Genomic DNA, 51289 nt, shown 5'->3' with positions numbered 1-51289 from the left:
CACGATTCATCTGTGTATTTTTAGTTAGCATTTCATCCACCCCATTAAAATCTCTGTACCTTAATTATACAAAAAAGACCGCCGGCAAACCCGAATATTTTCGGATTTGTCGACAGTCTGAAGCCGACCATAAGGCCGGCTCTTCCCCTATTTTGTAATCTTAATAATTCCTTCTTGTTTTAAGTCAACTAGACCTTGTTTTTCAATTACCACCTTTTCGCCTGCAGCTAAATTAGTGAAGACAATTGGGGTAATCGTTGATGTCGCATGTTCTTTGATATAATCTAGATCAATTTTTAATAATGGTTGACCCATTTCAACTTGGTCATTTTCTGATACTAATGTTTCAAAGCCTTGACCTTTTAAATTAACCGTATCTATACCAACATGAATTAAGATTTCTCGTCCACCGTCAGATAGGATACCGATCGCATGTTTCGTTGGAAATAGGTTAACGATTTTACCATTAACAGGTGAAACTACCATTCCTTCTGCTGGAACAATCGCAAATCCATCACCCATCATTTTACCAGCAAATACTTGATCCGGAACTTCTGTAATTGCTTTGATTTCACCTTTTAAAGGAGCAGCAAATACTTCATCGATTTTATGAACAGTTTGCAAGGCTTCAGGATTTATCTCTTCAATCTGCTGCTCAACACCTTTTTCTGGTGCTTTTACAGTTGTTCGAGGTCTCTTTCCTTCTATTATATCTTTCATTTGACCTTTAATGGTTTCAGAACGCGGTCCAAAGATAGCTTGAATATTGTTACCTACTTCAAGAACACCAGCTGCACCAAGCTTTTTCAATTGGCCTTTATCAACATTTTTAATATCGTTGACTGATACTCGAAGACGAGTAATACAGGCATCTAGGTGAGCAATGTTTTCCTTACCGCCCATTGCCTCTAAAATGTTACCTGCTAAATCACTTGAGTTTGCTTTTCCTGTTGGTGCTTGATTTTCTTCTTCCTCTAATTCACGACCAGGAGTTTTTAAATTAAATTTGCGAATCGCAAATCGGAAGCCGAAGTAATAAATCAACGCAAACACTATACCTACAGGAATGACAAGCCATGCATGTGTCTGTGGGTTAATCAGACCAAAGAGGATGTAGTCAATTAAACCTCCAGAGAAGGTCATCCCAATTTTCACATTTAATAAGTGCATCGTCATAAACGATAATCCCGCGAAAATAGCGTGGATACCAAACAATAATGGAGCAACAAACAAGAATGAGAATTCGATTGGTTCTGTAATACCGGTTAAGAATGATGTTAAAGCAGCTGAGGCCATTAAACCACCGACAAAAACTTTCTTTTCCGGCTTTGCTTCATGATAAATGGCTAAGGCGGCAGCTGGTAAGCCAAACATCATGAATGGGAATTTACCTGTCATGAAGGTACCAGCAGTTAGGTTTTTCACGTGGTCTGAAATCTGTGCCATAAAGATGTGTTGGTCACCGTGAATAACTTGACCCGCCTTATCTGTATAACTGCCAAATTCAAACCAGAATGGTGCATAGAAAATATGATGCAATCCAAACGGAATTAACGAACGTTCAACGACCCCGAAAACAAATGCTGATAAAGTTAGATTTGCATTTACCATGTTGTTTGAGAAGGCGTTCAGTCCTGTCTGGATTGGCGGCCAAATGACTAACATGACTAACCCCAAGAGTATTGCTACCGCGGCAGTAATAATCGGTACAAAACGTTTTCCGGCAAAGAATCCTAAATACGATGGTAATTCAATTTCAAAGAACTTATTGTATAAGGACGCGGCAGTAATACCAACGATAATTCCGCCAAACACTCCTGTTTGCAGCGTTGGAATTCCCAGTACACTTACGTAATTCGTACCATTAATTTCCTTCGGATCAATTCCTAAAACAGTACCCATTGTGACATTCATAATTAAGTAACCAATAATAGCTGCAAGTCCTGCCGTACCTTCTCCACCGGCTAATCCTACCGCAACACCGACTGCAAACAAGAGCGGAAGGTTTCCAAAGACGATGTCACCGGCATTTTTCATAACAGAAGCTACCATATCTACAGCACTGTTATCTAAAAATGGCGCTAAGTCTAATAGAGCGGGGTTTTTAAGTGCTGCACCTAAAGCAAGCAAAATCCCTGCTGCCGGTAAAAGTGCAACCGGCAACATGAGTGCTTTACCGACTTTTTGCAACACGCCGAAAGCTTTTTTAAACATAGATGTTACCTCCTAAATATTTTAAATTAGCTCATAAAGCGTTTACATTGTAAGTGAAAATGCCAACAAAAAAAGGCATGAATAAAAGTTCAATTGACTGAAGTTATGGGTATAGATTACCCCTAAATCTTCATTTCAATTAATCCTTTTACTCATGCCTGATCGAATCAGTAACACGTAAAAATAAATGCTATTTAAATTTGTGTTGAAGTCTTTGCAAATGCATCGTTAAATAAACGGCTTCTGCATCAAAGACTTTCATTTTTAACGTTTGTTGCATCACTTTAATGAGCTTCCATGAAAGATTATAGCACACGGGGTATTCTTCTTTCAATAGGGAAGCAATTTTTTCTGGTTCCTCAACCTTTTCGCCTTTCATCACTCGATCAATAGCAAAGCGAAGGTGACGAACAAGCCTCACATAATCAATGCCTTCTTTATCAATCTCTATTTCAAACTGCCCCTCTACCATCTCGACCAGTCTAGTGACAAGTTGTGAGTGTTGATTAACATCAGATAGATTTTTATTTGTTATCGCACTATGGATGTGCAAGGCAATAAATCCAATCTCGCCAACAGGAAGATCGATTCCAGTCTTGTCCTTAATGAGTCGAACAACTTCAGCGGCTACTTCATACTCATGTCGATAAAGCGCCTTTGTTTCAACTAAAAACGGGTTCCTCATTTCCATTCCTTGTGAGGCCCGGGTTAACGCAAACATAAGATGGTCTGTTAACGCCACATGAATATGTTCATTTAACACTGAATGTGTTCGTTGCTTGATTAAGTCAATAGCAGAAATAATGATTTCTAGAAAATCACTATCAATAAACGGAAGTAGCTTAATATAGTTTTCTTGTTCTTTCTCATTTTTTAAAACAAAAAGCTTTTCTACTGCATCTGTTTCGATATAGTCCCCTCGTTTTCGATTGAAGCCAATCCCTTTACCAATTAACACAACTTCTTCATAGGAAGGGTGTTCAGCGATTAACACATTATTATTTAGGACTTTGTCAATTCGTAAGTTTGCCAAACCCTTTCCCCCAATCCCACCTGCAAAACATTAGTAATTTCATGGTATAAGAGGTGGAACGGGAAGTCAATGATAAGGTGAAACTTCCATCAGTGGGGTTTTCCTTCATCCGCCACTGATGGATAGTTGAACCAATCGGGCTTTTACGGGCAGTTTATCCCCCACTTATCCCAATCGGGTTTCCATTAAGTCTTGAAGCGGAGACCTTAATGCGAGACAAAGTTCGACAACTCTTCGAATTACGAATATTATTCAAATTTCATCCCTTTTAACCCAATGAAAAAGAACAGGGAAGAAAAGCCAAGCAGTGCCGCAGAATCCTTTATTAACGTTCCTGCGTGCAGGCTTCCACTTATGATTTCTTTAAATCCTGACATCGCCCAGCTTTGCGGCACGAATAAGGCAATTTTTTGCATGATGTCCGGAACGATATCAATTGGCCAATACACACCACCGAGCATACACGTGCTTACGACTAATATAGCACTTACGGCTCCCGCCTGTTGTTTTGTTTTGACAAGTCCGGCAATCATAAGTCCAAAACCAACAACTGATAAAATGACAAGTGAAGCGAAGGGGATTAAATAGGTTAACTTTCCCCAGCTTGTAGCAAACAGTAGGTTCATCGTAACCATTAGTACAGCGAATTGAATCCACCCCATGAAAAAGTAAGACAAAAGATAGCCTAGACTGATTTGAAGTTTGCTCGCAGGCGCAATCATTAATCGTCCCCATGTACCGCCGATTCGTTCATCAAGAATAGTCGAAGCAGCACCTGAAAGACCAAACATCATAAACATGATGGCAAAACCAACAAACATTAAATTGACTTCCACATTGGTTTTCGTATCTTTCTGGATGGTCTGCTTTTCGACGATCACACCCTTATTGCTTGTTATTGTTTCGAGCACTTTAGGAAAGGCAGCCGCATCTAGTTCTGAAGTTGCCTGATAGGACCGCAGAACCAGCACTGCCGTTCCCTCTAAATGGGAAGACAAGGCAAGGTAATTCTCATTTTTCCGTTGCACGATAATGTCTAACAGTGGCTGTTTATCTGTGATTCTTTGCCCAATATCGTCAGGAATCACTACAGCAGCCGCCACATCCTGACTAGAAACATTCTTTTCAGCCTGTTGTCTTGTTGCCTTTTTCCATTCATAATGATGATCCTGCTTCAATAGGTTGAAAATCTCACTGCTAACGTTGCTATCCCTGAGAACAACATTAACAATCGGTTTATTCTGTTCTGAATTCACGGCTATACCGCCGAAGATCCAACTAAATAACGCGGGCATGACGAACATAAGGACCAATACTCCAGGGGATTTAAAAAACTCCTTTAAACGAAGCGTTACGATCGTCCAGATTTTACGCATATTTACCTCTCCTTTCCAATGAAAGGCGAATTAAGCCAATCGCAAAAAAGAATAAACCTAAGGCAATCGACCCGGCGATTGCTGGCAAAATCTTGGAAAATGTAGCCCCAGACATTAAATCTAAATACGTTTGTAGTGCAAGCCCATTGGGCAAAATCTTGGTGACTAAAACAACCCAATGCGGAAAAATATAGATTGGTGCCATACTTCCACCTAAGGCAGCCATAATCTGCGTACCAAGCATTCCAGCAACATTAAACGATTTTTCCGTCTTAATTAATGATCCAGCTAACACCCCTAGTCCACTGGCATTTATAACAAATGCCAACGTCATCATGACAATACCAGAAACAGAGGAGCCCCAATCAACCCCAAAAAGAAGATTGGTTCCGACAATAATGATCAAGGCTTGTGTCAAACAAATAATAATTAATCCAAACATTTTTCCGAGCAGATAATTCGGATAGGTTAAATTCGTAAGCAATAAACGATTAAACACTTCTTGTTCTTTCTCGAGAACCATAGCGGAAACACTCTGAACAACGGTCATTAATAAAAACATCACACCCATGGCAGCCGCATAATATTGGAAGGAGCTAACTGGCTTCGTGTTAGCATCAATAGTTGTTTCTTTTAGAAGCGGCTTTTTCCCATACCCTTCTTGAACGGGTCCGTTTTGTATTCCAGCCTGTACCGGCTGGACCATTTGTGACACTACGGCCTCAATAGGAACCGAGCGAGAAAACTGCTCAATCACACTTTGAACAATGACGGCTTTAATCCCAGGGTCTGGCACCGATAATAGTTTTACCTTAGTTCCTTTTCCAGATATTAACGAAGTGGTAAAGTCATCCTGAATAACAATTCCAACTGCCAGTTTGCGGTCTTTAATTTTTTTATATAAATCATCTTCCTGATAATACTTCACTTCTATCTGCTTTGATAAATCTTTCGAAAGAACTTCTTCAGTTAATACTTTACTGAGCTGACCCTTATCTAAATTAGCGACCCCAAGTGTAAACTTTTTAATGGAAACGACTTCGTCTTCCTTCATCATATTCCCAAACGCGGAACCTAAAATAGCAATTAACAGAAGCGGCATCATAATGAGGGTTAACAAAGCCTTTTTATCACGAGCGACGAGAAGCAGATCCTTCAACGCTAGCCATAAAAATTTCATCATCCTCACCCCCTAATCCCGTAAATTCCGGCCAGTTAAATGCAAAAAGACACTTTCAAGGTTGGGCTCGACGATATCTACCGAAGTAATCCCCGTGCCTGTTTTTGCCACTGACTGGATAAAATCAGTTAATATCAGTTGAGGCTCTTTATGAAAGACCATTAATTGATGATCTTGGATCTGAATATCTTTTTCTGGAAAAAGACTTGTTAACGACTGAGCAAGTCCGGCCACAGTCGATCCATCTTTATCGATTGTTAGGATGATTTTCGAATGATCCCCGATTGTTTCCCTTAATTCACTTAAGGTTCCAGTGGCAATTAACTGACCATGGTCCACAATCCCAATCCGTTTACAAAGGTATTCGACTTCCTCCATATAATGACTGGTATAAATAATTGTCATGCCGTCATCATTCAAACGTTTTACCGTTTCTAAAATGTGATTTCTTGATTGCGGGTCAATCCCCACAGTCGGCTCATCCATGATTAACAATTCCGGCCTATGTAAAATGGCTGCACCGATATTAACACGTCGCTTCATTCCACCGGAAAAGGTCTCCACCTTGTCTTTAGCCCGTTCGGTCAGTCCAATAATTTCAAGTACTTGATCAACACTTTTTTCAAGAGCACTGCCGGAGAGATCGTACATCCTCCCCCAAAACTTTAAATTCTCCCGCGCAGACATGGTTTGATAAAGTGCAATCTCCTGGGGGACAACCCCAATCCATTTTTGGGCTTGCTTAGGGTTTTTGATGACATCGAAGTCTTTTATCTGAATTTCACCCGAGGTTGGCGGGAACAACCCGGTAATCATATTAATCGTTGTTGACTTGCCGGCTCCATTTGGCCCGAGCAGCCCGTAAGATTCCCCTTTTTCCACTTCAAAGGATACACCTTTCACTGCCGCAAAATTCCCAAAGCTTTTGTGTAAATCTCGAACGGTTAGCATCTTCATTGGTAACCACTCCCTATTTCAATCATTTTCTTCCATCTATAATGATACAGAAGAAATTAGGCAAAAGTAAGAAAATTATGTATTTTTTCAAAAAAAAAAAGGAACTGCAGCCACTGCAGTCCCCATTATATTTATTTTAAGAAGATAAAATATAAGACAAAGATGACAAAGAAAAAGTACATAATTGGATGAATTTCTTTTGTCCGGCCTTTGACGATCATCGTGATTGGGTAGAAGATAAAGCCCATCGCAATTCCTGTTGCAATACTATAGGTTAATGGCATGGCAATCATCGTCAAGAACGCTGGAACGGCAATTTCAAAACGTTTCCAGTCGATTTTTCCTAAAGAAGAAACCATCAACACCCCAACAATGATTAAAGCTGGTGCGGTCACAGGCGCGGTGATTACAGATAATAACGGAAAGAAAAATAGCGATAAGATAAATAGTCCTGCTGTAACTAATGAAGCAAATCCTGTTCTTGCACCAGAAGCAACCCCTGCTGATGACTCAATGAAAGAAGTGGTAGTCGATGTCCCAAGAATAGCACCAACACTTGATGCAATTGAGTCAGAGATTAACGCTCTTCCCGCACGCGGAAGCTTACCGTCTTTCATTAATCCTGCTTGTCCGGCCACCGCAACAAGCGTCCCAGCATTGTCAAAGAAATCAACAAACAAGAACGTCAAGATAATACCAAGCATGGCTGTCGTGTAAAACGAGCTATCTCCAAAAGCTGAAAACGCAGCTCCGAAGGTTGGCTCTATACTTGGAACATGGCCAACTACTTGATGTGGTACTTTAATTTCTCCAAAAATCATTCCGACAATGACCGTCAAGATCATACCGTAAAATACAGCACCTTTGATTCCTCGCGTCATCATAATGACAGTTACGACAATACCAAAAATAGCTAATAAAGGAGGGCCTGCTGTTAAATCACCTAATCCAACAAGAGTTGCATCATTATTAACAATAATTTGCGCACTTTGTAAACCGACAAAAGTAATAAATAAGCCAATTCCAGCTCCAACCGCATATTTTAAATCGATTGGAATCGCATTAATGATTTTTTCACGAAGTCCTGTTAACGTTAGCAAAAAGAAAAACACTCCGGATATCAACACGGCTCCCAGTGCATGCTGCCATGGAATACCGCTACCTAAGACAACAGTAAAGGCAAAAAAGGCGTTTAATCCCATCCCTGGTGCTAATGCCAGTGGATACTTCCCAATCAGTCCCATGATAATGGAACCAATCGCTGACGCTAAGGCAGTGGCCACAAAGACAGCACCTTGATCCATTCTTAGGGCATCCGGAAAATCCGTTACGGCTGCAAGTGATAATGTTAACGGGTTTACCACTAATATATAGGCCATTGCAAGAAAAGTGGTAAATCCACCGATGATTTCCCTGCGATAATTCGTTCCTAGTTTCTCAAACTCAAAATATTTCTGCATGTGTCTTCCCCCTATAAATCTATCTTTTTTTACGCAAAAAAACGCTCCGGCATTTTCTACCGGAGCGCGACTTTAGGCATGTGCAATAAACAGAGGAAAAGAATAGACCCCTTTTATTAAAAACACTGCCTCGTAGTCAAGCCATTTACGGTGGCTCGGTAGAAACTTTTGGGCCATATTCCCAAATTTATACGATGCAATTATATAATTTCCCTATTTCGTTTTTTATTTTAGCAGGAAACAATCTTCATGTAAATAAAAATACGAACAATATTATAAAAAAATATAATATTGTTCGTATTTTATTATTATTCCCACTCAATCGTTGCTGGTGGCTTGCTGGTAATATCATAGACAACCCGATTAACATGGGCTACTTCGTTGACGATACGGGTGGAGATCACCTCAAGAACATCCCATGGAATTCTCGCCCAATCGGATGTCATACCGTCAATCGATGTGACCGCGCGAATCCCAATCGTGTAATCATAGGTTCGTGTATCCCCCATGACACCGACACTGCGAATATCCGGAAGTACGGTGAAATATTGCCAGATTTCACGATCAAGCCCGGCTTTTTTTATTTCCTCACGTAAGATCCAATCGGATTCACGGACAATTTCCAACTTATCCTCAGAAATAGCTCCAAGCACACGAATACCTAGACCAGGTCCTGGGAACGGCTGTCTCCAAACGATATCATCAGGGATTCCAAGCTCCGTACCAAGTGCGCGGACTTCATCTTTGAACAAGGTATTTAATGGTTCAATTAATTTGAACTGCATGTCTTCCGGCAGCCCGCCGACATTGTGGTGCGACTTAATGGTTTGCGCCGTTGCTGTGCCGCTTTCAATAATGTCGGTGTAAAGCGTTCCTTGAGCCAAGAACTCTATGCCCTCTAGCTTAGTTGCTTCATCATCAAATACATAAATAAATTCGTTACCGATGATTTTTCGCTTCTTCTCTGGGTCACTTACACCCTCGAGCTTCGATAAGAACCGTTCTTTCGCATCAACCTTGATGACATTCATCTGGAAGCCTTCAGAGAAAGTTTTCATTACACTGTCGGCTTCATTTTTCCGTAGCAGACCATGGTCGACAAAAATACAGGTTAGCTGATCACCGATTGCTTTATGAATCAAAACGGCAACAACAGATGAATCTACACCGCCGCTTAGGGCACAAAGAACCTTTTTATCGCCCACAGTCTCGCGAATTTTCGCCATTTCCACTTCAATGAAGTTTTCCATTGACCAATTGCCACTAAGTCCACAAACGTTAAACACAAAATTCTTAAGGAGTTCATTTCCGTATACAGAATGACGTACTTCCGGGTGAAACTGTACTGCGTAAAGCTTCCGCTCCACATTACTCATCGCCGAAATCGGACAGGACGGATTTGTGCCGTCAACAGTAAACCCTTTAGGGGCTTCGACAACAAGGTCACCATGGCTCATCCACACAGTCTGTTCATTTGGTAGCCCGCCAAATAGCGCCGATTCATTTTGAATCGTCAATGTTGCTTTTCCATATTCACGCTGCTTAGCTTTTTCAACCTTCCCATTAAAATGGACGGTCATTAACTGCATCCCGTAGCAAATTCCAAGGATTGGAAGACCCATCTCAAAAATCGCTTCATCACAGCGGAAGGAATTTTCATCATAAACACTGTTTGGTCCCCCGGAAAAAATGATGCCTTTAGGGTTCATTTTGCGGATTTCCTCAGCAGTAATCGTATGCGGATGTAGTTCACTATATACACCGAACTCACGAATCCTACGTGTAATCAGCTGATTATATTGACTCCCGAAATCTAAAACAACAATCATATCGTGCTTTTCCGTCAAAGCAGCCACCTCATTTTTCTAAAGTTATTACTAGCTTTTACTTAAATGAATAAAAAAAACTAGAATTCTCCCCCTAATAAAAATCAGGAAGGCAGAATTCTAGTTTTATCGAAAAAACCATATACAGAAATTCTGCCTTCATAGTCAGGTCATTTTATGGCAACCCGGTAGAGACTCTCGAACCCTATTATCGAGGATATATGAAGGAAACGTACCTATTTAGAAAAGCGCAAGTGCCCTGGTCAGCGACGTAAGGGCTGGACTGAACCGACTGAGATAAATGTAAACTTGCCGACTGGCAAGCCGTTAGGCGAAGACAGAGGCGTAGTTGAATTTATGCGTTCAGAATTTAGGGAATAAATTCTGATTAGCTAAAGGAAGCACTCTCACCGCTGGGCACTTGAGCTAGACATTCAATTAATAAAATATATTGTAACAATAGGTTGTTTTTCTGGTCAAGCGATTGTCTTTTTAATTAAATTTTCCCACAATTTACGGCTCTCTTTCCATGTTCCCTTTGGCAGATTTTGATGATAGATATATTGTTCATAGGCGACTGTCAGCCGGGTCATCTCCCGCGTTGAAAAGAACGAATCGATATAGTGGGCATAGTTCCGTAGTGTCTGGTTTTGCTTACGTTTTATGCCGTAGCGATCCAGTTGAGCTAGTAAGACCAGGTATGCAGTACCAACGGTTTCGTCCTTTTTCTTAAAGCGGTACCATACCATTACTACAAATGGAAGCCACTTGCCACGAATTCGATAAAGAATTCCTGTCATTCCAGCTAAAAGTACAATCACTAAAGTCAGTAACTTCCAATTATTTTCAAAAAACAATTTGGTGTTACTCCATAACTCTTTGAAATCAAAAGATTTTTCTTTACTCTTAGTCTTACTGGTTTCCTCTAAGTCCTTCTGCTGTGGCTTTTTCACCGGTGCAGGAGGGGGTGTCTGATTGTTAGTTGAAGTCTGTCCCGATGAATAGTTAATATTTATATCATTTGTGAAGCCTTTCGTCGGTTCGAATGGAACCCATCCTTGGTTTGGGAAAAATACTTCAACCCAGGAGTGGGCATTATTATTAGTAATTTGGTAAATCTGCCTTGATTCCCCACCTTGGCTGTACTCCATAAAATCTCCGCCCGTAAACCCTTTTACCCAGCGGGTCGGAATCCCAATTGTTCTAAGCATGACAGCCATTGAAGTAGAAAAATTATCGCAATAGCCTCGCTTGGTATCAAACAGAAATTGATCGACGTAATCGTCCTGTTCCCCTGGCAAAGCCACTTTCTTTTGATCATAGGAGTAACCCGAATTACTGAAATAACGTTCAACCGCTTGCGCTTTGTCAAACCAATTACTTTTCCCTGCGGTGATTTCTTCCGTCAACTGCTTAATTCTAAGCGGCAGCCCTTCAGGAAGATAGGTATATTTTTGATAAAATTCTGTGCCCATGACAGTAGGGTCAAACTCAGTTGTTAACATTAAATCAACTGCTTTATATTTTGGAATCCCAAAATCTACTTTATAGCTGGAGATATCTCTACTAAAGGAATTTATCTTTTCCTTTGTCGTATCGATCTGAAACTTATTTAAATCTGGAGCTTTTGGTTCAACTTCGAGTATTTTTTGAATTCCTGCTGGATAAATGATAAAGGACAAGGAAGAGTAATTTGTATTAAAAAATACTTCTGCTGTTTCCTTAATCGTTTCTACCTTTTCAGGTATAGAATAAACAGGAACAAGATCACCTTCCATGAATGGAATAGGAGTTGACCCCGAAGGAATCCACCCTTTCCCTGTATACATATCCTTTGTTTCTACCTTCCAATAATTTTTTCCATTTGCTTTATACATGAAAACAGGTTTGTTATCTCCAACAAATGGTCCGCCTAATCGTTCATCATTAGTCCCATAACCAATCCGGCTTATGCCTCCACTGCCTTCATTGCCACCTTTGTCTTTCGCTGCCGTAAAATACGGAACCGGATCCGGCCAAATCGGAGCTGCCTTAGGTGCGGCAATTCCAAGAAGAACACTTAGAGCAATCATCCCCACAAGAGGAACCATCCATTTTCTTAAAATGGAGCGGTCATCATTTACCTTTTCCTTCTGGGTAATTCGGTAATAGGTCAACAACCCCATTACGGCAAACCCGGTGATAACCGTCCGGACAATGGCTGCTTTTGCACTATAGAGTGTAAATGTATCAAGAACAGTTATATAAACCAGCGTCATAAAGAAGAAGATAAAGATTTTTTGGCGATTCAAAAGCCAATAATGAATTAAGTACACCATTAACCAAAGCAGGATAAAAAACAAAAGCGTTCGAAATTCATTGGATAAATCGTTCCATTGCCTTGCCAGCAGAAAGCCGATATTATCCATCAAATCCTTGCTGAATGACTTCAGCCAACTTGATTGAAAGAACCCTTCTTCATAATAAAATCGATTAATAGAAAACAAGATAAATAACAATTTGATGATACTTTGCCATATCCACTTCATACGAAAAAAGGATAAAGCAAAGGAGATAAGCAGAAAAAAAACAAACGTTTCCATATTATCCGTGTCTGTTAATTGTTCTACGGGTCTAAGCCATTCCCACAAAAGCAGAAAACCAAACGAATATAAAAGCAGCGCCGGAAAATTCCTTTTCATCATCGTAAAATCACCTCCGAAAAGGCTGCAGCAAATTCGCCGTCATGAACCATAACCACTCGGACTCCGCGAGCATTCGCGATGGCAATGAGGGAGCGTTCACTTTCTGTCGGCGATTCTTTTTGATCTTTTATGAGAAAAAGCGTAATCGAACCTTTTCTTTGGCCAAGAAAGCTTGCCTTTTCAATCAGTGGTTTCGTTAATTGAGCCGTAATGAGCATAAACGAAACCGATTGTTGAATAAAAAATCCGTCTGTCTCCAGTACTTTTTCAAAGGGTTTTAAACACTTAGCCTCAATTTTTGCCAAATGATAAAAAAGTTGCTGGAGATGCTGCTCCCCGCCTCTAATCGGGAATGACGCCCGCTCTTTACTAATCGTTAACAACCCTGTCTGCGCGCCTTTTTTCAAGACAGCACGTAATAGGGAGGCAGTAAAGGAAACAACCGCTTCGAACCGCTTATCCGGAACACAGTCCATGACAACAAATACATCATGCGATTGCCGTTGCTCAAATTCCTTCGTCATAATTTCGTTCCGCTTCGCAGTCGCTTTCCAGTTTATCCAGGAAAAACGATCACCCGGCTGATAATCCCGGACACCAACCGCCATTGTCGTATCGCGCTGGACCCGCTCTCTGGAGGCCGTCAACCCTTGATCATACTGGTTTTCAAACGGCCGATAAATAAACTCTGTGTAGGCGGGATAGACAATGATTTTACCATCAGCAGAAACTGTCTTTTCTTTTTCAAATAATCCAAGCAGATCCCCGATACGTAAAGTAAAGGATTGGAAAAAGTGTTCTCCACGCGGCAGTTCATCGATGGTATATTCATAGGAAAATTCCTTTTTCACCCCTGGCAGCAGAAGTGTCTTTGACCTCTTCTGTTGAAGTGCATATTTCAAGGTTTCCTCTAAATTGTCCTCGATAATTAAATAAAATAATGGAAAGGCTTTTGACCTTTGTACATTGATGCTTACCCTTAAAGGCTCCCCTGCATTATAATCCGTTTTCGGCAAAACCCTTGTTACGACAAGCTCATTCAAGGAATAAAAGGAAAGCGCAACACAGTAAATGGCAAAGGGCAGAAAACTATAAAATAAAAACCAGCTGACAAATCCCCCCTGGAACATCGCATATGAAAACGTTAGGAATATCAAAACAATAAGCAAGGTAAACTTCCATACTTTTATGAATGGAGTCCATAGTTTTTTCATATTACTTCACTAACCTTCGGACTGGTACAGGAACTCTAGCAACCACCCGGTTCACTACCTCTTCTGCAAAAAGACCTTCAAATTTTGCTTCTGATCTTAAAATAATCCGATGTGATAACACAAATGGTGCTAAATATTGAATATCGTCTGGGAGGACATATGCACGGCCAAACATATAGGCATAGGCTTGAGCAGCTTTCATTAAGGCAATGGACCCCCTTGGGCTTGCACCAAGATAGACACTGCCATGATTTCTTGTCCGATTCACAATGTCGACAATATAACGTTTAATGGTATCGTCGACAAATACCTCTTTAATTTCTTGTTGCAGGGATAGTAAGCCTTCAAGGTCAATAACTGGGGATAGGTCCTCGATTGGAGGCACCTTTTGGGCCCTGTTCAAAACTTCGATTTCTTCCTGCAAATCAGGATACCCCATTTTCATTTTTAATAAAAAGCGGTCGAGCTGTGCTTCTGGAAGCGGATATGTACCTTCATATTCAATCGGGTTTTGTGTCGCCATAACGAAGAATGGTTTGTTTAACTTATGGGTCACACCGTCAATCGTGATACTTGCTTCCTCCATCCCTTCCAAAAGCGCCGATTGGGTCTTAGGCGATGTACGGTTAATTTCATCAGCAAGAATGATATTACCCATTAGTGGGCCTGGACGAAATTGAAATTCCATTTCTTTCGGGTTATAAATCGATACTCCCGTTACATCGGAAGGCAGCAGGTCTGGGGTGAATTGAATTCTGCGGAAATTGGCATTAACAGACTTGGCAAGGGCACGGACCATCATTGTTTTCCCGACACCTGGCACGTCCTCTAGGAGAACATGTCCTCCGGCCAGTAGGGACACAAGACTTAGTTCCGCGACATTTCTTTTTCCAATCATGACCTTTTCAATGTTTACAAGTATTTTTTCTATCGTGGGATTCATTTGTTCATAGGACATGGTAATTCCTCCTCAACGGCTCAAGCCAAATTATGACATTCTATCTATGTATTCGATTTATTATCTGAAAATTCCTGTTTAAAGGGACACATAATATTCAAAATGTGCATAAATAGTAGACGAGGGAGAATTGGAAAATGTTTCATCTGATTTGAACCTTAACGAGTTTGATGAATAAAAAGACAATCATTCCTGCAAAAAAATGATATGAATAATCGCAATAGCATGATCAATAAAAAAGTAATTCTTGCCGTGCTCCTATACCATTGATTTTGCTAAGCTCATTCTCTGTTATGTTTATGAGGTTCTGTACTGAAGGGCTAAATTCTCGAAATTTCGATAAAAAAAGTGAAGTGCCCGTTTTGATGATTCAACCAGATTCTTCCTCCATGCAGCTCGACGATGTTTTTGGCAATTGATAGCCCCATACCGGCGCCGGGCGACCCGTGATGGTCGTTTCTCGACGGATCCGCCTTATAAAACCGTTCGAATAGCAGCTTTTCCTGCTCTTCCGATATCGGTTTACCCCTATTTTCGACGGCAAAATAAATATGCTGCTCTTCCGCGGACAGCCGTACCGTGATTTCACCGGGTTTCATCGAAAACTTGAGCGCATTCATCAATAGGTTATCGATGGCACGTACCATTTTTTCAGCATCGACATACCCGTAAATCGGCGTCTGGTCGCGAATCGTACGAACTGTAAGTAAATTTTCCTGCGCAATCGGTTCGAATTCGTTCATGATCTGCTCCAACAAACCGCTCACATCTATCTTCGTAAAAGAAAGGTTCACCGCCCCACTTGTTAATCGCGTGTATTCAAACAAGTCGTCAATCAGCTTCTTTAGTTGCTGTGATTTGTTGTAGGCGTTATTGATATAGCGCTTATGTTCTTCGAGATTCTCGTAATTGTCATTCTTCAACAAATTCAAATAACCGATTATACTTGTCAAAGGCGTACGCAGATCATGGGAAACACTTGTAATCAGTTCCATTTTCGAATTTTCGATTTGGCGTTCTCGATTCATTTTTTCCTGTAGCTGCTCAGCCATAAAGTTAATGCTCTTGGCGACTTCTCCCATCTCGTCTTCATTAGACATCGGCAGCCGATAATCCAGATTCCCGCCCGCTATGGTCAAGAGACCTTCGGCAAGCGTCCGTAAATAACGAACTAGGGGTCGCGTTAAAAGGAAGAAGAAGAACAAAAACGAGGCGATCATAAATATGAAATCTCCAAAATACCCAATATCGAACGACAAATAAATGAGAAGCCATGATAAAGCCACCATACAGATGAAGCTTATTAATGCTGCCCAGAAAATTCGGATTCGAATATTCTTTTTCCCGCTTAAAGTGGAAAGGAATTTTCTATTTGGCTTTCTATTCAACTTTATATCCCACTCCCCACACGGTTTTGATATACCTAGGCTCTCGCGGGTTCTCCTCGATTTTTTCGCGAATATTACGGATATGAACCATTATGGTGTTGTCGGATAAAAATTTGTCCTCTTTCCACACGCTCTGGTATATTTTATCAACATTAAACACATGTCCACGGTGGCTGGCCATCAGCTCCAGAATAGAAAATTCGAGCGGCGTGAGCGATACTTCTTTACTACGTACCATCACAATATGGCGACTTTTATCAATGATCAAATCGTTAATTTCGATAATCCCACTGTCGGACACTGACTTGCCATTGCTTCCTCCGTCCAGCTTCTGTCTGCGAAGCTGAGCCTTCACCCGAGCGATCAACTCCAATGGATTAAACGGCTTGGCGAGATAATCGTCGGCTCCCGTCGTGAGCCCAGTTATTTTGTCGATATCCTCGCCTTTGGCGGAAAGCATAATAATCGGAATGTTCGACGTTTCGCGGATCTTGAAACACGCTTTAATCCCATCTAGATTGGGCATCATCACATCCAATATGATCAGATCGACCGCTTCGCTGTTCAATGTATGCAAGGCCTGCAAGCCGTCCTCGGCCTCGAATACATGAAACCCTTCATTTCGCAAAAAAATATGAACCACATCGCGAATTTCCGGATCGTCATCAACTACAAGCACTTTGTAGGTCAAGCTTTATCTCTCCCTTGCAATTTTTTTTGATTCGAAGTATACCGGATGATGAGGAATATGGCAGCACTGACGAACAGTATCCATAGCAGCTTTAATCCTGAACGATAGACGAGATCGCCGACTTCCTGCGCATGATCACCGACCAAATAGCCAACGGTGAAGAAAATGGACGTCCAGACAAATCCCGTTGTAAAGGAGAACAGTGCGTAACGCTTGAATGTTACTTTGTTAATGCCAATTACGTAGGGCATGACATGACGTATTATCGGGAAGAAATAACTTATACATAATGCAAAGCTACCATATTTATCCACCAATGTCTTTGATAAATTGATCCATTTGTTCATTTTTTTCCTTCGGTGCAGCCGGTCAAACACCGATGTTCCAAAAATAAGGCCTAGTACATAACCTAGCGACAAACCTGAAATAACACCCAAATATGTCAGGACAAAGGCGGGGAACGAGTGAAGAAGCCCGTTCGCCGTTACAGCGCCTCCTGTCATCACAACAACCTCATCCGGAATCGGCATGCCGACGATGCCGAGCCACAACGCGAAATACAGCGCAGCATAACCGAAATGATGGATCAACGATAGCAACGTATCGTAATTCATGGGTAACACCCTCCTTTCTGCAAAACCTGAAATTTTCCGCTCGATAAAACAGAGCGTTTCCGACAAAAAAATTCCTCCCGCAACGTCCACCAAAACATGCTGTTTGAGGAATGGCAAGGAGCCAGGCCAATGGTGAATACGCAATAAGCTTTTTTTCATGTGGCTTCAAAGCCCTTTGCGGCAAACGTATACGAATGCCGGCGGTATATTCCAAGGGACATAATGAACGTGCTCAATATCAAACAGAGTGCTCAGCTGTTTCTTCATTTGCTGCGAATATTGGAAGGCGATAAACAATCCGCCTGGCTTCAGCGAGGTTACGATTTGATCCATTAATTGATCGCGCAGCTGCTGCGGGAAGTTGAAAAACGGTAGTCCGCTCAAAATGCAGTCCAGATACTCAATCCGTTCATTCTGCAGCGCTTCCCGGAGCTTGCACGCATCCGCGTAACAGGAATAAGCGGGGAACCGCCTCATTAATTGATCGCGCAACGAATCGTCCTTCTCAAACAAAATCACATTCGCGTCTTTCAGGTTTACCGCATCGATATATTTTGTTATGGCGCCCGTACCCGCTCCAAGCTCGGCGATATGATCGACCCGATTCCAGTTCACCTGTTCGAGCATTTTTTTAGCCAAAAACATCGAGCTTGGCGTAATGCTGCCGATTTGTTTCGGTGCTCGCAAAAATTTGTGCAAAAATTGTAGCTTCTCTTGGATATTTTCCATCATAAGTCTCCCTCCCTCGTTTTTAGTATCCTTATCTTAAGAAATATTTCTTCGGAACGAACAAAGAAATTTCTGAAGAAATTCTGAAGTTGAGCGGAACGAAGAAAAGCGGAAGCGCCCGTTTAGCAGCGTATGGACTGGAGCGCTTCGACTGAGATAAAGGAAACACGAAGAGCGTTAGCGATTCGATGTTGACTTATCGTAGGGAGAAGCGCGAAGTACACTAGCTGCTGGGCGCTGGAGCTGGACAATTCCCAAAGTCGAAATTTCTTAAATAGAAACACCTACGGTATCTTTCAAACTGTAGAAGATACCTGCCCCTAGATGTGCCAAACGTAAAAAAACACGCCTAATTTGACGTGTTATCATTGCGTTTCTATATTGGATTGGTATTATTTTGATGAACCCGAGTGAATACTTTAGACCGATCACCTAGACAATTTCCAAAAGTCCTGCCATTCTGATCTATATCCATGCCGTTTTAGCGCTCTCTCCTTCGGCAATGACACTTATTTTTGAACCACGAAGTTCTCCATATATCGATAAATCGCATAAGCTACCCCATTCTCATCATTTTTAAGGGTTGTCGTGGTACAAACAGCTTTTATGACATCTTTCGCATTTCCCATCGCTACGCTGTATCCAACTTTCTGGAACATGGATAAATCATTGTTGCTGTCCCCGATTGCCATCGACTGCTCTAAGGAGCCATTCATCATCAAAGCCAATTTTTCTAGTGCATTTCCTTTTGAAGCTCTATTACTAGTAATTTCAATATTATTATCAGCAGATGAAACAACCATTAAATCATCAAACATGTTGAATTGGTTCCATCCTTCCGCTAATTTCTTTTGATCAAAAGAACAGGCTAGAATATTAAAAAATCCCTCCTCCTGTTTCAAAATATCATGATAGTTTTCAACGAGAACATAACCAAACTGTTCAAATTGTCTTTCTGCTACTTCTACCATTTCTTTCCATTCTGTATCCAAATCCGCTTCTTTCAGGCTCTGAATCTCTTGATAAATATATTCTCTCCTCTTTTTAAGCGTATAAATGGCTTTATTCGTAAACACTTCGTAATAATAATCCCGTTCATCTAACCATTGGAGAATAGCTTCGACACGATCTTTAGTTATCGTAATAGAAGAAAGGCACTTTCCGCTTTTTGAATGAATGGTTGAGCCATTAGTCCCAATTACAAATAGGGAAATCCCAGCTTTTTCACAAATTTTTTGAACATCAAAATAAGCCCGCCCTGTGGATATAACAACTTCAAAACCCCGATCTTGGGCATATTGAATCGCCTTTACATTTTCTTCACTAATTTCATTCTGGTCGTTTAATAATGTTCCATCTAAATCTATTGCAATGAAGCTCATGCTATTTAGCTCCTTTTCTCATTCTATCTATTAAATTTTCTTTCTAGCTTTTTTACCTACTATCAATAATAATCTAATCAAACAAGAGAGAGAATTCCATCTTCCGTCTCGATATGTCCTTTTATCAATTGACTATGCTTGAATCCAATTGATTTCCTCTAATTTTGAATAATTTCTCCATTCCTCTGGAAAAGGTTGCTCGCAGACAATTACATCGACTTTTTCTAGAGGACAAACTTTACAAAATGTATCGACACCAAATTTAGAGTAATCCGTTAGCAAAATAACTTGCTTTGCTACCTCAACCATCTTACGAGAAACTAATGCTTCGTGTAAATGATAATTACTAACTCCACTTTGAAAAGAAACACCACCAGCTGAAATGAATGCTTTATCAATATTAAATTGATTTAACATTTGTTCAGTGAGACCGCCGCTTATAGATTGCTGCTTTGGATCAATTTGTCCACCTAGTAATAGAATTTGTCCTGTAAACTTATTTTGATTGAGCAATTCGGTTAACACAGATGACACAGGAAGTGAATTGGTTAAAATGGTAATGTCTTTTTTATTTTTAATACATTGCGCAAATTCAAGCATGGTTGTCCCTACATCAATGACAATCACATCACCGTTAGAAATGAGTTCTACTGCTTTTTTCCCCACCCTTACTTTCGCTTCTTGATTCACCGTTGTACGCTGTGTGAATGGAGGTTCCTTAAATTCAAAGACCTTTTTAATCGCTCCACCGTAAACCCTCTTTAAAAGTCCTTTCTCTTCTAATATCATCAAATCGCGTCGAACAGTTTCCTCTGAAACATTGAATTGTTCAACTAATTCAATGACTTTTACTTTTCCCATTTTGTTCAGTTCTTTTAAAATTTCATTCTTTCTTTCTTCTGGCAAAACAGACATAATTCTTCCTCCAATTAAGAAAAGCTCACTGCTTCCGCCTAACGGTGACTAGCACAAGTCCATTCTAATTAGCTAACATAATGCATTCTTTCTTTGGTACAAGAATGTGAACCTGTGCTCCTTGTTCAAGCATTTTCCCTTGGTGATGAAGATCATCTACCAGGAAAGCGGACTCTTCTGTTTCTACTTCATATCTTAAAACATTTCCTGTCATGGAAACATCTTTAATTGTCCCTTTAATATCCCAGTTCGCTTGTAAATCTAAATGATTTTCACCAGCGGCAACTAGTTGTAGAACTTCAGGACGAATGGCAACCTCATTCCCGTCTATCTCTGTGCTTTGAACAAGTTTACGGAAAACGTCGATACTCAAAACATTGTAATTTCCGATAAATTTCGCCACAAATGTATTGACGGGCGAGGTATAAATTTCTGTTGGTGAACCGGATTGAACAATTTTTCCTTTATTCATGACAAAAATCCGATCCGACATTGTCATAGCTTCTTCCTGATCATGGGTCACAAAAATTGTGGTAATATCTAATTCTTTCTGGATTCTCTTTAATTCTTTTTGTAAGTTTTTTCTAATTTTCGCATCCAATGCACTTAACGGCTCATCCAAAAGCAGGACCTTTGGTTCCATGACAAGTGCACGGGAGAGAGCCACCCTTTGTTGTTGACCACCAGATAATTGATGAGGATAGGACTGTTCTTTTCCAATCAAATCTACCAGTTCAATCATCCTTGTTACTCTTGATTTAATATCCTTTGCCTTCTTCATTTTAAGGCCGTAAGCGATATTTTCAAAAACGGTCATATTCGGGAACAATGCATACGATTGAAACACCATACCGACTTCACGGTTACGCGGTGATAAATGAGTAATATCTTTTCCATCAATGAAGATACTTCCTTCATTCACATCTTCAAGTCCGGCAATGGATCGTAATAAGGTGCTTTTTCCGCACCCGCTTTGTCCTAGAAGAGTCGCAAATTCTCCCTTTTTTAATGTCAATGAAATATTTTCTAACACGACTTGATGATTATAACCCTTCGTTACTTGATCAATCGTTACATAGCTCATGAATTTTCACCTTCTAAAGCTGTATTTTTTTGACGGTATGATTTCTTTAAAAATGAAAGAGATCGTTTCTTATTAGAAAAGCGCAAGCGCCTTGGTCAGCCCCGACAAGCATAAGACGAGCCGGCGGGAAGGTTGCTTTTTAACCTTCATGACGGATTGGCTTATGACCTCGAGGGGCTAGGCGCTGGAGCTGGACAATTCTCGAAGTCAAAATTTATCCTTTTAAAAGGGAAGGAGCATTCTCTTTTCTAAACGTAAGTTTTAATACAGTCCCCGTTAAAAGTAAAATGATAGAGTAATACGTAATCACTATGGCACTTGTTAAGTGACCACTCTTGTTGAGTTTATCGGCAAGATAAATTTGAATCGTTTCAAATCGGCCCCCGACAAGCAAATTGGCAAACGCAAACTCACTAAATAAAAGCGCGACGGATAATAAGGTAGATACTAAAATACCAGAGATAATATTGGGAAACACCACTGTACGAAACGCCTGGAATTTTGTGGCCCCAAGTAATTCGGCCGCATCGACAAGCTGGATCGCATTCACCGTACGAAGGCTGTTGCGAATACCTTGGTACATAAATGGCAGAATCGTGATGAAATAAGCACCAACTAAAATCCATGGTGTTCCGGCAATTTGAATCGGTCCATCTGAGTATACTTTGATTAATCCTACAGCTCCAACAATGGGCGGTATGCCATATGGAAGCATAGAGGCTGCTTGAAGCCATTTTTCCCATTTACCGAAATAGACAGTGATGATAAAAATCGTTGGGAGCATAATTACCACACTAAGACCAACCGTCACCACAATTAAAAACAGCGTATGCTGCAGCGCACGATAAAACCGTTCATCTTGAAATAATTCGATATACCATTTCACCGTATAACTCTCTGGTAGAATCGTATGATCCCATTTCCCAGCCATCGAGAATAAAAACGTTCCTACCAGTGGGATTATTAAATAGATAACAAGCAATCCCACGATCACTTTATGAAACGCTAATGAAGACTTCATCGTAAATCCCTCCTAATGCGACGCATCATTCGTTCATTGAACCACATCGCCCCGATCATGGTCGCTGCTAGAAGAACACCCATCGCACTGCCCAACTGTGGCCTTAAGGAAACATCACTCGATACTAAAGAGGCAATTTGCAAGGATAATAAATTATAGTTGCTTCCGACAAGTGCATAGGCTGTCGCATAAGCTCCCATCGCGTTCGCAAACAAAATACTGAATGTACCGGCAATGCTAGGCAAAAGAACCGGGATCCCGATGTGGATCCAAAAGGATAAGGCCGTTCCATTTAATAAAGAGGAAGCTTCTTTCCATTGCTTTTTAATTCCCTGATAGGATGGGTAAATAAGCATAATAGCAAGGGGAATTTGGAAATAAATATAAACCAGAATGAGACCTGTCCAAGAATATAAATTAAAGCCTGCAAATATATCCAAACCAAGCTTAGAAAAAAGCAGCGTAAACAATCCATTGTTTCCAAGTAAAATAATATAGGAAAAGGAAAGCGGAATTCCTTCGAAGTTCGAAGTCATATTGGCAATCATCAATAAGCGATTTTGTATTTTTTGTGAGAACTTTGTAAACGAATAGGCGGCAATAACCGCAATAATCACAGAAGTAACAGCAGAGAACAACGAAATGACAAGGCTATTTTGAATAGCTTGCAAATAAAATTTACTTTTAAATATGGTTAGGTATTGTTGAATCGTCACTTGAATTCCATCATCTGCATAAAAACTATCCTTCAGCATGGCCACTAATGGTCCGATTTCAAACCCAATAATAAACAAAATAAATGGTAGTAAAAGAGCTAATAAGTATAATTTTTGTTTTTTAATTTTTCTCAAGACTTCTCGCTCCTCTATATTCGCTAACAATGGGGGAATTGGTTTCATCGTACGTACATTAACCAATTCCCGGTAACCTTCATTTTTCTAAATAGGGTACTTTCTTTAAACGGTCATTTTCCTATTAAGACCTGGCAGTGAATAGTTCACCATTTTATCGGACGGCTCAATCTCTAACAGTTCACAAACAAGCGGGGCAAAAGCCAATTGCGGAACGACCTCACTGTGAACACCAGGCTCCACTTTTGGACTGATGATAAAGAGTGGTACATCACGCTCACCATCTGTGATGCCGCCGTGATTGCCATACTCACTCATACCATGATCAGACGTAATTAAAATGTGATACCCTTCCTTCATCCAAATCGGCAAAAGCTGTGCCAGCAAGCTGCCCATTTTCAAGATTTGTTCACGATATTCTTTCGATTCCGAACCGAAAGCCTCTCCTTTTACATCGACACCAAGTGGATGAATATATAAAAAGTGCGGGTCATATTTTCTGCGCAATGCTTCTGCATCCATTAACACATGACTATCCGGATAATCATCATCCCAATAAAATTTTCCATATTGAATCGGCTTAGACTCATCCTCTTGCTCGCGGTCTTCAACAAAATGGAATGGGGCGCGATTATAAAGTTCACTTACCCAGTAATAGGCTACCGCTCCATTCCTTAAACCGTTCTCCTTCGTCAGATGAAAGAGACTTTTCTCGGTAGATAGTTGAACAGCTTGATTGGATGTAATGCCGTTGACAGATGCAGGTGTACCAGTAAGCAATACTTCATATAATGGACGGGAAAGACTTGGCAGCTCCGATTTAACCTTGTAAAGTGCTGCCTGATTGGTTTCTAAAAGATGTTGAATAAATCCGAGAGTTTCACAGGCTTTATCGTATCTCATCCCATCAACAACGATTACGATTACCTTATTTGACATGGACTAACACCTCTTCTTGCCAAAGCTGCGGCAACGTTTTAGCCGTTTCTTCCCATGCTTTGTAATCTTGAATTGGTTTTGCATTCTTGTACTCTTCTTTTGGAATCATTTTATCCGCTACTTCTTTCGGAAGATTTACATTATCGCGAATAGGGCGGGCAAACCCTTTAGCCAAGTTAATTTGTCCTTCGTCGCTTAAGATATATTCTCTAGTGGCCAACGCTGCATACGGATGCTTCGCATATTTGTTAATAATAGTGGCATAGCCGCTTACGACTGAACCTTCCTTAGGAATGGTGACATCGAACTGGTTACGATTGATTTGTTCAGCATAACCAAGGGCATTGAAATCCCAAACAATGGCCACTTCCACTTCCCCTTTTTCGATGTTAGCCGGCTTGGCATCCGTTAAGCCAAGACGTCCTTGCTTGGCAAGCTTAGCAAAAAAGTCAATTCCTGGTTGAAGATGTTTTTCATCACCGCCGTAAGCCATTGCAGCAGCAAGAACGCCCATTTGGTTCTGTGTACCACGCTGAACATCTCCAACGGTTACTTTATAATTTCCTTTTAATAAATCATCCCAAGATTTTGGCGGGTTTTTCACTAATTCTTTATTCGTTAAGAAGGCAATCGTTCCTTGATAGCCGACAACCCAATCCCCGTTGTCATCTTTTGCCCACTCAGGTACATCGTTCCAATAGGACGTTTTATAAGGGATTGTTAATTTTTTCTGTTCAGCAATAGGTCCAAAGGAAATCCCTACATCACCTATATCAGCGGTTGCGTTCTCTTTTTCAGATTCCATTTTAGCAATCTCTTCGGCGCTGGATAAATCTGTATCCGTGTGTTTCAATGTATATTTTTTCGCCACTTCATCCCACGTTTCTACCCAGTTGGCCCATGAATCAGGCATACCGGCACTATTCACTTCGCCCTCTTTTTTGGCTTTTGTTTCAATTTCTTTCAAGGATAATGAGTTGGGATCCTTAATAACTGAAGCTGCTGGCTCTTTTGTCGTTCCACAAGCAGCTAATCCTAATACACTTATTCCTAACATCACAGCTTGAATAGACTTGTAACAATTCTTCATAAAAAGTGCCTCCAATTAATGTGGATTTTTTAACGTTGTTTACTGTTTGTTACGGTTTAATCATAATAAAACAATATTAACCCCTCATTAATCCGATATTAAGTTGTTGTAAATCCTCTCTTTATTTATCCAATTCACTTATCCTGAAAAATGTAGCAAAGTAAAAAGGAGAGGAACGCTTTGCGCTACTCTCCAATTATTAACATCCCTATTGAGATTAATGTTTATTGCTTCGGCACGAGAACGACCAGCGAAATTTGCAATCTATTTTTCAAATTTACGCGTAGTTATGAGATGGGGTGTTGGTATATATTAATACAACTTAATTGCAAGTTTAAAAAGGTCCCAAAATATTGGGAAAAGGACGAGCTAAAGACCCCGTTACCTTAATTAGCCTATCTTATTTCTTATACCATTCATCTGTCTTGAATTTTCTAGGAATGTCTTGTTCAAATGGGTCATCAAAGCCTAATTGTTCAAGAGTATCAACTCATAAATCTCTTTTTGAATCGGGCAATTTCCTACCACACCATGGGCAATATTCTATTTGAAAACTAGAAGAACCACCATCGTGAATAATTAACCCATACTCATCAAACTTGTCGTTGTAGTATATTAGGTTATCTGGACATTCAAATGGATTAGAATGTTTCTCACATTTATAATTGACCTGACGTGTCATAGTTTGACAACAATGATTTTCCATTTGTTTTCTCCTTTTGATAGCTATTTCTTTCTACTGAACATTACATGAAAATTTGTTTAAAGGAACACACTGTTTTTCACAAACATTTATTGGTAATATAATTATATCAACTTATTTTAAAAGATATAAAAAAATGATTTCTCGTTTGGGCCAGCAATCCTGCCAAACAAATAAAAATAAAGCTAACAACCAAAAGACACCTAGAACATAAAAATAGTTTTGGTGTCTTTTTATATTTTTAGGGGGAATAAAAATGGTACAGCCATTAATAATTTGTCAATCTTGCATGAAAATTAATGTAAAAAAAGGAACCCTCAATGGGCTCGACTTATGCAGCAACTGCTTCGATACCATGGCACCAAATATCGGTGTAAGCAAAAATAATCCTGACTTTATAGTAATTGACTTTGAGATTGCTAATAGCAAAATGAGCAGTGCATGTTCCTTGGGAATGGTCTTTGTGAAGGACCATGAAATGATCGATGAAAAATATTATTTAATCCAGCCGCCTACAATGGATTTTGATGAGGCAACAATAAAGATTCATGGTTTAACTGCAAACGATGTCCGGAACGAAAAAAAGTTCAATGAAGTATGGGAAGAAATAAAATCTTATTTTAACGGTACTACAATTATTGCCCACAATGCCCAATTTGACATGAGTGTTCTGTATTCTTGCTTAACGGAATACACTATAGAACTTCCAGAGTTTGAATACATAGATAGTATCCCTTTAAGCACCAGAGCCTGCCGGGGTCAGGGAATTGGAAATTCTTTAGCTGAACGTGCTGCTTATTTTAATATTCAACTTACTGATCACCACAATGCCATTGCAGATGCCAGGGCTTGTGCTGAATTAGTGATTGCTTGCATGAAGGTTAAGAAAAGGAAAACACTTCAAACATATCTCAGTATGTTCGAAATCGGAATTCCTGTTAGAAAATTTTCTGATTTGAAACCACAAACTCATTTTACTAAAAGAAATAAATATAAAGCAGCAAAGATTGCCATATCTGAGATTTCAGTGACGGTAGAAACCATAAGTACAAGTCATCCTTTTTTCGGAAAAAATGTTGTATTTACAGGCGAATTAACCAGTCTAGACCGTAAGGAAGCTATGCAAAGGGTCGTAAATGCCGGCGGATTTATTAAGAGTGGAGTAAGCAGCAAAACAGATTTCCTTGTGGTCGGTATTCAAGATAAAACTTTAGTTGGAGATAAAGGGATAAGCACCAAAGAGAAAAAAGCTTATGAACTAATTGAAAAAGGAAAGGATATTAAATTAATAAATGAATCTGAGTTTAATAGGTTAAATAAGTGATATCTAAAGAAAACCAAAAGGTGAATACAAGAATTTATGAAAAAGTTAATACCATCTAACAGTACAAAAACCACTCCCCTTATTTTTATAGGAAGTGGTTTTAGCTATTGACATTAAATATTTACATGCTCTACTTCATAGAATGAAGCTAGAGTTACATTTTGCCGCCCATCGAGTTAAAGGATAATAACGGAGACCCAAATTATTTTAGACTTGATTGTAATCTTCAATCAGCAGTTTATAGCGGTATTGAAGTGTAGATTCGTTTTTCCAATTGAAAAAACATGAATCGGATGGGGGTTGTCTTTTTCCCACCCATTCTTACTTATTCCTGCAACCCTTGAGTTACATCATCGAGTGCTTCTATTCCTCCAAAATAAGCTATTTTCCCTTCGCTTAAGTAAAGTAATTTATCTTCGCTCGATTGCTGGATCCTATCGAGCAAATGAGTGCTTATAATGATGATACTGTGATACGAAAGTCGCTGCAGAATGCGTTGAAAATAGATTCGCTCCCCTATGTCCAAACCTTCAAACGGCTCATCCAAAATACATATACGTGGATGATTGATGAGAGCTTGAATCAAGCCGACTTTTTGTAGTTGTCCTCCCGAGAGGTTACGAAGCTTCCTCCTTTTAACTTGGGTTAGATGGCCTTCTTGCAGCCACTGAGCAACTGTTTTTTTAACAAGATTCACGGGAATGCCCTTATGATAAGCAAGATACATTACATATTTTTCTACCGTCATATCTGAATGACCTGTAAAATGTTGTGGTAGGAAACCAATTATTTTCCGAATCTCTTCAATCGTTAACTTCCTTCGATAAGTCCCAATATTTTCATCACGAACTAATGTAGTATAGTTTACTTCCCCTTGCTGTGGTTGAATTGCTGTCGCAAGGAGCTTCAACAGTGTGCTTTTCCCTGCTCCATTTTTTCCAACTACATAGGTAATTCCTTTTGTAAACGAACACGTGATTTGGTTTAAAAGTTTGGTATCCTTCAACGAATATTCCACAGCGTCTAATTTTATTCTCATTTTAAATTCTCCGAAAAGCGACTCTTTAATAAAATGGTGCTTAACAATAAAATAGAGAGACCAAAAATTATCGTATTCATTACAAGAAAATAATCATCGCCAGGCACTTGAAACAAAAGCTTTTTCTTTAATAAAACTTGGCTGAACCAAATAAATAGTGTGAGTGACAACCCTATTTTTTGTCCTAACCAGAATGTCGCAACAAATCCGACTACTCCAAAAAAGAAAACAGGAATAAAGGAACTAACTAAATACAATATCGTACTTTCTCTTCCTACGATAAAAAAACATAATGGTAGCGCCAAGACTAACTGGAATCCGATAACAATCATAAATCGGGTAAACATTTGCTGGATAATTGGATAATAGCTTAATGTTTCAATGATCTCATTCCCTTCGTTTTTAGGACGGAAGGAATATCCAATGACTGCAATGACAAGAAGGGTGATCCACCTGATCCAGTTCGTAAATCCAAACAATGGATCTGCCGTATTTTCACTAATCGTAAAGGTTATCGCAATCATGACAAGACCGGTTAATAGCCAGCTTGTCGTACCATAAAAATTCCATTGCGATAAAAATATATTTACTATCTTATCTCTAGTTGAAAGAGAATTTTGCGTCGTTTCAAGTTCTAAACGTAAATCAACTGGACTTTGGTTCTCCTCGATTTTTTTTATTTTTTGAATTAAGTCGAGCGTCATTTCTCTCGTCGGCTCAGGGGCAGTAAATCGAGCAAAATGGTTTTTCCACTCTTTTTCCAATTTCTCTAGTTCTTGATTTTCATCCATTTCCCTCAACCCCTCTCTCTCTCATCTGCAATTAAAATGTTTTCGAGCAGTTTTAAGCCACGCGCAATTCGAGTTTTTACAGTATTAATAGAAATATCTAATGCCAATGCGATCTCCGAGTATTTCAAATCCTGATAAAATCGTAAATATAATACTGTACGGTAATCAATTGATAACTGATTCAACGACTCTACCATCCATTGTCGTTCAAGTTGATAATCAATAATATGGTGAACTTGTCCTGTTCCTTCAATCTCTTTATCCGTTGCATATTCAAGACGCGACATAGGTTTTCTCCAATAATCTTTACAAGTATTGGTCGCGATTTTATACATCCATGGTCTAAATTGATCGGGAACGAACCCCTTAAGTCCTTGCTGATAGATTTTCAAAAATGTTTCTTGAACAATGTCTTCCGCCAATTTTTCATCGTGCAATAATCGGTATATATATCCAAACAGAGGCTTATGATATCGGAAAACAAGTGTATCGAAAGCTGTGTCTATCCCAAGTGACAATTGCCGCATATATTCTTCATCTTGCATCCCTATCCCTCCGTTTCAAGCTGACCTCCGATTGATTTTAATAATTGCTCCTACAGTACATAATACTCCTAGTCCGATATAAAACAATCGGTTATAAATAATCCAGTGGTTCTCCACTAATAATAATCCACTTTCTCCGCTCACAAAACGTTGAACACTTCCATATATAAGTAAAATCGCATTTAATTCACGCAACAACGCCCCGCCAAATAGGATCATCATCCAAAAAAGAATCCCGGCTATTAATCCACCTAGCGAATGGTTTCCTATCATCGTTCCAAGAATGACAAATCCTCCTAAAGCCAAATACACTGGAATTGTAAAAACGAAGCCTTGCCATAGAAATTTGCCATATATAAATACTAAAGGAATTGTGATGATACTCGTTAATCCGAAAAAAATAATCGCAGAAAACAATGCCTTCTCCAATAGAAATTTCCACTTAACGACCGGATACGTAATAAGCTGATTGAAAAATTTCGAATCTAAATCAATCGAAAAACACCATTGAATGATAAAAACAAACCATATTGTTGCCGTTTTTTCATAAATAAGGCTTGATAAATCATCTATCTCATACGTCCCAGAGCTGTATATGATAATCCCGATAATTGGAACTAGCAATATAGTCATTAACGAATATATCGATGAAAACCATAGCTTTATAAATAGTCGAAGTCTAACCAAGAATCCTCTCATCTTCTTGATTCTCCTTCGTATTGCTTTAATGCTGCTTTCATGTCAAAGTCATGCTTGTTATCAAGTTCTGTCCAGTAATGAAAAAGATACTTTATAACATCTTTAAATTGTTCAGAACCTTTTTCCTCATAGCTTTGTAGCAAATTTACAACAGTAAGATCTTCGCCTTCAACCCCCCAGTTCGATTTATACCATTCCGCAAAACTAACTTGTTCTTGCAAATGATTCGCAACCATCCAAACCATTGCATCAGATAAGATATGAAAGTCTTGATTATTATCGAAAATACCTTCCTGGGTTAATTCATTCTTTAGTTCATACGCAATTTCAAAATCATCCTTATACTCGCTTTTCAGTACAAAAAAATCGTGATTTGCACTATATTGTGTAAGATAATAATAGTTATCACTCAATATATAAATAACAGAAGGACTCATCGGAACTCCGAGCCAATCTTCCATAAAACTCCATGCTTTTTGGTATCTTTCAATTACTTCTGCCGCACCTTTTATAACTTCAGGATGTGCAACAACTCGAATGTGACCAACCTTCTCTTCCTTGAAATTCCCTCCCAACAAAGATAGACCGTATTGAGAAGTTCCTTGAAACGTATCTTTACTAATCTCCGGAATCGTTAAAGCAAGAGGAACTTTTTGATTTTCTCGCGTAATATTAACCGTGAATTCCGTAGGAAAATCCTCAACAAGCCGGGCATTTCTTAATTCAAATTGGGCATAAAGGTTATTATGCTCCCGAGCAATCACAAGAGGCCTCTTCCCGATCAAAGGATACCAACCCGCTTCTTTCGGAAGATAAATTCGCTGATTTTTTATAAAGGCTTGTTCAATATAACCATCATCACGGTATTGCAAAATTTTTCCTTGATAGTGAACGTTTAAGTCAAATTCTTCACCCGGCTGAATCATTTGATCGAAGTGAAGTGTTATAAAATCTTTATCTTGTGAACAAGTAACTGATTTTGCACTCGTACATTCCTTTATCTTTAACCCATGGTATAAAGTAAGATATACATCATTCACTGCCTCATTACCGTTATTTTGTATTGTTAAGGTACTTTGAACATTAATTTGATCATCTGCTTGAAGTTCCACACTTAAATTTGTTTTTTCCATTGAAAACTCATATGGCTGATCATCTTTATTATATTCGTAATAAGAATTCATCCATATGTTATATGATTCATCATCGTCTCCTTGAAACGGCTCTACATATAGTTGCCCCGTTGTAACGTACTGTTTAAGCGCTTGTTCATATTGCATGAAACGCATTCCACTTAACACAATTGCAGGAATGATGAAGACTGTAAGAATAATAGGTATCATCTTTTTTTCTTTTTTGCTCATACGATAGCGCCGGAACAATAATAGAGTTACAACAATCACTGTGATTCCCAACAACACAATAGCACTTTGGTGCAAAATTGAACTTTTTAACACATGGTGAATCCCCCATACTCCATCATACGGCGATCCAATAAACATATAATCAAATGGAGTTAACAAGTGAAATTTCGGATTATCCCACATATAGGCTTTTCCAACATAGTCAAAAGGAAACATTAAACTTAATACTAAAATAGCTGGAATGACAAGATACGCAAACATTGATTTAATCAATGTCGCAAATAAAAAGCCAATGGAAATGAGAAGAAGAAAAGCTCCTTCCATTTGAATAAATACGTAAACAATATTTTTAAACCAATCTCCTATCGTCATTGACGCACTTGCAAGCCATAATGCCTGCACGACGATTGTAATGACCGTGATACAAAGACCATACAATTGGGTGATCAGCCATTTTCCTATAATCCATTCCATGTTCTTTACATCGTACGTTACTACTAATTGTTCAAAATCACTTTCCCGATCCTTACTCGCCATATAAATGGCAATCAGGCCGACAATGAGAAGATCAAGCAGCAGTATCCAAATAAAACTTTGATAAAATGCGGCAGCACGTTCTTCATAATGGATTGGCTGAATTTCATAGAAGATAATGACATATCCCCAACACAATATATTTACCAGTAGTGGAATGGTCAAAAATTTATTTCGTAGTAAAAGCAGCCCTTCGTTTCGAAAAATGGATTTCATTACATTCATGGCATCACCCCGTTAATAACTGCCATATAACCGTCCTCTATTGTTGGTTGTACGGGGCTTACTTCACCTTGTGGTTTTTCTTTTGAAATGATTCGAAAAACAACCCGATCCTTTTCTTTACGATTGGAAATAATGACATATTCTTTTTCGACTTGATCATATTCAGAAAAAGGCACCGATAACTCCCAAACTACTTTTACTGCCTTCTCAGCTAATTCTTCGGTGGATCCTTGGAAAAGAACTTCACCTTGATATATGACCGCAACATTTTCACAACTGGATTCGATATCACTAATGATATGTGTTGATAAAATAATAGAGTGGTCTTTACTCAATTTTTCTATCAAATTTCGAAAGCGAATTCTTTCTGAAGGATCAAGTCCCGCAGTCGGTTCATCAAGGATAATTAATTTCGGATTTCCAAGAAGAGCCTGAGCGATACCAAGCCGTCGCTTCATCCCTCCGGAGTACCCTTTTATCTTTTTATTTGCTTGTGGTAATAAATTTACTTCTTCCAGTACTTTCTCTACTTGTAGGTGTCTTCCCTGCTGATTCGTTATCCCCTTCATGGAAGCAACATAATGAAGAAATTCTCTTCCTGTAAACTGGGTTGGTACGTTAAAATGTTGTGGCAAATAACCGAGCAGTTGTCGTACCTTATCTCCTTCTTTTACTAAATCAAAATCATAAATGGTCACCTTCCCATCTTGAAAAGGAAGGATTGTACTAAGAATTTTCATTAACGTGGATTTTCCCGCTCCATTTGGGCCAAGAAGTCCGAATAATCCCGTTTCCATATGTAGATTGATATTTTTTAACGCTTGAAATTTACGGTAGTTTTTCTGTAATCCTTCTATTTTTAACGTCAACATCTATTTCTCCTCCTAAAAAACCACTCTGCTCCTTTCACGTATGGAAGACTCAAATTGTTTCAGAAAAAATATTTTTTTATAAACTTAGTCACAAAAGACATGAAAAAAGAGGCATCCATTAAATTTCAAAAGTTAATGGTAGCCTCTAATTCGGAAAATGCATAACATAATTCACTTCTATAACACCGCGAATCGAGTCACTTGTATTTTATATAATGGCTCTCCCTAACCTCGATCGGAATAACGTTCTGACAGTTTCTTTTTATGTGACTGAAAAACTTCTTCCAGAGGAATATTGTACTTGTTTGCAATCACAATTAAATTACCTAATACATCTCCTAACTCTTCAGTTAACTCCTGTTTATTTTCCTCGTAAGATCCCCTTACTTCATCAGGCCTATCTCTACCTATTTCAAGGGCTCTTATCGCTCGTGCAACCTCGCCTGTTTCTTCTGCTAAAAAGCCAATGCGAATAAAAATGTCTAACTCCGACCAGCCTCTACTTTCATAATAATCCTTTACCCATTGTTGAAATTCAGTTACATCCATTTCCATTCAACCTCCAATTCAATACCTTAAGTTTAACAAAGTATCGAAAGTTTTGTATAATCTTATACGTTGATTTCTTTAGGAGGCGATTTATAGTGAAAAAGTTAGCTGTATTTTGCGGGTCGAGCAATGGAGCATCTGATGTCTATATAGAAGGTGCAAAAAACCTTGGTAAAGAACTAGCTAAACGCGATATTGCACTTGTTTATGGTGGAGCGAGTGTTGGAATCATGGGTGCTGTTGCAGATTCAGTTCTAGATGAAGGAGGACACGTAATTGGTGTTATGCCAAGTTTTCTAGATAATAGAGAGATAGCCCATAAAAATTTGTCAGAGCTGATCATCGTAGATTCTATGCATGAGAGAAAAGCGAAAATGGCAGATCTGGCAGATGGATTTATAGCTTTGCCTGGTGGGCCAGGCACATTAGAAGAATTCTTTGAAATTTTTACGTGGGCTCAATTAGGGCTTCATCATAAACCATGTGGTCTCTTAAATATTAATCATTATTATGATCCTCTTATCGCATTATTTAATCATATGACTGAGGAACAGTTTTTACATGAAAAATACCGTACTCTTGCATTAGTCGATAATGACCCAAAAGGGATACTTGATAAATTTAATACATATGAACCACCTACCGTAAAAACTTACATTACTGAAAAACAAATCTGATAGACAAAAAACAGACCTAGGTATTACCCTTAGTCTGTTTTTTGTCTATTTAAATGTTTGATGCTAGACTAAAAAGTAGACACAGATTGTTATAATAAAAATATAAACTATAATGAGGTGTGTCTAATTGGCTAGAGGAAATGGAAAACGTTATGATGAAACATTTAAAAATGAAACTGTAAAGTATATCGCAGAGAATCATAAACCTATTGCACAAGTGGCGAGGGAAACTGGCGTCAATACAAATACTTTGCATGGTTGGATCAAGAAATATGGTCAGCAACCAGAGATAAAAGCAATTCAAACATTCCCTTCTCCAGAGGCGGAACTTAGAGCTTTACAAAAGGAAATGCTTGACCTCAAGGAGGAAAACGAAATACTAAAAAAGGCGATGAACTACTTCGCGAAAAGCCCTCGGTAAAGTATGAATTCATTCATGAAAATCGCTCCCAATTCCGAGAGGAGAGGATGTGCAGCGTTCTGGGAGTTTCCAAAAGTGGCTATTTCAAATGGATAAAGCCCGCAGCTTGATTTTCACCTTTCTCAAAAAGTTTAAAAGGGTTATATTTTAAACTTTTTGAGGAAGGCCACCAAGCGAAAGCGCGGTAGAAATTCTGTGTCTACTATCTTGACATAGTATCAGAACTGCCTTCATCATCAAGCAATAATACTTGTACCTGGTCCCCTTTTTGAAAACATCGTTTCCCGCCAGGTAATACTGCTAATGAATCGGTATGAGCTAGACTCATTACCACATTGGATTTATCGAGACCAGCAGGGTCAACAAGTAATTTGCCATTTTCAAAATACAACTTACTGCGTACAAACCTTGTTAAAGGATTTGCTTTTGGAAAATCAACATTCAATTGTGCCACACTTGCTCTAAGATGAGTATTTTCACAAAAAAGCATTTTCTTTATCACTGGTCTAGTAAATAACTCAAACCCTACATAACTCGCAGAAGGATTTCCAGAAAGTCCGAAAAGAAATTTTCCATTTAGAATCGCAACAGTTGTGACACTGCCTGGACGCATCGCTACTTTATTAAAAAATACCTCTCCATTTAGTGCTTTATACACCTCTGGCATTAAATCATAATCCCCGACAGAAACGCCTCCTGTTGTGATTAACATATCTACATCTTTTATTGCTGCATCAACTGCATTCGTACATGTATCCAAGACATCAGGTAGTTTCCCTAAATAAATGGGTTCTCCACCAGCTCTCCTGACTTGAGAGGCAATCATAAAGGAGTTACTATTTCTGATCTTTCCATTTTGTATAGGTTCATCCACATCAAGGAGTTCAGAACCCGTTACAAATATTCCTATCTTTGGTTTCACTGCAACCCGAACTTTTGAATATCCGAAAGTAGCTAGTACTGCCATTACACCCGGATTGATCTTTGTTCCTTTTTTTAGAATCATATCTCCATTCTTTGCTTCTTCTCCCCGATAGGAAATATGATCTCCCTCTTTTACTTTGCGCTTGATGACGATATATTTTTCACCGTTTTTTTCTACTACTTTCACAGCTTCAAGCATAATAATGGCATCACAACCTTTCGGAACCATTGTACCAGTCATGATTCTTGTCGTTTCAAAAGGTCCTATTTCCTTCGTAGCCACCATCCCAGCCCCTAGTTCTTCTACTACTTTTAATTCGATTGGCTGATTGGACGAAGCGTCTGCAGTATCAATTAATCGAAGGGCATAGCCATCAAATGCTGCGCGTGTGAATAATGGCACGTCATTAGTGGCAAGGATATCTTCTCCCAAATACCTTTGATCACATTCTGTAATAGAAACTACCTCCGTTTTCCCTTCAATGGTATGCTCCATTATTTTTTTTATTGCTTGATTAATTTGTAACGGTGTTCTTTTCTCCAGCATGTATGTTCACCTCATAACGTCACTTCTAGCTATACTTAGTGGATTCAAATGAAAAGACCTAAAAAGAGGCATTAGGTCTTATTAATTACTAGTCAATATTGATAATTTATTTTTTATCTAGAGTAGCTGCAGTCGTTTCCTTGATTGCAGTTTTATTATCTTGTGAAGATGTAGAAACTGCCTCTTTTTCTTCATCATCTTCGATTAAACCATTAGTGGATTTCTTAAATTCCCTTAATGTTTGTCCTACAGCACGTCCTAATTCTGGAAGTTTTTTAGGACCAAAAACGATAAGAGCCAGGACTAAAATCAAGATTAATCCCGGAATCCCAATATTGGATAACATAATAACAACTCCTCCTTATATTCATAATTGATTAAAGGGTACATTTCCTAATTCCCTGTTTCTTAGAAAGAAAGAAATCCTTTTCGTTTTGTACAAGAGACACATTGTTCCTCGTGTTCCCGTAATGTTTCAAACTGTTCACGACAAATACTGCATTGTTTTTTATAAATCGGATAATGGATTTCTTTAACTGCTGATATATGTTCTTCCACCCTAATTGCATTTTCCGGACAAATGTCCTCACATAACCGGCAGGAAGAACAAGATTGGGCAGCAATCGAAAAGGTAGTCTCTAATTTACTAAAACATTTTTTCTCACAAAGAAGTTCACAAGCTTTGCATAATGTACATTTGTCTGGATTTAATGATATATTTGTAAATTGATAACTAGGATAAAATTTTGTTACATCTAATTGTTTATGATTAAATCGCCAGTTTGCAGGAGTTACTTGTTTCATAAAAGATTGGCTTTCCCTTTTCCATAAGGAAAAAATCTCTCGGCGGGAATACACTTCTTCTGTTTTTTCAAATGCATTATTTAAAACAAAGAAAGTCTCTTCACCTAGTTGATTTAGAATCAAGTTTACTTCTTCTACTCTCTCCTTCAAAGTGCCAGTTAACGAGGAATCCTCATAGATAATTTCTCTGACACCTTTTTTGAAAAGTATCAACATTTCCTTAACAGTAGGTAAAGAATCAGTTGAAATTAAGAGCTTATTTTGAATAACAGTTCTTTTTGGGAATATACCTGCAACTGCTTGAACAGGGCAAGCTGCGATGCAATTTCCACACTCGATGCACTTATCTCTTTCTATTAAAGGATGATTATTTTCAAATGTAATAGCATTATGTTCGCAAACCTCGAGACATCTTTGACAAGTGGAACGAGGACTCTTATATCGAGTACATGATGCTAAAACTTCATATTGATAATCAAGACTCTCTACCCATTTATCCAATAGCCCCACAAATTCCACCCCGTTCAAAAGTGATATATTTTAGAGATTCTATAAAAATACAAATTGATTTATTTATGTCATTTCACATTATTACGAAAAGAAAGCCTTAATACAGGTAAGAAAGGCACTCCATACTTAACTAATAGAGGAAGGGGTTGTTGCAAAAGAAATGAATTCTTTCCAAAGCAACACCCCTTCTTTGTAAAATGAAACTTTAATTGTAAACGTTAGTATTAGAATGGTGGTAATGTTCCAACTCCCACAACATACATCAATGCTCGTCCAATAACCGTACCTATCAAAACAGCAATAAAGAGCATTGTATAGATGCTTGAAATGGTTCCTTTTGCGGTAGCAACTGGAGCTTCGTTCGAGCCGGAGACCTGACTTCCATTCCAATACTTGAACATCACTGTAAAAGGTAATACACAGGCTAGTAAAACATATAGGCCAAACCAAATAGCATATTGATTGGTAATAAGATGTAAGGCCCTCTGCAGCCTTTGAGTTGCTACCTCATCCTCAACAACCTGTCCAAGACCGGAAAGCATCCATACCGCAGAAACGATAAGAGCTAATCCACCTAAAACCGAAAGACAGACTAATATTCTTGAGGATTTATGACTGAAATCTAAATTTCCCAAAACAAGTGCTCCAAAAGCCCCTAAGAGAAGGGCTGTCCCCAAAAACGACATTGGAACCCAACCGGAATTCCATGCAGCCTGTGAAGGAAGAAGATAGATCATTGAACTTGTGACAATCGATATGAGACCAAGAATTGTCGTAATGGAACCAAGAAGAACCCGGTTCGATTGTCGTTCTTTGAACCAAAAATAGCTATATATAAGTGCAGCAAACGCAAAGATTCCAGAAAAGAGTATTTCACGACTTAACCAAGAAACTCCCAAATGTCGCAAGGAGTTCGCTGCGTGCAATGGATTTCCTAAATGCAGAAGCGATGATAAAATTCCAACGGCAGTCAAAGGAAATATTGCTATCCCTAGAATACGGACCATCTTTGGGGTAACGGATCGACTTTTTTTGTCAATTAATGTGACAGCCAATGCCAAACCACATGCTAACTGTAAAGCGATTGTAAATATTACCAAGGGCCATTCCATAAAAAAATTCCACCTTTCTTAACGCTTCATTGCTTCAGGTTTTACTTTGTAGCGGGTTGAAGGTTTTGAGATATTAGGTGAAGGAAGGTTGTGAATCGAAATTGTAGAACCTGGCCGATTTTCAAAATCAGACAACATTCCAATTTCAATGGCACGCGTTGGGCATGCACTTACACAAGCTGGAAGCTCTCCTTCTTCCACATTATCAATACACATGTTACACTTTCTCACCTTACCCACTTCTTCGTCAAACTGTGGAGCCCCATACGGGCATGCCCAAGTACAATAACGGCATCCAATACAGACATCTGGATTATGCACAACTATACCATCTTCACGCTTGGTGTATGCCCCTGCTGGGCAGGCTTTTACACATTGTGGATCTTCACAATGGTTGCAAGACATGGAAATGTTATATACAAAGATATTAGGGTACTCTCCTACCTCAAAGCTTCTCACTTTACGAATCCGTTGTCCCAAAGCAGCATTGTTGATATCTTTACAAGCGATTTCACAAGTTTTACAATTGATGCATTTGGTTGTATCGACGTAAAACGCCTTCTGGTCTTTCGCCACGACTTTCCCCTCCTCTTTTAAAGTTTCTTAACTTGTACCAAGTTAGTATGTTGACCGTTACCATGTGCAAGAGGTGTAGGACGTTGACTTGTAAGAATATTAATACATCCTCTTTGACATACTCCTTTATCGTCAGGAGTATACCAAGCTCCTTGAGGAATAGACACAACTCCAGGACGAATTCTCTTGGTGACACGAACAGGGATCACAAGCGCTCCACGGTCATTGTACACTTTGGCCTTATCTCCATCTTGCAGTCCGCGAGCTTGAGCATCTTCTGGGTTAATCCACATCGTTTGCGGCTCAGCCTCTTCCATCCACGGCGTTTCATCCCAAGTTGAATGGGTACGCCTTTTAATATGTGGTCCAAAACACTGGAGCGGATATTTTTCTTTGAGCGGATCCTCTGGCCCCTCTGCGGCAGGCGTGTATTTAGGAACCCCAGGAATTTCATCGTTTTTCATATCAAAGAGAGTTTTTGAAAAAATCTCAATTTTCCCTGATGGGGTTTGGAATGGATTGTTGGCTGGATCCTTAATCTCTTTTTCGAATGCGACGTATTCTATGGTATCTTTTCGATAGAGACCCTTCTTCTTAAGTTCTTCCCAGCTTGGGAATTGAGAATCTGCTTTCTGTGCATCCTCAACCAGCTGTTTCATCCAATCCTCTTGGGTCTTTCCTTCGGTAAACTTCTCTCCAAGGCCCAGTTTCTCAGCTACTTTACTCATCCACCAGTAATCGTGCTTACATTCACCTGGTGGTTCAACGGCCTTATTGCCAAACAGAATATACTCTTCACCTGTCCATGGGAAGCCAAAGTCATACCGTTCAAAGGCGTGATCAGACGGCAAGAGAATATCCGCATACTTCGCACTTGGTGTCATAAATTGATCCGATACTACGATATATTCTAGTTTACTTTCGTCTTCTAGGATTTTAATCGTTTTATTAATATCCGCGTGCTGATTGACTAACGTGTTGCTGCCTAAATTCCACATGAACTTAAGATTGCTCTTCAACGGACCATTCTGAACTCCGTCTTTTTCAGTCATCTCGGTTCCTCGAACCACAGCATCCGTCCACATGAACACAGAGATTTGTGTTTCCACAGGATTGTCTCCTGTAGGTAATTCACCGACATCTAATCCTAATTTACGGCCACCTTCGCCGCCGCCCCAGCCGCCGCCGAGAATTCCAATGCTTCCTGTCATTGCGGCAAGAACAATACCAGCACGTGTAGAAGATTCACCTTGTGCGTGACGCTGTGGGCCAAGACCTTGCAACAACTGAGCAGGTTTTGTTGTCGCATACTCTCTTGCCAGATTTATGATAGTATTGGCATCAATTCCTGTTATCGCAGCAGCCCACTCAGGAGTCTTCGGCTTTCCATCTGTAGTTCCTAAAATATAACTTTTATAAGAATTCCCCGCTGGAACTCCTTCAGGCATATGTTCTTCATCAAAGCCGATTGTATATTTATCCAAGAAAGCTTGATCATGTAAATTTTCTGTAATAATGACATAAGCCATAGCGGAAAATAAAGCCGTATCGGTTGCTGGAACGATTGGAATCCACTGATCCCCAAACGTTGCAGCGGATTCAGTATAACGAGGATCGATTACAATAACTTTGGCACCGGCCTTTTTCGCTTTTGCCAGATAGTAGTTTGAATTCGTCTCAAAGACAGTTTCAGCTGGATTAAATCCACTTAAAATAATAAGTTTTGAATGATGCAAAGTTTGATAAGTATTTGTATCCCTGTATCCCGTCACGAAGGGCGCGGTGTATTTTAAGCAGGCGGAACTATAGGAACCATAATAGCCGAGATAACCACCCATCAGATTCATTAACCGCTTGGCACTAGTCCTTCCGGCCATGGCTCCTTCGTCCCCAGTGGCATAATTAACATAAACTGAGTGTGGTCCGTATTGATCTACTATTTTTTTGAGATTTTTAGCTATAAGGTCTGTTGCCTCATCCCAAGTAATTCTCTTAAACTTACCTTCACCGCGTTTACCCACTCTCTTCATAGGGTATTTCAAGCGGTCTGGATGATAAATTCGGTTACGGGTTGCACGTCCTTTAAGACAAGCACGTAACTGTGGGTTATTTTCCAAGTCCGGTCTATCATCCGTTGTAATTCTAACAACTACACCATCTTTTACATGGGCTTTGATCTGACAACGGCCCCCGCAGTTGTGATTACATAATACAGGAATAACTTGTGTACCCTCGTCAGTAGTGACCGCTGAAGCTATTTGTTCTTTTGTGAGAACATCCCAAGTTCCTGAGACTGCCACCGTTCCGGCAACACCTCCGGATAATTTGAGGAAGGCTCTTCGGTTAAGATTAATACTCATTCCTGTTCCTCCGATGCTAACATTTTTACTTCTATAAACCACAACAAACCTAAAACGCTTTCGTTTCAAATAAGCAATGTCTTTGTTACGGACTTTTGATTGTTTGTAAGAAAGATTCTCCGTAGTCTGTATAATCTTTTGTTGCCGCTGGTCTGTTGTGCAAGACGATTCGATTGAAGACTGTAACTATGTTTTTACTTCCAACTGGACATGCCTCCTTGTATATATTTCTATGTGATCCATAGAATTTGTCTTAGTATATCAGTGTTGTTTAGAATAGCTCAACATACCCAGCAATTTATTAGTTACTAATAAATTTATTGGTCGATATCCTACGTAAGGTATAGAATTTTATTGATATTAGACTCAAAAGTGGACACAGTTTAAATAGTTTTCTAAAAAAATTGAGCCTCTTCGTCTTGTTTAACGAAGAGGCTCTTATCAAATAAGTAAAGTCAATGTAAATGTAGTCCCTTTTACTTTTTATCCTTATCAATTATTTTTAAGTATCTGTATATACTAGGTTCAGATATATTCAATAACTCGGCGACTTGGGATACGGCACCTTTTAATTGGAATATTCCTTTCTTGCATAACTGTTTTATTATTTCTATTTTTTGTTCCTGTTTTAGAATGATATTTGGATTTAAAAGAGAGGGGTCAACGATTGACTTTACAACCTCTTCAATTGAATCTGAAAAATATTCGATAAATTCATGATCATGGTATTCTTTTATTTTTTCTTTTTTAGAAATAGCCGTTTCATCTAAAGTTGGGCTTATCATGTTTAGTTGTGTCTGAACTAAATCCAGAATGTCAATGGCAATTTTTCTATGTTTACTTGAATCAAGATTGATACAAAGCATTCCAATTAATTCTTTATTTTCATTTTTAATAAAATAAGTAGAACCTCGAATTTCTTCACCTAATTTAGTAAAACCTTTGTAGTTTGTTATATAGTCCTTATCTAGAAACGTTTTGTCTTTCATCATTTTAAGAGCAAGTCCTGTTAATGGTGCATTAACCGTTCGACCGCTGATATGATTATTTGCGATGGCTCCAACATAGGAATTGCCATTCTCGATAATGTGTAAAATAACCTCATAGTTTTCTCCAAGGACTTTTCCTAAAAATTCCACCAGTTTTTTGTAGTGATCAATAATTTCTTTATTCTTAACATTCTTATTCATAGTGAACTCCCCATAAAAATAATAGATTCTTATAATTCCTTATGATAAATCAATGTGGAAACAAGTAAAAAGATAAATCTATTCACCTTAAAAGTTTACCAATTATTGAATACATTTTCCAGATAGATAAAGCGGTTCAACAAAAAAAATTAAACGCTTTCTTTAAATAACCTTATGATAAAAAAATTTATAATCATTATAAAATTTTATTGATATTAAGATTTCCTGATAATATAATATTACCATGATAATAAAAAATTATTAAGGAGTGTTTTAAATGAAAAAATATCCAGAGGCAATTGGCCCTTACTCAGCATTTCGTAAAACAGGCAATTTACTATTTACGTCTGGACAACTTCCAATTAATCCAGAAACAAACGAATTTCCGAGCGATAAAATTGAAGATCAAACAAGACAATCTTTATTAAATGTCAAAGCAATCCTCGATGAAAATAGCTGCACGATGGATAATATCGTAAAAACGACTGTCTATTTAAATGATATGAATGATTTCAGTGCTATGAATGAAGCATATAAAGAATTTTTTGTTTCTCCTTACCCTGGAAGAACGGCTGTTGCAGTTGAAAAACTGCCAAAAAATGCTTTAGTTGAGATTGAGGTTATTGCAGTACTTGATAATTAAAAAGGAGTGAGGTAGATGCAGCTAGATACAAAATTAATTCACGGTGGTCCGTTGATTGATCCGCATACCGGAAGTTCATCTGTACCTATTTATCAAGCCTCCACCTTTCATCAAGCTCAATTTACAGAATCACAAGAGTTTACCTATACTCGATTTGGCAATCCCACAAGAAAAGCTTTAGAGGAAACGATTGCCTGTTTAGAATATGCTAAATATGGATATGCCTTTTCATCTGGTATGGCAGCGATTTCTGCGGTACTGCTTAATTTTTCACAAGGTGATCACTTAATCTTATGCAAAGATATCTATGGAGGGGCCTATCAGCTTGTAACTGAGATGTTTCCAAGATACGGAATCGAATATACTTTCGTGGACGAAACGGATCTCGATTCCTGGAAGAAAGCAATCAAGAAAAATACAAAAGGACTTTATATCGAGACACCTTCCAATCCTTTGTTAACGATAACCGATATAAGAGGTGTTGTAAAATTAGCAAAACAACACAATCTACTGACCATTATTGACAATACGTTTATGACGCCAATTTACCAAAATCCGATTAAACTCGGAGTCGATATCGTGATCCATAGTGCGACAAAATTTATTAACGGCCATAGTGATGTAACCGCCGGAATGGTTGTGACCAACGACCAAGAGATTTCTGATACGTTATACAAAACACAAAAAATGCTTGGTAGTATGCTTCCCCCATATGATTGTTGGTTAATTTTAAGAGGAATCAAGACAATGAAAGTCCGTATGGATAAGGAAGTGGAAAACGCGGCATATATTGCGAAAGAGCTCCAAAAACATAGCAAGGTGAAGGCCGTCTATTACCCTGATCTTGAACATCACAAAGGTAGAAAGATCCATTATTCCCAAGCAAGCAGTGGAGGGGCTGTCCTGACCTTTGATTTAGGAAACTATGAAAATGTAAAAAACTTTTTTGCCCATGTGACCATTCCGATAGTCGCCGTGAGTTTAGGCGGGGTAGAATCCATATTATCTTATCCGTTCACCATGTCTCATGCCGTAATCCCTGAAAAAGGACGAATTGAATTAGGGGTGACCGACGGGTTAGTTCGCCTAAGTTGCGGGCTTGAAGATAAAGATGACCTTCTTAATGATTTACACAAGGCATTAGATCATGTAAAAGCCGCATCTGCATTACGGAAAAAAGTACTATAAGGATTGGAACGTGCTTTATGAACAAAATAACGATTGCCAATGTACCTACGAAGATTGAAAAATTGAACTTTTTCAATAAACACTTAAATAAAACCGTCTATATCAAGCGTGATGACCAAACGGGAATGGCTACATCGGGAAATAAGATCAGAAAGCTGGAATATTTGCTTCAAGATGCCCAAAACCAAAAATGTGATTATCTAATTACCAGTGGCGGGATTCAATCGAACCATGCGAGAGCAACTGCTGTTTTAGCGGCCAAATTTCGGATGAAAACTTTGTTAATTTTAAAAGCCGGAGAAATAAATCGGATGGAAGGGAATCTGTTTTTCAATCAATTAGTAGGTGCAAAGATTAAGCTTGTAAGTGAGGAAGAGTACCGGGATTTAACACCTATGATCGAAGAGTTGAAGGAGGAATTGATTGACTCCGGACACCGCCCTTATGTTATTCCGATGGGAGGCTCAAACGGCATTGGTGCACAAGGGTATGTAGACGCCTATTATGAAATCCTGCACCAGGAACAGGAATTAGGATTGGTGTTTGATACGATTGTGGTGACGAGCGGCTCAGGCGGTACATATGCCGGATTGTCATATGCAAATAAAGAAAGCCATCAAAATAAAACCATAATTGGCATAAGTGTATTAAATCAAGAGGAACAAGCAGTTCGTGATATATTACATGTTTTAACGGATATGAATCAATATAGAGACAATCATTTCTGTTTTTCGGCTTCAGAGATCAACATTATTGATCGCTATATAGGATTAGGTTATGGCAAAAGCCAATTAGATGAACTGAAATTTATCGAGAAATTTGCACAAGAAGAAGGATTACTCCTTGACCCCGTATATACCGGGAAAGCGATGTATGGTTTGTACAACGAACTTAAAAATGGAAGCTTTCAAAAAAGCCAAAACATATTGTTTATACACACCGGTGGAATTTTTGGATGGACGGATGAAAAGATTAATATGTTGTATGGAGCCGTTTAAAAGAAACTCCTGGACATATTCCGGGATATGTCCAGCAGCCCCTAAAAATCTTTGTTGTATAATATTAACGATTTACACAAAAATTGTAAACGCATTCGCCGTAATTTTAGAGAAATGAGGGGTAAGCATGATACACAGCTTTGATGAAATGATGAATCGAACTGGTACTGATTCCGATAAGTGGGACAATGAAGGGAAAGGCGGTACTTTGATTCCACTTGGAATTGCCGATACCGATTATAAGGCACCACGTGAAGTATTAGATGCCCTGAGGAAAAAAGTGGATTTTGGAGTATTTGGATATGGATATTTTCCACATGCTCGATTTACGGATGCTATTAATGGTTGGTATAGCCGCCATCATAAAATCAATATTAGGAAAAACGAAATTAGTTTTGCTCCCGGATTAATGACAGGTGCTTTATGGATGTTTTTAGATGCTTATACCAATTCGGGAGACAAAGTGGTGATTCAGCCTCCAGTCTATGCCACATTTAAAAGGGTAATTGAGAATTTCAATAGAAAAGCTGTCGAAAATCCTTTGTTATACCAAAATGGAAGATACGATATTGATTTTGCAGATTTAGAAAATAAACTGAAGATGCAGGATGTAAAAATACTTTTGGTATGTAACCCCGCCAATCCCATTGGTCGGGTATGGACAAAAGAAGAGATGACCCGAATGGTCAATTTATGCCGGAAATATAACGTGATCATTATAAGTGATGAAATTCATAGTGACATGATCCACAAAGGTCTGCCTTTTACATCCTTTTTAGAGCTTTGTGAGGAAGAGGATCCAAATATAGTAGTGATGAACTCTCCAAGCAAAACCTTTAATTTGGCGTCGTTCTTTAGTGCTTATGTGATTGTAAAAAACAAAAAACTAAAGAATGCGTTTGATGATATTTATGTCAAGTATCATTTCGATTATAACTATTTTGGGGTTGAGGCTTTAATTACTGCTTATAATCAATGCGATTATTACGTAGATGAATTAAATGAGTATTTACGGGACAATATCGAGTTTGCTATTGAATTTATTGATCAACATTTACCAAAATTAAAGGTTCAGTACCCTGAATCTTCCTATTTGTTGTGGATTGACTGTAAGGAACTGGGCTTAGACAGCGAGGGAGTGATAAAATTTTTCGAGGATTCCGGGGTTAGAGTCAATGCCGGAATCACATATGGCAAAGATAGCGGTCAATTTGTAAGAGTAAATATTGCTTGTACAAGATCTTTACTGGAACGTGCGTTGAAACAAATAAGTGAAAATTATGGTCAATGTGGTTTTTAAACAAATTTCATTTATTAACTAATAAGGAGCTACTTATATGGGAAAATCAGAAAAAGAGTTAAGTACCTTCAACGATCATGCCGTAGAAAAAGAAAAAGGATTACAACGAAAGCTGCAAGCAAGGCATTTAACGATGATGGCCATCGGTGGTGCAATTGGAACCGGGTTGTTTGTGTCCAGCGGGTCAGCCATTAGCACTGCGGGACCAGGAGGTGCACTTGTAGCATACATCCTGGTAGGAGCAATGGTGTATTTTGTCATGACTAGTCTAGGAGAGATGGCCTCGTTTATGCCAGTATCGGGATCGTTTGAAACACATGCAACAAAGTTTGTCGATCCCGCTTTTGGGTTTGCTTTAGGATGGAATTATTGGTATACCACTGCGATTACACTACCGGCCGACTTAACTGCCGCCTCTATGATCATGCACTATTGGTTCCCAAACTCGTCTTCACTTTTGTGGAGTGGATTGGCTTTGGCCTTATTGCTATTGCTAAATATATTATCTGTCAAGGGCTATGGTGAAAGCGAATATTGGTTTGCCAGTATTAAAGTCGTAGCAATCATTATATTCCTTGTTGTAGGTGTTGCCATGATCTTTGGAATCATGGGAGGACAGGCAGTTGGTTTTGGTAACTTTACTACTGGTGACGCGCCTTTTCATGGCGGATTGCTATCAATCTTTAGCGTAATCCTCGTAGCCGGTTTTGCCTTCCAAGGCACAGAGGTAGTGGCAACTGCTGCCGGTGAAACAGAAGATCCGGCTAAAAATGTGCCGAAAGCGATTCGAACTATTTTTTGGAGAATACTTTTCTTCTATGTGCTTACCATTTTCGTTGTCGGTTTGATTATCCCTTACACAGATCCGAATTTACTAAAAACAGGGATTGAAAATGTTTCCATCAGCCCATTCACACTAGTCTTTAAAAGAGCTGGATTAGCATTTGCTGCCTCCGCAATGAACGCTGTGCTGTTAACATCTGTTTTATCAGCAGCAAACTCTGCCATGTATGGTTCTTCCCGTATGCTTTGGGCATTAGCAAAAGAAGGAAAAGCACCGCGCGCCTTTGCTAAACTCAACTCGCGCGGAATTCCAATGCTTGCGTTACTTTTCACTTCAATCATAGGGGTTTCTGCATTTTTATCTTCTTTTTTCGGCAGCGGCTCTGTCTTTCTTTGGCTGATGAACGCCTCTGCCATGACAGGGTTTATCAAATGGCTGGGGATTGCGGTAAGTCATTACCGTTTCCGTAAGGCATATATTGCCCAAGGCAGAGATTTAAGTCAATTACCGTACAAGGCTAAATGGTTCCCATTAGGGCCGATTATCACAATATTGTTCCTGGTTATCTTCGTATTTGGACAAGTCGTTTTAATTAATGATTATGGCCTGGTGGAAATAGTATCGACGTATATCAGTATTCCTGCCTTTCTCCTTTTATGGTTTGGCTATAAAATTATTAAAAAGACTAAAGTCGTGCCTCTTAAAGAATGTGATTTTGACGTAAAAATATAAAAACATAAAAATGTGACAGTCGTAACAACTTATGACATTCTAAACAATAACACTTGGATTTCCAGTTAGTGGGGGCACATCCCACTAACTGAAAAATAACCTCGAAAGAGAATTTTAAACGGACGATATTAGGAGGTAAAGAACATGAAAAACTTAGAATCTATGGAGAAGTTTGAACAGTTAAAAAATGAAGGGAAGCATTTATTTGTATTCGCAGCGGGCTATTGCCCTGATTGCAGGTTTGTCGAAACGTTTATGCCGGAAGTAGAAGTAAAATTTAATGATTTTACTTTTGTTCGCGTAGATCGTGATGAAAATATCGACTTATGCCAGCTGCTTGATGTATTTGGAATTCCAAGCTTTATTGCTTTTGATAATGGCAAGGAAATAGGCCGCTTTGTAAGCAAAGATTCAAAAACGCAGGAAGAAGTTGAAACCTTTATTAGCGGATTATAAGAAAAGCGCAAGCGCCCTGGTCAGCGGCGTATGGCCTCCTCGAAAAAGCTAACGCTTTTCCTTCGTGCGATGCTTATGCTGCCGAAGCTTTACTTGTGGAGCGCTCCAACTGAGATAAAGGAAACACGAAGAGCCGGAGGCGATTCGATGTTGACTTATCGTAGGGCGGAGAGCGAAGGACACTAGCCGCTAGGGCGCTGGAGCTAGACAATTCTCGAAGTCGAAAATTTTATACTTTACTTTAAATAAACCGGTTTTTAAGTAGGGTGTCTTTTCTAGGCACCATCTTTTTTTGGGATGTTTAGTGCCCATATTTTAAAAATTACAAATCACTAGAAAACACTCGAAATCAAGAGACCTTGATATATCAATACTTACAAACCCAGCAATTCATTAGTTAATAATAGGTTTATTGGTCGCTTTCCTACGCAAGGTACAGTATTATATTTGGATTACAACTTAGAATATTGAAAGGAAATGAGATAGTCATGTATCAACGCAAACTGAACCCAACTATTCGTTGTCCTTTAGAACATGTATTAAATATGATCAGGGGAAAATGGAATGCAAGAATTATCTGTGTTTTATCATACTATAAGACGTTGAGGTATTCCGATTTAAAAAATGAACTTATCGATGTTACAGACACTGTTCTTGCAAGTACATTAAAAGAAATGATAGAAAATAAGTTAATAAATCGCAGACAGTACAATGAGGACAATGAGATTCTACCAAGAGTCGAATATTCTTTGACGGATAAGGGTCAGTCGTTAGTACAGATTTTAGAGAATTTTTGTAGTTGGTCAAGAGTTCATAGTGATAGTGAAAATGAGGATTTATTTAAACAATGTCATAATTGTGAACATATTTAGCCCAGTTTTTAGCTTGAAATTATATAGGTCGAGGATTTAATTAGTATAGGCAATTTTTAACAACACAAAAAACCACTCCCTAATTTTTATAGGAAGTGGTTTTTTGCTATTGATATAAATTATTTACATGACTACTTCACAAAATGGAGGGAAAATAGCTTTAACTATTTCTTAAATGTAGGCTGTTTTCGTATAGATTGTGGCTTTCTTGACTATACTGTTAAAGGGTTGATATAAAGGGGTTTAAGGAGGCGTTCAAGTATGTGGGAAGGTGTTTATCAAGAGTTCAGCGAATTAACCAAATCAGAGCAATTGGCGTTGTTTAACGCAATGAAACAAGACTTGTTTCCAGATGAACCAGATAAAATTACTAAACTACTCAAAAGCATTCGTGAAGCTCGTTTTGCTTCTGGTTTGGGTTGTGTTCATTGCGGTAGTACATCGGTTAAGCGGAACGGTAAATATCGTTCAAGGCAACGCTATCTATGTAATGATTGCGGGAAATCTTTCAATGATATGACCAACACGCCATTTTCTGGCTCACGCTATCCTGAAAAATGGGTAAAGTACATTGAATTAATGGTAGAGGGATATACCCTACCAAAAATCGCTGAACGGTTAAAAATTCATATCTCTACTGCTTTCTATTGGAGACATAAAATCTTGAACGCAATAGGTAGTCTTGGCTTTAATCAACTTCAAGGAATAGTTGAGAGTGACGAAACCTTCTTTCGTGAGTCTATGAAAGGTCGTGAAATCACTCATAGAAAAGCCAAGAAGCGTGGAGAAAAGGACAAGAAAAGGGGTATCTCAAACCTAAAAATTGCTGTTGTAGTGGCACAAGACCGTAACGGTAATATGATTGCTCGTAAAGCAGGAACAGGGCGTGTAAAAGCCGAAGAAATTGACACCGTGTTAGGTGAGTATATTCACCCATCTTCTTT

General features: G+C 38.9%; 46 protein-coding genes, 1 pseudogene and 2 riboswitches (1 of these 49 running past the window's edge). Of the genes and pseudogenes, 11 read left to right on the top strand and 36 right to left on the bottom strand.

The features are described from left to right. Nucleotides 1-147: 147 nt before the first annotated feature. From ptsG to M5A78_RS24940, 22 genes and pseudogenes are all read right to left on the bottom strand, one after another. Complete coding sequence (gene ptsG / locus M5A78_RS11710; protein WP_248735451.1) at nt 148-2214, bottom strand: glucose-specific PTS transporter subunit IIBC; 2067 nt, start codon at nt 2212-2214, stop codon at nt 148-150. A 190-nt stretch (nt 2215-2404) separates the two neighbouring features. Continuing rightward, nucleotides 2405-3247 (bottom strand): glucose PTS transporter transcription antiterminator GlcT, encoded by an 843-nt coding sequence (gene glcT / locus M5A78_RS11705; RefSeq protein ID WP_248735450.1) that lies wholly within the window; start codon nt 3245-3247, stop codon nt 2405-2407. A gap of 248 nt (nt 3248-3495) precedes the next feature. Then, complete coding sequence (locus tag M5A78_RS11700) at nt 3496-4623, bottom strand: ABC transporter permease (protein WP_248735449.1); 1128 nt, start codon at nt 4621-4623, stop codon at nt 3496-3498. Further along, nucleotides 4616-5806 carry an ABC transporter permease gene (locus M5A78_RS11695; protein WP_248735448.1) on the bottom strand — a complete coding sequence of 397 codons (1191 nt, stop codon included), beginning with the start codon at nt 5804-5806 and terminating at the stop codon, nt 4616-4618. The genes M5A78_RS11700 and M5A78_RS11695 overlap by 8 nt, the downstream gene beginning before the upstream one ends. 9 nt (nt 5807-5815) lie before the next feature. Continuing rightward, the gene (locus tag M5A78_RS11690) at nt 5816-6754 is read right to left on the bottom strand and encodes an ABC transporter ATP-binding protein (RefSeq protein WP_248735456.1); all 939 of its coding nucleotides are present in this window, start codon (nt 6752-6754) and stop codon (nt 5816-5818) included. Between the two features lie 137 nt (nt 6755-6891). Further along, the gene (locus M5A78_RS11685) at nt 6892-8220 is read right to left on the bottom strand and encodes an NCS2 family permease (RefSeq protein WP_248735447.1); all 1329 of its coding nucleotides are present in this window, start codon (nt 8218-8220) and stop codon (nt 6892-6894) included. A 113-nt stretch (nt 8221-8333) separates the two neighbouring features. Further along, nucleotides 8334-8435: riboswitch (purine riboswitch) on the bottom strand. 93 nt (nt 8436-8528) lie between these two features. After that, nucleotides 8529-10049, bottom strand: a complete 1521-nt coding sequence (guaA, locus tag M5A78_RS11680; protein ID WP_319942283.1) for a glutamine-hydrolyzing GMP synthase — start codon at nt 10047-10049, stop codon at nt 8529-8531. Between the two features lie 139 nt (nt 10050-10188). Further along, nucleotides 10189-10291: riboswitch (purine riboswitch) on the bottom strand. A gap of 231 nt (nt 10292-10522) precedes the next feature. Then, nucleotides 10523-12730: a transglutaminaseTgpA domain-containing protein gene (locus M5A78_RS11675; protein ID WP_248735445.1), complete on the bottom strand. Its 2208-nt coding sequence runs from the start codon at nt 12728-12730 to the stop codon at nt 10523-10525. Beyond that, nucleotides 12727-13944, bottom strand: a complete 1218-nt coding sequence (locus M5A78_RS11670; RefSeq protein ID WP_248735444.1) for a DUF58 domain-containing protein — start codon at nt 13942-13944, stop codon at nt 12727-12729. Before M5A78_RS11670 ends, M5A78_RS11675 begins: the two co-directional genes overlap by 4 nt. Before the next feature lies 1 nt (nt 13945). Then, nucleotides 13946-14902 carry an AAA family ATPase gene (locus M5A78_RS11665; protein WP_248735443.1) on the bottom strand — a complete coding sequence of 319 codons (957 nt, stop codon included), beginning with the start codon at nt 14900-14902 and terminating at the stop codon, nt 13946-13948. 320 nt (nt 14903-15222) lie between these two features. Next, a complete protein-coding gene (locus M5A78_RS11660) occupies nt 15223-16122 on the bottom strand; it encodes a HAMP domain-containing sensor histidine kinase (protein WP_248735442.1) in 900 nt (299 codons plus the stop codon). A gap of 160 nt (nt 16123-16282) precedes the next feature. Next, nucleotides 16283-16981 carry a response regulator transcription factor gene (locus M5A78_RS11655; RefSeq protein WP_248735441.1) on the bottom strand — a complete coding sequence of 233 codons (699 nt, stop codon included), beginning with the start codon at nt 16979-16981 and terminating at the stop codon, nt 16283-16285. Further along, on the bottom strand, nt 16978-17754 hold the full coding sequence (locus M5A78_RS11650) for a DedA family protein (protein WP_319942282.1): 777 nt from the start codon (nt 17752-17754) through the stop codon (nt 16978-16980). Before M5A78_RS11650 ends, M5A78_RS11655 begins: the two co-directional genes overlap by 4 nt. A 6-nt stretch (nt 17755-17760) precedes the next feature. Further along, the gene (locus M5A78_RS11645) at nt 17761-18324 is read right to left on the bottom strand and encodes a class I SAM-dependent methyltransferase (RefSeq protein WP_248735454.1); all 564 of its coding nucleotides are present in this window, start codon (nt 18322-18324) and stop codon (nt 17761-17763) included. 509 nt (nt 18325-18833) lie between these two features. After that, nucleotides 18834-19706, bottom strand: coding sequence for a Cof-type HAD-IIB family hydrolase (locus M5A78_RS11640; protein WP_248735440.1), 873 nt, complete (start codon nt 19704-19706; stop codon nt 18834-18836). A 132-nt stretch (nt 19707-19838) separates the two neighbouring features. Beyond that, nucleotides 19839-20621 (bottom strand): DeoR/GlpR family DNA-binding transcription regulator, encoded by a 783-nt coding sequence (locus M5A78_RS11635; protein WP_248735439.1) that lies wholly within the window; start codon nt 20619-20621, stop codon nt 19839-19841. 64 nt (nt 20622-20685) lie between these two features. Next, nucleotides 20686-21705, bottom strand: a complete 1020-nt coding sequence (locus tag M5A78_RS11630; RefSeq protein ID WP_248735438.1) for an ABC transporter ATP-binding protein — start codon at nt 21703-21705, stop codon at nt 20686-20688. Between the two features lie 214 nt (nt 21706-21919). Continuing rightward, on the bottom strand, nt 21920-22726 hold the full coding sequence (locus M5A78_RS11625; protein WP_248735437.1) for an ABC transporter permease: 807 nt from the start codon (nt 22724-22726) through the stop codon (nt 21920-21922). Then, complete coding sequence (locus M5A78_RS11620; RefSeq protein ID WP_248735436.1) at nt 22723-23577, bottom strand: ABC transporter permease; 855 nt, start codon at nt 23575-23577, stop codon at nt 22723-22725. The genes M5A78_RS11625 and M5A78_RS11620 overlap by 4 nt, the downstream gene beginning before the upstream one ends. 105 nt (nt 23578-23682) lie before the next feature. Further along, nucleotides 23683-24516 (bottom strand): alkaline phosphatase family protein, encoded by an 834-nt coding sequence (locus M5A78_RS11615; protein ID WP_248735435.1) that lies wholly within the window; start codon nt 24514-24516, stop codon nt 23683-23685. Then, entirely contained in the window at nt 24506-25606 is a 1101-nt protein-coding gene (locus M5A78_RS11610) for an ABC transporter substrate-binding protein (protein WP_248735434.1), read from the bottom strand. Before M5A78_RS11610 ends, M5A78_RS11615 begins: the two co-directional genes overlap by 11 nt. Nucleotides 25607-26006: 400 nt before the next feature. Continuing rightward, nucleotides 26007-26312 (bottom strand): annotated as a pseudogene (locus M5A78_RS24940) (DUF6980 family protein). A gap of 253 nt (nt 26313-26565) precedes the next feature. On the opposite strand from M5A78_RS24940, the gene M5A78_RS11605 reads away from it, so the two are divergent. Then, nucleotides 26566-27633, top strand: coding sequence for an exonuclease domain-containing protein (locus tag M5A78_RS11605; protein ID WP_248735433.1), 1068 nt, complete (start codon nt 26566-26568; stop codon nt 27631-27633). Between the two features lie 325 nt (nt 27634-27958). Here M5A78_RS11605 and M5A78_RS11600 read toward each other — a convergent pair whose 3' ends face one another. From M5A78_RS11600 to M5A78_RS11570, 7 genes are all read right to left on the bottom strand, one after another. After that, entirely contained in the window at nt 27959-28672 is a 714-nt protein-coding gene (locus M5A78_RS11600) for an ATP-binding cassette domain-containing protein (protein WP_248735432.1), read from the bottom strand. Continuing rightward, the gene (locus M5A78_RS11595) at nt 28669-29463 is read right to left on the bottom strand and encodes a hypothetical protein (RefSeq protein WP_248735431.1); all 795 of its coding nucleotides are present in this window, start codon (nt 29461-29463) and stop codon (nt 28669-28671) included. The genes M5A78_RS11600 and M5A78_RS11595 overlap by 4 nt, the downstream gene beginning before the upstream one ends. A 5-nt stretch (nt 29464-29468) precedes the next feature. Continuing rightward, nucleotides 29469-30008, bottom strand: coding sequence for an RNA polymerase sigma factor (locus tag M5A78_RS11590; RefSeq protein WP_248735430.1), 540 nt, complete (start codon nt 30006-30008; stop codon nt 29469-29471). Nucleotides 30009-30023: 15 nt separating this feature from the next. Next, the gene (locus M5A78_RS11585) at nt 30024-30707 is read right to left on the bottom strand and encodes a hypothetical protein (RefSeq protein WP_248735429.1); all 684 of its coding nucleotides are present in this window, start codon (nt 30705-30707) and stop codon (nt 30024-30026) included. Further along, complete coding sequence (locus M5A78_RS11580) at nt 30704-32830, bottom strand: ABC transporter permease (protein ID WP_248735428.1); 2127 nt, start codon at nt 32828-32830, stop codon at nt 30704-30706. Before M5A78_RS11580 ends, M5A78_RS11585 begins: the two co-directional genes overlap by 4 nt. Next, nucleotides 32827-33702: an ABC transporter ATP-binding protein gene (locus M5A78_RS11575; RefSeq protein ID WP_248735427.1), complete on the bottom strand. Its 876-nt coding sequence runs from the start codon at nt 33700-33702 to the stop codon at nt 32827-32829. The genes M5A78_RS11580 and M5A78_RS11575 overlap by 4 nt, the downstream gene beginning before the upstream one ends. Before the next feature lie 225 nt (nt 33703-33927). Beyond that, nucleotides 33928-34251 carry a MazG-like family protein gene (locus M5A78_RS11570; RefSeq protein WP_248735426.1) on the bottom strand — a complete coding sequence of 108 codons (324 nt, stop codon included), beginning with the start codon at nt 34249-34251 and terminating at the stop codon, nt 33928-33930. 95 nt (nt 34252-34346) lie between these two features. Between M5A78_RS11570 and M5A78_RS11565 the strand changes: the two genes are divergently transcribed. Next, on the top strand, nt 34347-34928 hold the full coding sequence (locus tag M5A78_RS11565) for an LOG family protein (protein ID WP_248735425.1): 582 nt from the start codon (nt 34347-34349) through the stop codon (nt 34926-34928). A 127-nt stretch (nt 34929-35055) separates the two neighbouring features. Then, complete coding sequence (locus tag M5A78_RS11560) at nt 35056-35349, top strand: transposase (RefSeq protein ID WP_248735424.1); 294 nt, start codon at nt 35056-35058, stop codon at nt 35347-35349. A 202-nt stretch (nt 35350-35551) separates the two neighbouring features. Here M5A78_RS11560 and M5A78_RS11555 read toward each other — a convergent pair whose 3' ends face one another. From M5A78_RS11555 to M5A78_RS11525, 7 genes are all read right to left on the bottom strand, one after another. After that, nucleotides 35552-36820, bottom strand: coding sequence for a molybdopterin molybdotransferase MoeA (locus tag M5A78_RS11555; RefSeq protein ID WP_248735423.1), 1269 nt, complete (start codon nt 36818-36820; stop codon nt 35552-35554). 106 nt (nt 36821-36926) lie between these two features. After that, nucleotides 36927-37166: a twin-arginine translocase TatA/TatE family subunit gene (locus M5A78_RS11550; RefSeq protein WP_248735422.1), complete on the bottom strand. Its 240-nt coding sequence runs from the start codon at nt 37164-37166 to the stop codon at nt 36927-36929. Nucleotides 37167-37228: 62 nt separating this feature from the next. Beyond that, entirely contained in the window at nt 37229-38134 is a 906-nt protein-coding gene (locus M5A78_RS11545; protein WP_248735421.1) for a 4Fe-4S binding protein, read from the bottom strand. A 224-nt stretch (nt 38135-38358) separates the two neighbouring features. Beyond that, a complete protein-coding gene (locus tag M5A78_RS11540) occupies nt 38359-39246 on the bottom strand; it encodes a dimethyl sulfoxide reductase anchor subunit family protein (RefSeq protein ID WP_248735420.1) in 888 nt (295 codons plus the stop codon). An 18-nt stretch (nt 39247-39264) separates the two neighbouring features. Next, nucleotides 39265-39822, bottom strand: a complete 558-nt coding sequence (locus tag M5A78_RS11535) for a 4Fe-4S dicluster domain-containing protein (RefSeq protein ID WP_248735419.1) — start codon at nt 39820-39822, stop codon at nt 39265-39267. Between the two features lie 17 nt (nt 39823-39839). Continuing rightward, nucleotides 39840-42182, bottom strand: coding sequence for a DMSO/selenate family reductase complex A subunit (locus tag M5A78_RS11530; RefSeq protein WP_248735418.1), 2343 nt, complete (start codon nt 42180-42182; stop codon nt 39840-39842). Between the two features lie 476 nt (nt 42183-42658). Further along, a complete protein-coding gene (locus tag M5A78_RS11525; RefSeq protein ID WP_248735417.1) occupies nt 42659-43372 on the bottom strand; it encodes a helix-turn-helix transcriptional regulator in 714 nt (237 codons plus the stop codon). Between the two features lie 277 nt (nt 43373-43649). Here M5A78_RS11525 and M5A78_RS11520 point away from each other — a divergent pair, with 277 nt between their 5' ends. From M5A78_RS11520 to M5A78_RS11485, 8 genes are all read left to right on the top strand, one after another. Further along, a complete protein-coding gene (locus M5A78_RS11520; protein ID WP_248735416.1) occupies nt 43650-44015 on the top strand; it encodes a RidA family protein in 366 nt (121 codons plus the stop codon). A gap of 15 nt (nt 44016-44030) precedes the next feature. After that, a complete protein-coding gene (locus M5A78_RS11515; RefSeq protein WP_248735415.1) occupies nt 44031-45203 on the top strand; it encodes a trans-sulfuration enzyme family protein in 1173 nt (390 codons plus the stop codon). Between the two features lie 17 nt (nt 45204-45220). Beyond that, nucleotides 45221-46201: a 1-aminocyclopropane-1-carboxylate deaminase/D-cysteine desulfhydrase gene (locus M5A78_RS11510; RefSeq protein WP_248735414.1), complete on the top strand. Its 981-nt coding sequence runs from the start codon at nt 45221-45223 to the stop codon at nt 46199-46201. Between the two features lie 127 nt (nt 46202-46328). Continuing rightward, nucleotides 46329-47501 carry a MalY/PatB family protein gene (locus M5A78_RS11505; RefSeq protein ID WP_248735413.1) on the top strand — a complete coding sequence of 391 codons (1173 nt, stop codon included), beginning with the start codon at nt 46329-46331 and terminating at the stop codon, nt 47499-47501. A 37-nt stretch (nt 47502-47538) separates the two neighbouring features. After that, the gene (locus M5A78_RS11500) at nt 47539-49017 is read left to right on the top strand and encodes an amino acid permease (protein ID WP_248735412.1); all 1479 of its coding nucleotides are present in this window, start codon (nt 47539-47541) and stop codon (nt 49015-49017) included. 144 nt (nt 49018-49161) lie between these two features. Then, nucleotides 49162-49473 (top strand): thioredoxin family protein, encoded by a 312-nt coding sequence (locus tag M5A78_RS11495; RefSeq protein ID WP_248735411.1) that lies wholly within the window; start codon nt 49162-49164, stop codon nt 49471-49473. A gap of 488 nt (nt 49474-49961) precedes the next feature. Beyond that, the gene (locus tag M5A78_RS11490) at nt 49962-50345 is read left to right on the top strand and encodes a winged helix-turn-helix transcriptional regulator (protein WP_248735410.1); all 384 of its coding nucleotides are present in this window, start codon (nt 49962-49964) and stop codon (nt 50343-50345) included. A 261-nt stretch (nt 50346-50606) separates the two neighbouring features. Beyond that, nucleotides 50607-51289, top strand: the 5' portion of a protein-coding gene (locus M5A78_RS11485) for an IS1595 family transposase (protein WP_248735409.1). The gene runs 325 nt beyond the window's last position; 683 of the gene's 1008 nt are visible here — the first part of the coding sequence; the start codon lies at nt 50607-50609; its stop codon lies beyond the right edge, outside the window.

This window comes from Neobacillus rhizosphaerae (genome assembly GCF_937468385.1).
In the GTDB taxonomy this organism is placed as follows: Bacteria; Bacillota; Bacilli; order Bacillales; family Cytobacillaceae; genus Neobacillus; species Neobacillus rhizosphaerae.
This window is presented reverse-complemented; position numbering and strand designations above follow the sequence as displayed.

Coding starts and splice junctions, on each gene's coding strand:
- ptsG (WP_248735451.1), bottom strand. CDS start 2,214: ATGTTTAAAAAAGCTTTCGGCGTGTTGCAAAAAGTCGGTAAAGCACTC.
- M5A78_RS11700 (WP_248735449.1), bottom strand. CDS start 4,623: ATGCGTAAAATCTGGACGATCGTAACGCTTCGTTTAAAGGAGTTTTTT.
- M5A78_RS11695 (WP_248735448.1), bottom strand. CDS start 5,806: ATGATGAAATTTTTATGGCTAGCGTTGAAGGATCTGCTTCTCGTCGCT.
- M5A78_RS11690 (WP_248735456.1), bottom strand. CDS start 6,754: ATGCTAACCGTTCGAGATTTACACAAAAGCTTTGGGAATTTTGCGGCA.
- M5A78_RS11685 (WP_248735447.1), bottom strand. CDS start 8,220: ATGCAGAAATATTTTGAGTTTGAGAAACTAGGAACGAATTATCGCAGG.
- guaA (WP_319942283.1), bottom strand. CDS start 10,049: ATGATTGTTGTTTTAGATTTCGGGAGTCAATATAATCAGCTGATTACA.
- M5A78_RS11675 (WP_248735445.1), bottom strand. CDS start 12,730: ATGATGAAAAGGAATTTTCCGGCGCTGCTTTTATATTCGTTTGGTTTT.
- M5A78_RS11670 (WP_248735444.1), bottom strand. CDS start 13,944: ATGAAAAAACTATGGACTCCATTCATAAAAGTATGGAAGTTTACCTTG.
- M5A78_RS11665 (WP_248735443.1), bottom strand. CDS start 14,902: ATGTCCTATGAACAAATGAATCCCACGATAGAAAAAATACTTGTAAAC.
- M5A78_RS11660 (WP_248735442.1), bottom strand. CDS start 16,122: ATGATCGCCTCGTTTTTGTTCTTCTTCTTCCTTTTAACGCGACCCCTA.
- M5A78_RS11650 (WP_319942282.1), bottom strand. CDS start 17,754: ATGAAAAAAAGCTTATTGCGTATTCACCATTGGCCTGGCTCCTTGCCA.
- M5A78_RS11645 (WP_248735454.1), bottom strand. CDS start 18,324: ATGGAAAATATCCAAGAGAAGCTACAATTTTTGCACAAATTTTTGCGA.
- M5A78_RS11640 (WP_248735440.1), bottom strand. CDS start 19,706: ATGAGCTTCATTGCAATAGATTTAGATGGAACATTATTAAACGACCAG.
- M5A78_RS11635 (WP_248735439.1), bottom strand. CDS start 20,621: ATGTCTGTTTTGCCAGAAGAAAGAAAGAATGAAATTTTAAAAGAACTG.
- M5A78_RS11630 (WP_248735438.1), bottom strand. CDS start 21,705: ATGAGCTATGTAACGATTGATCAAGTAACGAAGGGTTATAATCATCAA.
- M5A78_RS11625 (WP_248735437.1), bottom strand. CDS start 22,726: ATGAAGTCTTCATTAGCGTTTCATAAAGTGATCGTGGGATTGCTTGTT.
- M5A78_RS11615 (WP_248735435.1), bottom strand. CDS start 24,516: ATGTCAAATAAGGTAATCGTAATCGTTGTTGATGGGATGAGATACGAT.
- M5A78_RS11610 (WP_248735434.1), bottom strand. CDS start 25,606: ATGAAGAATTGTTACAAGTCTATTCAAGCTGTGATGTTAGGAATAAGT.
- M5A78_RS11605 (WP_248735433.1), top strand. CDS start 26,566: ATGGTACAGCCATTAATAATTTGTCAATCTTGCATGAAAATTAATGTA.
- M5A78_RS11600 (WP_248735432.1), bottom strand. CDS start 28,672: ATGAGAATAAAATTAGACGCTGTGGAATATTCGTTGAAGGATACCAAA.
- M5A78_RS11595 (WP_248735431.1), bottom strand. CDS start 29,463: ATGGATGAAAATCAAGAACTAGAGAAATTGGAAAAAGAGTGGAAAAAC.
- M5A78_RS11590 (WP_248735430.1), bottom strand. CDS start 30,008: ATGCAAGATGAAGAATATATGCGGCAATTGTCACTTGGGATAGACACA.
- M5A78_RS11585 (WP_248735429.1), bottom strand. CDS start 30,707: ATGAGAGGATTCTTGGTTAGACTTCGACTATTTATAAAGCTATGGTTT.
- M5A78_RS11580 (WP_248735428.1), bottom strand. CDS start 32,830: ATGAATGTAATGAAATCCATTTTTCGAAACGAAGGGCTGCTTTTACTA.
- M5A78_RS11575 (WP_248735427.1), bottom strand. CDS start 33,702: ATGTTGACGTTAAAAATAGAAGGATTACAGAAAAACTACCGTAAATTT.
- M5A78_RS11570 (WP_248735426.1), bottom strand. CDS start 34,251: ATGGATGTAACTGAATTTCAACAATGGGTAAAGGATTATTATGAAAGT.
- M5A78_RS11555 (WP_248735423.1), bottom strand. CDS start 36,820: ATGCTGGAGAAAAGAACACCGTTACAAATTAATCAAGCAATAAAAAAA.
- M5A78_RS11550 (WP_248735422.1), bottom strand. CDS start 37,166: ATGTTATCCAATATTGGGATTCCGGGATTAATCTTGATTTTAGTCCTG.
- M5A78_RS11540 (WP_248735420.1), bottom strand. CDS start 39,246: ATGGAATGGCCCTTGGTAATATTTACAATCGCTTTACAGTTAGCATGT.
- M5A78_RS11530 (WP_248735418.1), bottom strand. CDS start 42,182: ATGAGTATTAATCTTAACCGAAGAGCCTTCCTCAAATTATCCGGAGGT.
- M5A78_RS11525 (WP_248735417.1), bottom strand. CDS start 43,372: ATGAATAAGAATGTTAAGAATAAAGAAATTATTGATCACTACAAAAAA.
- M5A78_RS11520 (WP_248735416.1), top strand. CDS start 43,650: ATGAAAAAATATCCAGAGGCAATTGGCCCTTACTCAGCATTTCGTAAA.
- M5A78_RS11515 (WP_248735415.1), top strand. CDS start 44,031: ATGCAGCTAGATACAAAATTAATTCACGGTGGTCCGTTGATTGATCCG.
- M5A78_RS11510 (WP_248735414.1), top strand. CDS start 45,221: ATGAACAAAATAACGATTGCCAATGTACCTACGAAGATTGAAAAATTG.
- M5A78_RS11505 (WP_248735413.1), top strand. CDS start 46,329: ATGATACACAGCTTTGATGAAATGATGAATCGAACTGGTACTGATTCC.
- M5A78_RS11500 (WP_248735412.1), top strand. CDS start 47,539: ATGGGAAAATCAGAAAAAGAGTTAAGTACCTTCAACGATCATGCCGTA.
- M5A78_RS11495 (WP_248735411.1), top strand. CDS start 49,162: ATGAAAAACTTAGAATCTATGGAGAAGTTTGAACAGTTAAAAAATGAA.
- M5A78_RS11490 (WP_248735410.1), top strand. CDS start 49,962: ATGTATCAACGCAAACTGAACCCAACTATTCGTTGTCCTTTAGAACAT.